Source organism: Streptomyces sp. KL116D (genome assembly GCF_030766975.1).
Taxonomy (GTDB): domain Bacteria; phylum Actinomycetota; class Actinomycetes; order Streptomycetales; family Streptomycetaceae; genus Streptomyces; species Streptomyces longispororuber_A.
Genome location: NZ_JASERH010000136.1, coordinates 913,472 through 967,252 on the forward strand (window position 1 = coordinate 913,472; position 53,781 = coordinate 967,252).

Annotated in this window: 59 protein-coding genes, 1 tRNA gene and 1 riboswitch (2 of these 61 only partly in view); of the genes, 25 read left to right on the top strand and 35 right to left on the bottom strand. The window is 70.3% G+C overall.

Annotation, left to right across the window (positions count from 1 at the left end; all coding sequences use genetic code 11):
• Positions 1-705, bottom strand: partial view of a hypothetical protein gene (locus RBJ77_RS52770; RefSeq protein WP_372351486.1) — the 5' portion only. It extends 15 nt beyond the left edge of the window; 705 of the gene's 720 nt are visible here — the first part of the coding sequence; its start codon is at positions 703-705; its stop codon lies beyond the left edge, outside the window.
• 148 nt (positions 706-853) lie between these two features.
• On the bottom strand, positions 854-2,080 hold the full coding sequence (locus RBJ77_RS52775; protein WP_372351487.1) for an ROK family protein: 1,227 nt from the start codon (positions 2,078-2,080) through the stop codon (positions 854-856).
• On the opposite strand from RBJ77_RS52775, the gene RBJ77_RS52780 reads away from it, so the two are divergent.
• Together RBJ77_RS52780 and RBJ77_RS52785 are read left to right on the top strand one after the other, a co-directional pair.
• A complete protein-coding gene (locus tag RBJ77_RS52780) occupies positions 2,079-3,161 on the top strand; it encodes a Gfo/Idh/MocA family oxidoreductase (RefSeq protein ID WP_372351488.1) in 1,083 nt (360 codons plus the stop codon). The two genes, RBJ77_RS52775 and RBJ77_RS52780, sit on opposite strands and share 2 nt — an antisense overlap.
• Positions 3,158-3,640 (top strand): heme-degrading domain-containing protein, encoded by a 483-nt coding sequence (locus RBJ77_RS52785; protein ID WP_372351489.1) that lies wholly within the window; start codon positions 3,158-3,160, stop codon positions 3,638-3,640. The genes RBJ77_RS52780 and RBJ77_RS52785 overlap by 4 nt, the downstream gene beginning before the upstream one ends.
• On the opposite strand, the gene RBJ77_RS52790 is transcribed toward RBJ77_RS52785, so the two are convergent.
• The 5 genes from RBJ77_RS52790 to RBJ77_RS52810 form a co-directional block, all read right to left on the bottom strand.
• Entirely contained in the window at positions 3,624-5,003 is a 1,380-nt protein-coding gene (locus RBJ77_RS52790; protein WP_372351490.1) for a choice-of-anchor A family protein, read from the bottom strand. The two genes, RBJ77_RS52785 and RBJ77_RS52790, sit on opposite strands and share 17 nt — an antisense overlap.
• A gap of 295 nt (positions 5,004-5,298) precedes the next feature.
• Entirely contained in the window at positions 5,299-6,156 is an 858-nt protein-coding gene (locus RBJ77_RS52795; protein ID WP_372351491.1) for a fumarylacetoacetate hydrolase family protein, read from the bottom strand.
• A gap of 165 nt (positions 6,157-6,321) precedes the next feature.
• Positions 6,322-7,086 carry a YidC/Oxa1 family membrane protein insertase gene (locus tag RBJ77_RS52800; RefSeq protein ID WP_372351492.1) on the bottom strand — a complete coding sequence of 255 codons (765 nt, stop codon included), beginning with the start codon at positions 7,084-7,086 and terminating at the stop codon, positions 6,322-6,324.
• Positions 7,087-7,200: 114 nt separating this feature from the next.
• Entirely contained in the window at positions 7,201-7,518 is a 318-nt protein-coding gene (locus RBJ77_RS52805; RefSeq protein WP_372351493.1) for a DUF6412 domain-containing protein, read from the bottom strand.
• A gap of 43 nt (positions 7,519-7,561) precedes the next feature.
• On the bottom strand, positions 7,562-8,089 hold the full coding sequence (locus tag RBJ77_RS52810; protein WP_372351494.1) for a winged helix-turn-helix transcriptional regulator: 528 nt from the start codon (positions 8,087-8,089) through the stop codon (positions 7,562-7,564).
• A 125-nt stretch (positions 8,090-8,214) separates the two neighbouring features.
• On the opposite strand from RBJ77_RS52810, the gene RBJ77_RS52815 reads away from it, so the two are divergent.
• A complete protein-coding gene (locus RBJ77_RS52815) occupies positions 8,215-9,633 on the top strand; it encodes an MFS transporter (RefSeq protein ID WP_372351495.1) in 1,419 nt (472 codons plus the stop codon).
• On the opposite strand, the gene RBJ77_RS52820 is transcribed toward RBJ77_RS52815, so the two are convergent.
• Genes RBJ77_RS52820 through RBJ77_RS52830 form a run of 3 tightly spaced genes read right to left on the bottom strand, consistent with a single transcriptional unit; the run spans position 9,602 to position 12,125 of the window.
• A complete protein-coding gene (locus RBJ77_RS52820; RefSeq protein ID WP_372351496.1) occupies positions 9,602-11,110 on the bottom strand; it encodes a sodium:solute symporter in 1,509 nt (502 codons plus the stop codon). The genes RBJ77_RS52815 and RBJ77_RS52820 overlap by 32 nt on opposite strands.
• On the bottom strand, positions 11,107-11,310 hold the full coding sequence (locus RBJ77_RS52825) for a DUF3311 domain-containing protein (protein ID WP_372351497.1): 204 nt from the start codon (positions 11,308-11,310) through the stop codon (positions 11,107-11,109). Before RBJ77_RS52825 ends, RBJ77_RS52820 begins: the two co-directional genes overlap by 4 nt.
• A gap of 11 nt (positions 11,311-11,321) precedes the next feature.
• The gene (locus RBJ77_RS52830; protein WP_372351573.1) at positions 11,322-12,125 is read right to left on the bottom strand and encodes a class E sortase; all 804 of its coding nucleotides are present in this window, start codon (positions 12,123-12,125) and stop codon (positions 11,322-11,324) included.
• A gap of 360 nt (positions 12,126-12,485) precedes the next feature.
• Between RBJ77_RS52830 and RBJ77_RS52835 the strand changes: the two genes are divergently transcribed.
• From RBJ77_RS52835 to RBJ77_RS52850, 4 genes are all read left to right on the top strand, one after another.
• Positions 12,486-13,529: an SEC-C metal-binding domain-containing protein gene (locus RBJ77_RS52835; RefSeq protein WP_372351498.1), complete on the top strand. Its 1,044-nt coding sequence runs from the start codon at positions 12,486-12,488 to the stop codon at positions 13,527-13,529.
• A gap of 262 nt (positions 13,530-13,791) precedes the next feature.
• Entirely contained in the window at positions 13,792-14,220 is a 429-nt protein-coding gene (locus RBJ77_RS52840) for an amino acid ABC transporter permease (RefSeq protein WP_372351499.1), read from the top strand.
• A 3-nt stretch (positions 14,221-14,223) separates the two neighbouring features.
• The gene (locus RBJ77_RS52845) at positions 14,224-16,023 is read left to right on the top strand and encodes an alpha/beta hydrolase (protein ID WP_372351500.1); all 1,800 of its coding nucleotides are present in this window, start codon (positions 14,224-14,226) and stop codon (positions 16,021-16,023) included.
• 113 nt (positions 16,024-16,136) lie between these two features.
• On the top strand, positions 16,137-16,604 hold the full coding sequence (locus tag RBJ77_RS52850; RefSeq protein ID WP_372351574.1) for a hypothetical protein: 468 nt from the start codon (positions 16,137-16,139) through the stop codon (positions 16,602-16,604).
• A gap of 135 nt (positions 16,605-16,739) precedes the next feature.
• On the opposite strand, the gene RBJ77_RS52855 is transcribed toward RBJ77_RS52850, so the two are convergent.
• Positions 16,740-17,672 carry a YDG/SRA domain-containing protein gene (locus RBJ77_RS52855; protein ID WP_372351501.1) on the bottom strand — a complete coding sequence of 311 codons (933 nt, stop codon included), beginning with the start codon at positions 17,670-17,672 and terminating at the stop codon, positions 16,740-16,742.
• Between the two features lie 123 nt (positions 17,673-17,795).
• Positions 17,796-18,422, bottom strand: coding sequence for an ATP-binding protein (locus RBJ77_RS52860; RefSeq protein WP_372351502.1), 627 nt, complete (start codon positions 18,420-18,422; stop codon positions 17,796-17,798).
• Positions 18,423-18,638: 216 nt separating this feature from the next.
• Here RBJ77_RS52860 and RBJ77_RS52865 point away from each other — a divergent pair, with 216 nt between their 5' ends.
• The 6 genes from RBJ77_RS52865 (at position 18,639) to RBJ77_RS52890 (ending at position 22,291) form a co-directional block, all read left to right on the top strand.
• Positions 18,639-19,487 carry a helix-turn-helix domain-containing protein gene (locus tag RBJ77_RS52865; RefSeq protein WP_372351575.1) on the top strand — a complete coding sequence of 283 codons (849 nt, stop codon included), beginning with the start codon at positions 18,639-18,641 and terminating at the stop codon, positions 19,485-19,487.
• Positions 19,484-19,684, top strand: a complete 201-nt coding sequence (locus RBJ77_RS52870; RefSeq protein ID WP_372351503.1) for a DUF397 domain-containing protein — start codon at positions 19,484-19,486, stop codon at positions 19,682-19,684. Before RBJ77_RS52865 ends, RBJ77_RS52870 begins: the two co-directional genes overlap by 4 nt.
• 471 nt (positions 19,685-20,155) lie before the next feature.
• Positions 20,156-20,974, top strand: coding sequence for a hypothetical protein (locus tag RBJ77_RS52875; RefSeq protein WP_372351504.1), 819 nt, complete (start codon positions 20,156-20,158; stop codon positions 20,972-20,974).
• 174 nt (positions 20,975-21,148) lie between these two features.
• Positions 21,149-21,376, top strand: a complete 228-nt coding sequence (locus RBJ77_RS52880; RefSeq protein WP_372351505.1) for a VOC family protein — start codon at positions 21,149-21,151, stop codon at positions 21,374-21,376.
• Between the two features lie 119 nt (positions 21,377-21,495).
• The gene (locus RBJ77_RS52885; RefSeq protein ID WP_372351506.1) at positions 21,496-21,804 is read left to right on the top strand and encodes a hypothetical protein; all 309 of its coding nucleotides are present in this window, start codon (positions 21,496-21,498) and stop codon (positions 21,802-21,804) included.
• Entirely contained in the window at positions 21,794-22,291 is a 498-nt protein-coding gene (locus tag RBJ77_RS52890) for a DUF2867 domain-containing protein (RefSeq protein WP_372351507.1), read from the top strand. The genes RBJ77_RS52885 and RBJ77_RS52890 overlap by 11 nt, the downstream gene beginning before the upstream one ends.
• Here RBJ77_RS52890 and RBJ77_RS52895 read toward each other — a convergent pair.
• Both RBJ77_RS52895 and RBJ77_RS52900 read right to left on the bottom strand, forming a co-directional pair.
• Positions 22,288-22,647, bottom strand: coding sequence for a VOC family protein (locus tag RBJ77_RS52895; RefSeq protein WP_372351508.1), 360 nt, complete (start codon positions 22,645-22,647; stop codon positions 22,288-22,290). The genes RBJ77_RS52890 and RBJ77_RS52895 overlap by 4 nt on opposite strands.
• On the bottom strand, positions 22,644-23,663 hold the full coding sequence (locus tag RBJ77_RS52900) for a GlxA family transcriptional regulator (RefSeq protein WP_372351509.1): 1,020 nt from the start codon (positions 23,661-23,663) through the stop codon (positions 22,644-22,646). Before RBJ77_RS52900 ends, RBJ77_RS52895 begins: the two co-directional genes overlap by 4 nt.
• 105 nt (positions 23,664-23,768) lie before the next feature.
• Here RBJ77_RS52900 and RBJ77_RS52905 point away from each other — a divergent pair, with 105 nt between their 5' ends.
• Positions 23,769-24,221, top strand: coding sequence for a GNAT family N-acetyltransferase (locus tag RBJ77_RS52905; RefSeq protein ID WP_372351510.1), 453 nt, complete (start codon positions 23,769-23,771; stop codon positions 24,219-24,221).
• Positions 24,222-24,297: 76 nt separating this feature from the next.
• On the opposite strand, the gene RBJ77_RS52910 is transcribed toward RBJ77_RS52905, so the two are convergent.
• A complete protein-coding gene (locus tag RBJ77_RS52910) occupies positions 24,298-25,806 on the bottom strand; it encodes an MFS transporter (RefSeq protein ID WP_372351511.1) in 1,509 nt (502 codons plus the stop codon).
• A gap of 113 nt (positions 25,807-25,919) precedes the next feature.
• The gene (locus RBJ77_RS52915; RefSeq protein ID WP_372351576.1) at positions 25,920-27,131 is read right to left on the bottom strand and encodes a DUF445 domain-containing protein; all 1,212 of its coding nucleotides are present in this window, start codon (positions 27,129-27,131) and stop codon (positions 25,920-25,922) included.
• Between the two features lie 547 nt (positions 27,132-27,678).
• On the opposite strand from RBJ77_RS52915, the gene RBJ77_RS52920 reads away from it, so the two are divergent.
• Complete coding sequence (locus RBJ77_RS52920) at positions 27,679-29,001, top strand: SGNH/GDSL hydrolase family protein (protein ID WP_372351512.1); 1,323 nt, start codon at positions 27,679-27,681, stop codon at positions 28,999-29,001.
• Positions 29,002-29,483: 482 nt separating this feature from the next.
• Here the strand turns inward: RBJ77_RS52920 and RBJ77_RS52925 are convergent, their stop codons facing one another.
• The 4 genes from RBJ77_RS52925 to RBJ77_RS52940 are packed head-to-tail and all read right to left on the bottom strand — an operon-like array spanning position 29,484 to position 33,016.
• Entirely contained in the window at positions 29,484-30,356 is an 873-nt protein-coding gene (locus RBJ77_RS52925; protein ID WP_372351513.1) for a DUF1707 domain-containing protein, read from the bottom strand.
• A gap of 19 nt (positions 30,357-30,375) precedes the next feature.
• Entirely contained in the window at positions 30,376-31,389 is a 1,014-nt protein-coding gene (locus RBJ77_RS52930) for an ATP-binding cassette domain-containing protein (RefSeq protein ID WP_372351514.1), read from the bottom strand.
• A gap of 6 nt (positions 31,390-31,395) precedes the next feature.
• Positions 31,396-32,172 carry an ABC transporter permease gene (locus RBJ77_RS52935; RefSeq protein WP_372351577.1) on the bottom strand — a complete coding sequence of 259 codons (777 nt, stop codon included), beginning with the start codon at positions 32,170-32,172 and terminating at the stop codon, positions 31,396-31,398.
• 40 nt (positions 32,173-32,212) lie between these two features.
• Complete coding sequence (locus RBJ77_RS52940; protein WP_255974063.1) at positions 32,213-33,016, bottom strand: ABC-2 family transporter protein; 804 nt, start codon at positions 33,014-33,016, stop codon at positions 32,213-32,215.
• A gap of 154 nt (positions 33,017-33,170) precedes the next feature.
• On the opposite strand from RBJ77_RS52940, the gene RBJ77_RS52945 reads away from it, so the two are divergent.
• Positions 33,171-35,510 carry a transglycosylase domain-containing protein gene (locus tag RBJ77_RS52945; protein ID WP_372351515.1) on the top strand — a complete coding sequence of 780 codons (2,340 nt, stop codon included), beginning with the start codon at positions 33,171-33,173 and terminating at the stop codon, positions 35,508-35,510.
• A gap of 81 nt (positions 35,511-35,591) precedes the next feature.
• On the opposite strand, the gene RBJ77_RS52950 is transcribed toward RBJ77_RS52945, so the two are convergent.
• The 3 genes from RBJ77_RS52950 to RBJ77_RS52960 form a co-directional block, all read right to left on the bottom strand.
• Positions 35,592-35,912, bottom strand: coding sequence for a multidrug efflux SMR transporter (locus RBJ77_RS52950; RefSeq protein ID WP_255974025.1), 321 nt, complete (start codon positions 35,910-35,912; stop codon positions 35,592-35,594).
• A 31-nt stretch (positions 35,913-35,943) separates the two neighbouring features.
• Positions 35,944-36,016: riboswitch (guanidine-III (ykkC-III) riboswitch) on the bottom strand.
• 56 nt (positions 36,017-36,072) lie between these two features.
• Positions 36,073-36,417, bottom strand: a complete 345-nt coding sequence (locus RBJ77_RS52955) for a co-chaperone GroES (protein ID WP_255974023.1) — start codon at positions 36,415-36,417, stop codon at positions 36,073-36,075.
• A gap of 44 nt (positions 36,418-36,461) precedes the next feature.
• Positions 36,462-36,800, bottom strand: a complete 339-nt coding sequence (locus tag RBJ77_RS52960; protein ID WP_372351516.1) for a DUF3618 domain-containing protein — start codon at positions 36,798-36,800, stop codon at positions 36,462-36,464.
• Between the two features lie 134 nt (positions 36,801-36,934).
• Here RBJ77_RS52960 and bcp point away from each other — a divergent pair, with 134 nt between their 5' ends.
• The 5 genes from bcp (at position 36,935) to RBJ77_RS52985 (ending at position 40,711) form a co-directional block, all read left to right on the top strand.
• A complete protein-coding gene (gene bcp / locus RBJ77_RS52965) occupies positions 36,935-37,402 on the top strand; it encodes a thioredoxin-dependent thiol peroxidase (protein WP_372351517.1) in 468 nt (155 codons plus the stop codon).
• A 134-nt stretch (positions 37,403-37,536) separates the two neighbouring features.
• On the top strand, positions 37,537-39,039 hold the full coding sequence (gene proP / locus RBJ77_RS52970) for a glycine betaine/L-proline transporter ProP (protein WP_372351518.1): 1,503 nt from the start codon (positions 37,537-37,539) through the stop codon (positions 39,037-39,039).
• 257 nt (positions 39,040-39,296) lie between these two features.
• Entirely contained in the window at positions 39,297-39,791 is a 495-nt protein-coding gene (locus RBJ77_RS52975) for an HNH endonuclease (RefSeq protein ID WP_372351519.1), read from the top strand.
• Positions 39,792-39,874: 83 nt separating this feature from the next.
• Positions 39,875-40,624: an HNH endonuclease gene (locus RBJ77_RS52980; RefSeq protein WP_372351520.1), complete on the top strand. Its 750-nt coding sequence runs from the start codon at positions 39,875-39,877 to the stop codon at positions 40,622-40,624.
• Positions 40,625-40,636: 12 nt separating this feature from the next.
• Positions 40,637-40,711, top strand: a tRNA-Leu gene (locus RBJ77_RS52985).
• A gap of 56 nt (positions 40,712-40,767) precedes the next feature.
• Here RBJ77_RS52985 and rdgB read toward each other — a convergent pair.
• The 4 genes from rdgB to RBJ77_RS53005 form a co-directional block, all read right to left on the bottom strand.
• Positions 40,768-41,373 carry an RdgB/HAM1 family non-canonical purine NTP pyrophosphatase gene (gene rdgB / locus RBJ77_RS52990; protein WP_372351521.1) on the bottom strand — a complete coding sequence of 202 codons (606 nt, stop codon included), beginning with the start codon at positions 41,371-41,373 and terminating at the stop codon, positions 40,768-40,770.
• A 10-nt stretch (positions 41,374-41,383) separates the two neighbouring features.
• Positions 41,384-41,776, bottom strand: coding sequence for a type IV secretion system protein (locus RBJ77_RS52995; protein ID WP_255974016.1), 393 nt, complete (start codon positions 41,774-41,776; stop codon positions 41,384-41,386).
• Between the two features lie 138 nt (positions 41,777-41,914).
• On the bottom strand, positions 41,915-42,649 hold the full coding sequence (rph, locus tag RBJ77_RS53000; RefSeq protein WP_255974014.1) for a ribonuclease PH: 735 nt from the start codon (positions 42,647-42,649) through the stop codon (positions 41,915-41,917).
• Between the two features lie 81 nt (positions 42,650-42,730).
• On the bottom strand, positions 42,731-43,048 hold the full coding sequence (locus RBJ77_RS53005; RefSeq protein WP_372351522.1) for a glucose PTS transporter subunit EIIB: 318 nt from the start codon (positions 43,046-43,048) through the stop codon (positions 42,731-42,733).
• Positions 43,049-43,163: 115 nt separating this feature from the next.
• Between RBJ77_RS53005 and RBJ77_RS53010 the strand changes: the two genes are divergently transcribed.
• Both RBJ77_RS53010 and RBJ77_RS53015 read left to right on the top strand, forming a co-directional pair.
• Positions 43,164-44,450, top strand: coding sequence for a PTS transporter subunit EIIC (locus RBJ77_RS53010; protein ID WP_372351523.1), 1,287 nt, complete (start codon positions 43,164-43,166; stop codon positions 44,448-44,450).
• Positions 44,451-44,691: 241 nt separating this feature from the next.
• Positions 44,692-45,954: a PTS transporter subunit EIIC gene (locus RBJ77_RS53015; RefSeq protein WP_372351524.1), complete on the top strand. Its 1,263-nt coding sequence runs from the start codon at positions 44,692-44,694 to the stop codon at positions 45,952-45,954.
• Positions 45,955-46,086: 132 nt separating this feature from the next.
• Here the strand turns inward: RBJ77_RS53015 and RBJ77_RS53020 are convergent, their stop codons facing one another.
• A complete protein-coding gene (locus RBJ77_RS53020; RefSeq protein ID WP_372351525.1) occupies positions 46,087-46,839 on the bottom strand; it encodes an MBL fold metallo-hydrolase in 753 nt (250 codons plus the stop codon).
• Positions 46,840-47,042: 203 nt separating this feature from the next.
• On the opposite strand from RBJ77_RS53020, the gene RBJ77_RS53025 reads away from it, so the two are divergent.
• Positions 47,043-47,480 (top strand): type II toxin-antitoxin system PemK/MazF family toxin, encoded by a 438-nt coding sequence (locus RBJ77_RS53025; RefSeq protein ID WP_372351526.1) that lies wholly within the window; start codon positions 47,043-47,045, stop codon positions 47,478-47,480.
• 354 nt (positions 47,481-47,834) lie between these two features.
• Here RBJ77_RS53025 and RBJ77_RS53030 read toward each other — a convergent pair whose 3' ends face one another.
• The 7 genes from RBJ77_RS53030 to clpS all read right to left on the bottom strand — a co-directional run bounded on the left by RBJ77_RS53030 (position 47,835) and on the right by clpS (position 52,586).
• A complete protein-coding gene (locus RBJ77_RS53030) occupies positions 47,835-48,785 on the bottom strand; it encodes a PLP-dependent cysteine synthase family protein (protein ID WP_255974002.1) in 951 nt (316 codons plus the stop codon).
• Positions 48,786-48,794: 9 nt separating this feature from the next.
• Positions 48,795-49,073: a MoaD/ThiS family protein gene (locus RBJ77_RS53035; protein WP_255974000.1), complete on the bottom strand. Its 279-nt coding sequence runs from the start codon at positions 49,071-49,073 to the stop codon at positions 48,795-48,797.
• A 90-nt stretch (positions 49,074-49,163) separates the two neighbouring features.
• Positions 49,164-49,265 (bottom strand): putative leader peptide, encoded by a 102-nt coding sequence (locus RBJ77_RS53040; RefSeq protein WP_317453331.1) that lies wholly within the window; start codon positions 49,263-49,265, stop codon positions 49,164-49,166.
• 91 nt (positions 49,266-49,356) lie between these two features.
• Positions 49,357-49,773, bottom strand: coding sequence for a Mov34/MPN/PAD-1 family protein (locus RBJ77_RS53045; RefSeq protein ID WP_255973998.1), 417 nt, complete (start codon positions 49,771-49,773; stop codon positions 49,357-49,359).
• Between the two features lie 76 nt (positions 49,774-49,849).
• Entirely contained in the window at positions 49,850-51,286 is a 1,437-nt protein-coding gene (locus RBJ77_RS53050; RefSeq protein ID WP_372351527.1) for an amino acid permease, read from the bottom strand.
• A gap of 358 nt (positions 51,287-51,644) precedes the next feature.
• On the bottom strand, positions 51,645-52,247 hold the full coding sequence (locus RBJ77_RS53055; RefSeq protein ID WP_372351528.1) for a DUF2017 domain-containing protein: 603 nt from the start codon (positions 52,245-52,247) through the stop codon (positions 51,645-51,647).
• A gap of 21 nt (positions 52,248-52,268) precedes the next feature.
• Positions 52,269-52,586 (bottom strand): ATP-dependent Clp protease adapter ClpS, encoded by a 318-nt coding sequence (clpS, locus tag RBJ77_RS53060; RefSeq protein ID WP_255973993.1) that lies wholly within the window; start codon positions 52,584-52,586, stop codon positions 52,269-52,271.
• 81 nt (positions 52,587-52,667) lie between these two features.
• Here clpS and RBJ77_RS53065 point away from each other — a divergent pair, with 81 nt between their 5' ends.
• Positions 52,668-53,781: the 5' portion of a nicotinate phosphoribosyltransferase gene (locus RBJ77_RS53065; RefSeq protein ID WP_372351529.1), read on the top strand. Its footprint extends 215 nt past the window's final position; the window shows 1,114 of its 1,329 coding nt (coding positions 1-1,114); it begins with the start codon at positions 52,668-52,670; its stop codon lies off the right edge, out of view.

The following is a 53,781-nucleotide window of genomic DNA, read 5'->3' on the forward strand; positions in this document are numbered from 1 at the left end:
CCGAAGCCGCCGGGAGGCCGCCACCAGGGCCGCGCCGCACAGGAGGAGGCCGCAGGCGGCGGCGCCCAGGCCGCGCAGGGCGTCGGGGCCCGTCTTCGCGAGCTCGTCCCGCAGGCCCGGGAGCGTGCCGTCGCCGGTCTCGTCCTCGCTGCCCGCGATGTCGAACGGGTAGTCGTTGGACTCCCCCACCCAGTCGCCGTCGTCGGCCCTGCGCTGCACGACGGCGGCGGTCGCGACGACGTGGCCGGGGCGGGCGGCCGAGGTGAACGCGAGCCGCGTCTTGACGGTGAGCGTCTGGCCGGGAGCGGCCGAGAAGCCGCGGAAGCCGTCGTCGAGGACGCCCACGTTCTCGTCCTGGTCGGTCCGCTCGAAGGACACCGGCCGCCAGCGCGTGCCGTCGAAGAACTCCAGCCGGATCTGCGCGGGCCGCAGCGTCCGCCGCCGGTCGACGAGGACGACCACCGGGTGGATGTCGCCGCAGGTCTCGTCGGTCGTGTTGGTCAGCTCCAGCGACCAGTTCTGGTGGCCGCCGCCCGCCCGGTACGCGTCCCGGCCCGGGTGGATCCGGGCGCCGATCGGGAAGTCGGGGCTGCCCGGGGCGACTTGGCAGGCGGACGCGCGGTGCGCGGCGGGGACGGGGGCCGCGCCGGCGAGGGTGACGGCGGTCGCGGTGATGCCGAGGGCGAGCGTTCGGCGCAGTCGCATGAAGGGCCCTTGCTGGTCGCGGAGTCGGCCGACGACCACGGTCCCGCGGGCGTCGGCGGTGGTGGCCGAGGAATCTGCCACCCGCCCGCGGCCCGACCGGCACGCCACGCCCCCCGTACGGCCCGATGGCCGCGGAAAAAACGCTCAATCAGATAACTTTCGCCCGGTTCCGGTTGGCGGGCAGGGCGGCGTCCCCGCGCCCGAACAGCGGCGCCAGGATCAGCTGCGCGGCCCCTTCGACGACGAGCGTGGCGCCGCCCGGCGCGGCCCGCACCGGTATCACCCGGCCGCCCCCGCCGCGCCGCGCCCGCGCGTCCAGCACCCGGCCCACCCCGCGCACGAACCGCTCCTCGGCGGCGGACACCGTACGGCCGCCGAGCAGCACGGCGTCGATGTCGAGCAGCCCCACCAGGTTCCCCGCACCCTCGCCGAGCACGCGCGCCGCCTCGTCGGTCCCGCGTTCGGTGCCGGCGGCGACCGCGGCGAGGCAGAGCGCCTCGATGCAGCCGCGGTTGCCGCAGTCGCAGGCGGGGCCGTCCAGCTGGATGACCTGGTGGCCGAACTCGCCCGCACCGGTGCGCGCACCGCGGTACAGGGCGCCGCCCAGGACGAGTCCGGCGCCCAGCCCGGTGCCCAGGTGGAGGTAGGCGAAGGAGCGCTCGCCGTCGCCCGCGGCGCCGTCGAGGGCGAGTCCGAGGGCCGCCGCGTTGGTGTCCTTGTCGACGACGACCGGCAGGCCGAGCCGCTCGGCGAGGGCGTCGCGCAGCGGGAAGCCGTCCCACTGCGGGAAGCCGGTGACCCGGTGCAGCACTCCGTCGGTGTGGTCGAGCGGCCCCGGCACGGCGACGCCGGCGCCGAGCACGGAGGCGCCGCCCTCGCCGTCGCCGAGCAGCGCGTCGACCTCGCGGGCGGCGGCCGCGAGCACGGTGTCGGCGCCCGCGCCCAGGTCGAGCGGGGCGCGCCGGGACGCGACGACGGCGCCGGTCAGATCGGTCAGCACGGTGCGCAGCTCGTCCCGGTCCAGGTGCAGGCCGACCGCGTGCCCGGCCCCGGCGACCAGGCGCAGCACGGTGCGGGGCTTGCCGCCGGTGGAGGCCCGGCGGCCGGCCTCGACGACGAGCCCGTCGCCGCGCAGCCGGCCGGTGATCTTGCTGACGGCCTGCGGGGTGAGACCCGTGCGCTCGGCGAGCTCCAGACGGCTGATCCCGGCCTCGCCCGCGGTGCGCAGCAGGTCGAGCACGAGCGCGGCGTTGTGGCCGCGCAGGGCGGAGAGGTTGAAGCCCGCGGTGGTCCTGGCGGGCGGGACGTGGCTGTTCACCGGCCCATTGTCCCTCCCGCTTGCACTTTGGCAACACCGTTGCTTAAGTGGAGGCATGACTGGTACGAGTGCTCCCCTCCGTGTGGGCCTGGTCGGCTACGGCCTGGCAGGCTCCGTCTTCCACGCCCCGCTGATCGCCGCGACCGAGGGCCTGGCCCTGGACACGGTGGTCACCTCGAACCCGGAGCGGCAGGCCCAGGCCCGCGCCGAGCACGGCGACGCCCTGCGCTTCGCCGCCTCGCCCGACGAGCTCTGGCAGCGGGCGGACGAGCTCGACCTGATCGTCATCGCGTCGCCGAACAAGACGCACGTGCCGATCGCCACGGCGGCCCTCAAGGCCGGTCTGCCGGTGGTCGTCGACAAGCCGGTGGCGGGCACGGCGGCCGAGGCCCGGGAGCTCGCGGCCCTCGCCGACGAGCGCGGTCTGCTGCTGTCGGTCTTCCAGAACCGCCGCTGGGACAACGACTTCCTGACCCTCCACAAGCTCCTGGCCGACGGCGAGCTGGGCGACGTGTGGCGCTTCGAGTCGCGCTTCGAGCGGTGGCGCCCGCAGCCCAAGGGCGGCTGGCGCGAGTCCGGGAACCCGGAGGAGATCGGCGGTCTCCTCTACGACCTCGGCAGCCACGTCGTCGACCAGGCCCTGGTCCTGTTCGGCCCCGCCGCCTCCGTGTACGCCGAGTCGGACGTGCGCCGCCCGGGCGCCGGGGCCGACGACGACACGTTCATCGCGATCACCCACGCGAACGGGGTCCGCTCGCACCTGTACGTCTCCGCGACCACGGCCCAGCTCGGCCCGCGCTTCCGCGTCCTCGGCTCGCAGGCGGGCTACGTCAAGTACGGCCTCGACCCGCAGGAGGCGGCGCTGCGCGACGGCAAGCGCCCGGCCGCGGGCGAGCCGTGGGGCGTGGAGGGCGAGTCGATGTGGGGCCGCGTCGGCTCCGGCGAGTCCCCGCTGACCGGCGGCGGCCGCCCGCTCGCGACGGTCGACGGCGACTACCCCGCGTACTACGCGGCCGTGGCCGCCGCCCTGCGCGACGGCGCCCCGAACCCGGTGCCGGCCACCCAGGCCGCCGCCGCGCTCGACGTCCTGGAGGCGGCCCGCCGCTCGGCCCGCGACGGTGTGACGGTGACCCTGTGAGCACGGAGCCGAAGGCCGCCCCCGACATCCCCGCCCTGGAGGACCAGGAACGCCGCCTGACCCTCGCCTCCTTCACGCACGACGACGCCTGGCGCCTCGGCACGCTCCTGGTCGAGCTGTCCCGCGAGCGGCGGGCGCCGGTCGCGATCGACATCACGCGCGGCGGCCAGCAGCTGTTCCACGCGGCGCTGCCCGGGTCGACCCCGGACAACGACGCGTGGATCGCCCGCAAGCGCCGCGTGGTGGAGCGCTATCACGCCTCCTCGTACCTGGTCGGCAGCCGTTTCCGCGCCAAGGGCACGACGTTCGAGGACTCCTCCCGCCTCGACCCCGACGTGTACGCGGCCCACGGCGGCGCCTTCCCGGTCACCGTGCGCGGTGCCGGGGTCGTCGGCGTCGTGGTGGTCTCCGGTCTCCCCCAGGTCGAGGACCACGCGCTGGTCGTGGAGGCGCTGGAGCGCTTCATCGGCGAGGGCTGACGCCCCGCTGCCTGCGCACCGCGAGGACGGTCGCCGCGCCCGCGGCGACGGTGACCGCGGCGATCCCGCCGAGCACCGCGGCTCCCTCGGAGGAGCCACCGGTCTCGGCGAGTTCACCGCCACCACCCGTGCCACCGCCCGAACCGCCGCCGCTCACTCCCCCGTCCCCACCGCCGCCGGTCGTGCCCGGCGTGCTGTCGGAGGGCGAGGGGGTGGGCGGCTCGGTGCTGCCCGAGGGCTCCGGGGTGGGGCTCGGTGAGGTCGGCGTCGGGCTGGGACTCGTCGGAGTGGGCGTGGGGGTGGGCGTCGGCGTGGGCGTCGGCGTGGGGGTGGGACTGGCGTCGTCACACGTCGGCAGGTCTCCGACGAACGGGTAGGCGTGGATCTCCTGCCCCCCGCCGCCCAGCGGATCCGACGCGTGGGTGAGGGAACCGGCCGTGTAGAAGCGTCCGTTGAAGCCGGACATGGTCACCAGCGCCGTACTGGCGGGGTTGCCGATCAGGGCGCTGCCGGAGAACTGCGTGGTGCCGCTCAGCGTCACGTCCGTCGCGTCCGGGAAGTTCCACAGCAGCCGGTCGCGCAGGTCGGCCGGGAGCATCGCCTCGTACGAGTTGATCTCCCGCGCGTCCCCGTAGACGTTCACGAGGACGGTGGCCCCGGCCGGGATGCCGTCGAACCGGAAGCCGGCCTGCCCGCCGGTCGTGCTGACCATGTCGAAGTCGACGTCGAAGATCTGGATCGGTGAGGTGCCGTCGCCGGTGAAGACGGTGGTGCTGCCGTCGTTGACGGCGGTGCCGGTGGGGGTGCGGTGGGCGCCGTCCACGTACGCGTAGCAGTGGCTGGCGTCGGTGAGCTGCCCGCGCAGTGCCGAGTAGGGCGCGACCGCGTCGGGGTCGGCGGCGGTCCGCGTCTCCACGGAGCCGTCGAGCGTGCCGCCGTACCGCACGACGCCGCTGGCGCTGGCGTCCTCGACGGCGAGCCGCTCGCCGGCGTCGATGGTGACGTTGCCGCCGGCGGTCAGGAAGTCCGTGCCGTCGTCCGGCGGCACGCGCGAGCCGACGCCGGCGACGCCGACGTTGTAGATCTGCGAGACGCCGGGGTCCTTGTCCTGGTCGTAGTCCCCGAGGATGACGACCTTGCCCTCGGCCTCGGCGGCGGACCGGCGGACGGCCATGTCGCCGCCCACGAAGATGTTGATGTTGTTGTCCCGGCCGGCCAGGGGCCCGTTGTGCGGGTCCGGAAAGGGATCCGGGCAGTTGCTCCCGAGACACGGCCCGAGCCCTCCGGGCAACGGATCGGCGAACGCGGTCCCCGCCACGACACCCACGACGACCAGAGCGGCCGAAGCGACACCGACGGACACCCGAGCGGAACGAAGCAGTGCGCACATTTCTCCCATATACGCACTATCGGAACACCCCGCCGGATCCCCCCACAGACACGCACAGGGCGCCCCCGAACGGGGGCGCCCACAGCGTCGCCCCAAAGGGGCGCGGGGAACGGCGCGAGCAACCACAACAAACCCGCACCCACCCCCGAACGCCACACACAACGGCGCCAAGGGGCGCGGGGAACGGCGCGACCAGCCCCCACCGCCCCGCACCTACAAACAACCCCCACGCCCGACGGCGATCAAACCCCCACCCCCAGCGGAGCGCTTACGCGTCTTTGAGGTCCTGCCTCTGCCGCCCCAACCCCTCGATCTCCAGCTCCACCACGTCCCCCGACCGCAGATACGGCTTGGGCTCAGGCCTCCCCATCGCCACCCCCGCCGGCGTCCCCGTGTTGATGACGTCACCCGGGTACAGCGTCATGAACTGGCTCACGTAGCGCACCACTTCCGCCACGGAGAAGATCTGGTCGGCGGTGGAGCCGTCCTGCTTCAGTTCCCCGTTCACCCACAGCTTGAGGCCGAGCGCCTGCGGATCGGGCACCTCGTCCGCGGTCACCAGCCACGGCCCGAGCGGGTTGAACGTCTCGCAGTTCTTGCCCTTGTCCCACGTGCCGCCGCGCTCGATCTGGAACTCGCGCTCGGACACGTCGTGCGCCACCGCGTACCCGGCCACACACGCGAGCGCGGCCTCCTGGGACTCGACGTAGCGGGCCGTACGTCCGATCACCACGGCCAGCTCCACCTCCCAGTCGGTCTTGGTCGAGCGGCGCGGCACGAGCACCGTGTCGTGCGGCCCGACCACCGTGTCGGCGGCCTTGAAGAAGACGACGGGCTCGGCGGGCGGCTCGGCGCCGGTCTCCCTGGCGTGGTCGTGGTAGTTCAGGCCGATGCACACGACCTTGCCGATGCGGCCGACCGGCGGTCCGATGCGCAGGCCCGCCCCGTCAAGGGCGGGCAGGTCGCCGGAGGCGGCGGCCTCCCGGATCCGGCTCAGCGCGGCATCGTCCGCGAGCAGCGCCCCGTCGATGTCCGCGACCAGGTCCGACAGGTCGCGCAGGGTCCCTTCGGCGTCGAGGAGCGCAGGGCGCTCGGCTCCGGCGGGACCGACTCGCAGCAGCTTCATTGGGGTAACTCCCTCTGAACTAGGAGAAGCCTCCATGGCCAGGTGCGGCCTAAGCCATCGGAGGTCTGGTCGATCCTCCAAGTTCGGCGTCCAGTCCGCAATACCCCGTTCACGGACTGGACCCGGCGACCCGGCGACCCGACGCCCCGCCGCCCCGGAACTCCGCTACAGGACGGGCGCGGCCGCAGCGGCCCCGGCCGGCATGTCCCGGTAGAGCACGGCCCGCTCGATCGCGCTCCAGGTCGTCGACGTGACGACGTACAGCGCGGCGGCGAGCGGCACCACGGCCACCGAGAACAGCGTCATGAACGACATGAGCGGCATGAACTTGCTCATCGCCGCCATGCCGGGCACCTGCTGGTCGCTGCCGGCCGACTGCGCGGCGGACAGTGCCATCTGCTGCTTGGTCCGCCGGTAGTTGAAGGTGGCGACGGCGGCGACGAGCGCGAACAGCACCACGTACACGAGGCCCTGCGCCCCGAAGGGCCCGCCGTGCGCGAGCGCGTCGGTGAAGCGTCCGCCGAGTTCGGCGGAGCCGAGGGTGTGGCCGAGCAGGGCGTTGGGCTCGCCGCCGATGCTGCGGCTGGAGAACAGGTGGTAGAGCAGGAAGAACGCCGGCATCTGGAACAGCATGGGCAGGCAGCCCGAGAGCGGGGAGACCTTCTCCTCGCGGTGCAGTTCCATGATCGCCTTCTGCAGCGCCTCGGGGTTCTTCCTGTGCTTCTTGCGCAGCTCGGCGATGCGCGGCTGCAGCTTGAGCCGCTCGCGCTGGCCGCGCGCCCCGGCCCGGGAGAGCGGGTGCACGAGGAGCCGTACGAACGCGGTGAACAGGATGATCGCGGCGGCGGTCGCCGAGCCGTGGAACAGCGGGTCGAGCAGGTCGGCGAGATGCTCGACCAGGCTGGCGAAGACGGACATGAACGACGACATGGGTGAGCCCTCCGGGGGTCTCGTCGTGCCGGAATCGACGCACGGGCAGGCGTGCGCGAGGAAGGGATTTCGGCGTGACGGACTGCGTGGGCCCAGCGCCCGTGGAGGGGTGGGTCAGCAGGCCGTCGGGACGGGACGTCCCGGTGCTCGGGGCCTGGTGCGCCCCTTGGCGTCGGGATCGCGCTGCGGGAGGAACGCGGTGCGTTGCTCCCGGTCGCGGATCGCGGTGCGCACTCGGGCCGGCGGCACGGCGGTCGCGCTGCGCGCGGCGAGCAGGGAGCAGACGGCGAGCGCGGAGCCCGCGGCGGCGGTCGCGGCGAGCGCGACAGCCCCGGCGAGGCTGCCGGTGTCGACGAGGACGGCCTGGACGAGGAGGAACAGCAGCAGCGCGACGGGGCGCAGGGTCGTGGACCAGCTGCTCGTGCGCGTCATGGGCTCCTCCTCTCCTTCTGCCCGATTCGGGTGTTCCTGCCAGTTATACAGGCTCGGTCACCACGGGCTGAAGCAGGCGCCGGGGTTCGAGGAGCGCGCGACTGACCGGATCGGCGGGGTCCGGGTCGAGTCCCTCGCCCGGCAGCATCTCGACCTCCTCCAGCGGGACAAGGCCTCCGCAGCCGGTGCACTCCCCCACGATCCCGAGCGGGGAGCCGCACGTGACGTGCCGGAACTCACGCATCGGCGCGGTCCCGGGAATGCCCCGCCCCCACGCGCCGAGCGCCCGGAGCGCCGGCCACAGCTCGCGGCCGCGCTCGGTGACGACGTACTCGTCGCGCGGCGGCGACTCCTGGTAGCGCTGCTTCTCCAGGACCCCGGCGGCGGTGAGCGCCTGGAGGCGGCCGGCGAGGACGGCGCGCGGGATGCCCAGGTGGACGAGGAAGTCGTTGTAGCGCCGCACGCCGTAGAGCGCGTCGCGGACGACGAGGAGCGTCCAGCGCTCGCCGACGATCTCCAGCGCGCGGGCGATGGAGCACTCCTGGGTCGCGTAGTCCTTGCCGAGAGCCATGCCCCCCACTGTAGCCACTTTCCCCCTTCTTGGTTCAGTGACCGAACCTACCGTGCTACGGTCCTGTCACCGTTCAAGTTCAATCACTGAACCTACCGATGAACCGACTTCTGGATGGCCGACCCATGTCCCAGCCCGTCCGTACGGAACCAGCCGTCGTACGCCCCTCGGCAGCCACGGCCACGGCGCCCCGCCCCGCCGCCACCCTCGCCGTCACGAGCGCCGCCACGGCCGTGGCCCTGATGACGTACACCGCGCCGATGGTCACCCTCGGCGACACGGCCGCGTCCCTGCACACGGCGCTCTCCTCGCAGGCGTGGCTGCTGAACGGCGCCCCGCTCGGCCTCGCCGCGCTGCTCCTCGTCGCGGGCAGCCTCGCCGACGACTACGGACGGCGCCGCGCCTTCGTCCTCGGCACCTTCGCCCTCGGCCTCACGACCGCGCTCGGCGCCCTCGCCCCGAACACGCTGCTGTTCACGCTCGCCCGGATCGCGCAGGGCGCGGCGTCGGCGGCGATCCTGGCCGCGAGCCTGGGCCTCCTGGTGCACGCGTTCCCGACCCCGGCGGGCCGGGTACGGGCCACCGGCGTGTGGGGCGCGTTCGTCAGCGGCGGCATCGCGCTCGGCCCCGTCGTGTCGGGCGGCGTCGCCGACCTCGCCGACTGGCGCTCCGCGTACGGGGTGCTGGCCGCGGCCGCCGTCCTGGTCGCCCTCCTCGCGCCCCGGGCCCTCACCGAGTCCCGCTCACCGCGCGCGGGCCGCCCCGACCTGCCCGGCGCCCTCGCCCTGGGCCTCGCCCTGGTCGCCCTCCTCGCCGCGCTCACGCTCGGCCGCGACGGCTGGCTGCGCGCCCCCGTCGGCGTACTCCTGCTGGCGGCCGCCGTGCTCCTGACGGCGTTCGTGGCGGTCGAGCACCGCAGCGCGACGCCGATGCTCGACCTCTCCCTCCTGCGCCGCCCCCTCTTCCTGGCCTCCACGGCGGGCGCGCTCTTCACCGGCCTGTCGGTCATCGCGCTCTTCAGCTACGTCCCGACGCTCGTCCAGCGCACGATGGGCGTCACGCCGATGGGCACGGCGGGACTGTTCGTGATCTGGTCCGGCACGTCGTTCGCCGTCGCCCTCCAGGCCCGGCGGCTCGCGGGCCGGGTGTCGCCGCGCCACCAGCTGGCCGTGGGGTTCGCGCTGCACGCGCTGGCGGTGGCGACGATGCTCGGCGCGGCGGGCTCGGGCGAGTGGACGCGCCTGCTGCCGGGGCTGGCGATCTCCGGCGTCGGCAGCGGACTGCTCAACGCGGCGCTCCCGCTGCTCGCCGTCGAATCGGTGCCGGCCGGCCGCGCCGCGATGGGCTCGGGCGCCAACAACACGGCCCGCTACATCGGTTCGGCCGCCGGCGTCGCCCTGATGATCGCCCTCGCCACGTCCACGGGCACCTCACGGCACGCCCTCGACACGGGCACGAACACGGCGCTGATCGTCTCCGGCGCCCTCGCCCTCGCCGCGGCGGCCCTCCTGCTCACCCTGCGGGAACGGCGTCCGGCTCGCTGACCGGATCCCGGGCCAGCACCTCGCTGTCCGGCCGCGCGTCACGGTCGGCCGGGCAGGCGTACGTCACCGCGAGCGTGACCGCGAGGTTGGCGGCGAGCGCCACGATCCCGGCGTTCACGCCGAACACCGGATCGTGCCCGCCGAACACCAGCCCGCACACCACCCCGACCCCCACGACCAGCCCGCTCACGGCCCCGACGAAGCTCAACCGCCGCCACAGCAGCCCCACCAGCAGCATCGGCACGAGCTGCGCCATCCCCTCGTACGAGATGAGGGAGAGCCGTACGAGGGTGTTGGGCGCGGCGTACGTCAGGACCAGGGCGACCGTCCCCGCGACCACGACCACGAGCTGCGACCAGCCCTTCAGCGCCTGCGACGAACCCCGCCAGCGCGGCACGAGCGAGAACACGCTGCTCCCCCACATCGTGCCGATGACCAGCATGAACACGGCCATCGGCACGATCGACGACAGCGCGGCGGCGACCCCGGTGATCCCCACCGCCCAGGCGGGCAGCGAGTCGACGACGAGCTTGAACAGGGCCAGGTTCGAGTCGGCCCCGGTCAGCCCCGGCACGACGAACAGCGCCGCCATCCCGAGGAACATGGGCACGAACAGCAGCACGTTGTAGGCGGGCAGCCAGATGGCGTTGCGCCGCAGCCCGTCCGCGCTGCGCGCGCCCAGGTAGCCGGCGACGGTGGTCGGGAAGATGACCACGGTCAGGGCGTTGAGGAACGTCGTCGTCGCGAACCACGCCTGCCCGTACGGGGACCCGCCGCTGCCCGGCAGCGTCAGCCAGGCGCTCTTCTCCGCGACGATCCGGTGCAGGAAGTCCCCGTACCCGTCGAAGTAGTGCACGGGCACGTAGAGGGCGAGGAACGCGAGCGTGACGATGACGAGCAGGTCCTTGAGCACCGACACCCAGGCGCTCCCGCGCAGCCCGCTCACCACGACGAACCCGGTGGTGACGGCGAAGCCGATGAAGTAGGCCCAGTTCAGGCTGATCGCGCCGTACGAGATGGTCGACACGACGACGCCCATGCCGGTGATCTGCAACTGGATGTACGGCAGCAGGAACACGGTGACCAGCATCGCGACGGCGGCGCCGAGCCACGGCCTGCGGTACCGGTGGGCGACCATGTCGGTGATGGAGACGAGCCCGTGCCGGCGCGCGTACGCCCAGAGCATGGGTCCGACGACGTAGCCGACGGCGTACCCGCACGACATGTAGGCGACGACGTACAGCACCGGGGCGCCGTAGTTGTACCCCCACCCGGCCGCGCCCAGATAACTGAAGCTGGTGTACCCCTCGCCGGCCATCAGGACCCAGATGAACACGGCCCCCAGCGACCGCCCGCCCACCGACCACTCGGCGAGCCCGCCGCCCCGGCCCTTGCCGCGCACGGCGAGCAGCCCGAGGGCGACGGTGACGGCCATGAAGACGCCGAAGAGGGTGGTGGCGACGGCTCCGTCACTCATGAGCGGCGCTCCTTGAGCCTGCGGTCCCCGCGCCAGGTCAGCCACACGGCGACGGGCGTGACGAGCGTCGCGGCGAGCAGCCACGCGAACAGGAACGGCAGCCCGAGCACGACGGGCTCGACGCGGTTCACGAACGGGAGCGCGCCGATGTACAGCACGAAGGGCACGAGGAGCCAGAGCAGGTGGGGCCGGTTGATCACGAGGAAGGAGCCTAACGGGGCCGCATCGAGCTCAGCTTCCCCCACACCACGAGCCGGTACTTGGACGTGTACTCGGGGGTGCAGGTGGTGAGGGTGATGTAGTACCCGGGCTCGTCGTACCCGGCGGACGGCACGACACGACTGCGCGGCACGGGTCCGATCACGCCCCCGTCACCGGGGGCGGTCTGCGCGAGGCTCCTGTCGACGGTGTACGTGTACGTGGCGCTCCTGGTCTCGACCGTCAGCGTGTCGCCGCGGCGCAGCCGGTTGATGTAGCGGAACGGTTCGCCGTGGGTGTTGCGGTGCCCGGCCAGCGCGAAGTTCCCGGCGCGGCCCGGCTGGGCGGTGCCCGGGTAGTGCCCCACGTAGCCGTGGTTGAGGACGTTCGGCTTGCTGACGCCCTGCGCGACGGGGGCCCGCAGGCCGAGGCGGGGGATGGAGAGGATGGCGTAGGCCTGGTCCCAGTTCGGGCGGGGCGCGGCGGCGGTGCGGCGGGACTGCGGCGCGGCGCGCGTGCCTCCGGTGCCTCCCGTGCCTCCGACGGCGGGATCGTCGTCGGCCCCGCCCGCCGGGGTGGACCCACCGCCGCTCGACGGCTCCTCCCCCTGCGTCTGTGGCTGCCCCCACTCCCGCTCAAGGGACCGCACCTGCCGCTCGGCCCCCGCCTTGGCCTCCCGGTTGGTCCACCACAGCTGGTGCACGACGAGCAGCAGGAGGACGAGACCGAGGGTGACGGCGGCCTCGGCCCCGGTCCAGAGCAGCCGGACACCGGGCGACCGCACGGGCCGGGCGGGGCGGTGCCCGTGGGCCACGATGCTGGGTCGCCGGTCGTCGTGATCGTCCGTACGCGTACGCTGCGGCACGCGCGCAAGATAGATCGCACACCGCCAACTCGCCATGCCCACGCGCAAATTGACGACACCTTGCCTCTCCCTCGCCTCCTCATGGGTCAACGGAGCATGATCAGCCGACTCGACTCGCGCACGCGCTGACGGACAAGACGGGCGGCGGCGCCCGCCTGAGCCCACCCGGGCGACCGGTCCGGAATCCTGACCGGTCCGGAATCCTGACCGGTCCGGAATCCTGACCGGTCCGGAATCCTGACCGGTCCGGATTCCTGACCGGGCCCGATGGGGGCGGTCCGCACGCGGGCCCGCGGCAGTACCGTGTCCTCCATGCGCCCCGACACGCCTGCCACGCCCGCCGAGAACGATCGCGCCGACCACGTCGCGGAAGCCGAGCGCCTGGAGCGCACGGCGGCGATGTACCCCGAGGACGCGGAGCAGCTGCTCCTCCAAGCCGCCGCCCACTACGAACTGGCCGACGCCCGCGAGCGCGCGACCGCGCACTACGACGCCCTGCTCGCCTCCCCCGACGTCCAGGCCCCCGCCCTGGTCCGCGCCCTCAAGGCGGCGAACCTCTGGGAGTACGGCCACGAGGCCGAGGCCCGCGCCATCATCACGGGCATCCGCACGACGGCTCCGCGCGAACCCGCGCCCTGGGTGATCGCGGCGGAGTCCCTCGAATCCCACGACGAGCTGCAAGAGGCGCACGACACGTTCACGGAGGCGCTGGAACTCCTGGTCCCGGCCGCGGAACGGGCCCCGGGCTCCCCGTCCCCCCTCCCCCGGCACCCCCTCCTCCTGGGCCGGCACCGCGTACGCCGCCTGATGGGCGCGCCGCACGACGAGTGGGACGCCCTGGCCGACGAGGCGAACCGCACCGCGGTCTCCCTCGACGAACTCCACGACCCGAAGCGGCTGTGGGCGCTCGGCTCGGAGAACCCGGCGGAACTCCAGGCCGAGATCACCCGCCTGCGGGCGGAGTTGGGCTCGTACCGGGAGGCCCTCTCCCGCCCGTTCCCGGTGGCGGTCCTGCACTGGTCCTCGACGGAGTACGCGGAACTGATCGCGGCGTACCCGTCCCTGACCTCCGAATACCCCTCCTACGAGGCTCACTTGGCGTCGATAGAGGAGGCGTTGAGGGAACTGTCGGCGTCGGGCACGGGCAACCTCGGCATCGTCACGGGCACGGTCCCGTCCTACGAGGCCTTCGCCGCCTCGGAGGCCTCGTCACCGAGCGAGGCGTCGCTGCTGCCGCAGTACGCGACGACGCTGGCGGCGCGGGGGCGGGCGGTTTCCTGGCCGCCGGAGGCGGACGCGGTGTGTTGGTGTGGGTCGGGGAGCGCTTATGGGGCGTGTCACGGGAGCACGGGCTGAGCCTGCCGGTGAAAGTCGCTCGCACGCGATGGCGGTCCTAGCGAGGCATCGCTAGGACCGCCAGCAATTCAAGCTACCTCCCCAATAGCGGCTCGGATCGGCCTTATCTGAGTACGGATACTCAGGCCCGATTTGAGTGATCGCGCGGACGTTACGCAGCGCAACCGCCCCGTAACGTCACAACGGCAGCCTCATAGGTCACACGGGCCTGACATGGCGCTCCCTCGGGCACACAGCCCGGGGCACGGGGAGGAGACCACGGATGGCGTGGGACGAGTGGGAACAGCTCAAGGCCAGCCACATGCAGATGAACAGTCTCCAGGGCGAGGGGGGCTACCCCGGGACTTCCGGCGAGGGCACCGGTGGCGGCGGAACGCTGAAGCACAAGGGCGGCCCGTGGACGAAGGCAGCCGCCGCAGCCGACGAACTGCAGACCAGCACGATCACCGCTCGGGTCAACCTGCGCTCCGCCCATGAGGGTGTCACCACCGGCCTCGCCGGACTGGCCAGCGCGACCGCCCTCAAGTCGGTCCTCACCTCATGGAACGACCGGCTCGGCCGCGTACGTGACGAATGCGGAGCCCTGGAGCCCAAGCTCCGGCAGGTGGCTGTGGACCTCGGTGAGGTGGACGCCCAGGTCGGCGACAAGAGCAGGGCAGTGACCGTGCCTGGCACCCGAAGGGGCGAGTAGGCGATGACCACGACCTCCGCCCTGACCTGGCAGCAACTACGGGACCTTCAGCTGTCCGAGCTGACAGATGCCGTCGACGGCTGGTCCGCGGCCTCCAAGTTCGCCGATCACGCGCGCGAACGCGTCGACGCCGACATGAGCAGCAAGCTCACCAAGACCCAGGACAGCGACTCGGCACGCTCCGCCGTGAAGCGGCTGAAGCGACTCAGCGACAACTATCACTACGTCCACACCGAAACCGGCCTGATCCGCGGAACGTTGGAGGGCCTGGCCACCGAACTCGAAGCGCCGAGACGGCAGCTACGCGCCGCGCTGGACGACGCTTTCGTTCTCGGGTACACGGTCAACGCGAACGGCAGCATCGACTACCCGGCCGGGGGCGAGAACAGCACCACCGGAGAGCAGATCCCCGGCGGCACGGCGCTGGGCAACAACGGTCTCATCGGTCCCGGCAACGATGGCCTCTACCGCGACGGCACCGGGAAGTACGACCCTGGAACGGGACCTGCCTCCCCGGGACTCAAGAGCCCCAACCCGCACCGCGCCAAGGCCCAGGACGTTGCCGACCGCATCGCTCACGCCCTCCGGGAAGCACGGGAGATCGACGAGCGCTACAGCTCGGCGCTCAACAAGCTCAAGGCCGAACCCGGCCTCGCCGTCAGCACCAAGACGTGGGCGAACGTAGCCAAGGACGTTGACGCAGTCGAGAACGCTGCCCGGCAGTACCTGGCGGATCAGGTGCTGGACAAGTCACCGGCCGAGCGCAAGGAATGGTGGGATCACCTCAGTAAGGAGGAGCGCCAGGAGTACATCGCGTCCTTCCCCGACGTGATCGGCAACCTGGACGGCATCCCCGCTACGGCCCGAGACGAAGCGAACCGAGAAAGTCTTCCGCTGGTGATCGCCAGCCTGGAAGGGCAGACCGCCGACGGCGCACAGGACAAGCTCGCAGGGCTGAAGGGCATCCAGGCGAAGCTGTCCCAGGACTCGCACCCGCCCATGTATCTGCTGGGGATCGGCACCGAGGGGAACGGTCGGGCCATCGTCAGCTACGGCAACCCCGACACCGCACGGAACGTGTCCTCGTACGTCCCGGGCCTCGGCACGACTCTCAACGCGGACTTCGCGGATGACACTGTGCGCCGCGCCTACCAGACCGCGAAGGGCGCCCAGAGGTACGACCCGTCCAGCGCCTCCATCGTCTGGTTGGGGTACGACGCACCGGGGTTCAAGGACGTCATGTCGACGACCGACGCGGACAACGGCGCTCCCGCCTACAACTCCTTCATGGACGGCATCCAGGCGACCAATGAGAACAAGGACCCGCACATCACCGCGATCGGGCACTCCTACGGTTCGCTGACCGTCGGGACAGCCGCACGACAGGACGGCGGGATCCCCGGGGCTGATGACGTCGTGCTGCTCGGCAGCCCCGGAACCGGAGCCCAGAGCGCCTCGGAACTGAACGTCGGCAAGGGGCACGTGTTCGTCGGCTCTGCCGACAATGACCCCGTGACGAAACTGCCGTCATTGACGGACGTACTCACTGGTGCAAGCCCTGCCGTCAGCGTGGCCACAAAGGGAGACGACCAGATCTGGTTCGGTAGAGACCCTGCGAGCAAGGGCTTCGGAGCAATCAGGATGGAGAGCGGCGACGGTCCTCTGCCCGTACTGTCCGGTGACGGCGCAACTCCCGCACATTCCGGATACTTCGATCCGCAGCGCAATCCCTCAGCAGCAGACAACATCGCTAGGATCGTCGCCGGCCACTCAGACTCGATCACGACAGAGGCTCCGCGGTGAAATCTCTCCCCACTCGGATCGTCATTTCCACCCTCGCCATAGGTTTTGTGGCGGGTTGTGGCGGAAGCGGTGACAGTAACTCCAGTACCTCACCAAGGAGTTCCAGCGTGAACATGCAGGAGGCCGCAGACAAGGCCGACGCCCTAATCGCTCAGACCTTTTCTTCGGTGAAGCCTTCGCTGGAGTGGACGCACGATGCATCTGACAGCGGAACGTGTACCGATGCCCCGGAACTTGGCGACGTCACGCGCCGCGCAGCGGTCATGACCCAAGTTTCCGAGGAGCAGAGAGGGGCACTGCTCGGATTCATCGAACGCAACTGGAAGAAGTCGGGCTATAAAATCACCAAAGTCAACTCCGACAAGGAGTTCCCCGCCATCTTTGCCGATGCTGGTGACGGGGTATTGAAGATGGGGTTGACCGTGGGCTACAAAGGCCAGTTCTTCCTCGATGTCCAAACGGCGTGCGTCGAAAAGTCCAAGGTGGCGCAGCCCACCGCATCGGGCAAGGGAACTGACTATTCCGGGAAGAAGGTTCCCACGCCCAACGTGCACTCCGACTTCTGGTCTTCCAGTAAGTAGCCCTCCTAGGGTTGTCCCGCAACTGCTGGTTACGGAACCGGCCAGTGCGCGGAAACCGCGTAGGGCCTGGAAGATCCCCTGCGGCTACCATCTTGGTCAATCGGCGATCAGTTACGGGACAGTCCTCAGCGCCCGTCAAAGCCCTTGGCTTCTGTCAGCCCAGCGGGATCGGTGCTGTCGCAGGAAGTCGATTCCTATGCGGTGCTGGTTGTACCGAACGTTGAGGTTGCCTATCAGCTCGTGCGTGAAGCCATCCACGACTTTGAGGTCATCCGTGATCAGCAGCGCACCATTGTCGAACCTCACATGACAGTTGGGGCACAGGCAAAGGATGTTCGACACAACGTCCGGGCCGCGATGGGGCTCGCCCAAAGCCTGTATGTGAGCCCCCTCGCTGTACGGGACTCCACCCGCGTCGACGACCACAGGGACACGGCAAATTTGGCAGACGTTGCCGTAGATCGACTTGACCTTGCGGGACGCCCGCGTGTTTCGGACTCGGCGTTGAGCGGTGATGTAGCGGGCCGTGGCGCGCTCAAGGTCAGTCATGTCGTCGTCGGCCTCAACCGCGACGTCGTCTGCAACAACCTCTCCCTCGTCTCTGACGAGACGGAACTGCCACATGAGGTGGCCGCGCTCCGTACGGCAGCTCCAATGTTCCTCGACGAGGTACAGGCCCGCATACTGGTAGCCGCCGCGCGCCTTCCCGCTCCGGATATCCAAGCCCCGCACGAAACGAATCGGTAGACCTTCTCGCTCATTGAGAACCAGCCCTGCGTTGCGCCCGGTCAGCTCTTGATCCTTGGTTATATGGCGCTGCTTGTCAGGGTCACCACCCATGGCTGTGTAGATCACGACGTCCCCTTCGTCGCGATCAGCCGCATACCCACCACTCGCCACGATGGAGTCAACTCCCTCGCGATCCGACCCGGAGATCCCCTGCCCACTGAACCGATGCACGTTCGCCGCATAGAGTTCAGCGTGCCCGCTGAACCACTCGCCTGGGGCGACGCCAGGGGGAGGTCCGAAGTAGATCTTCTTGGGGGCTCTGCGCGATGGAGTCGACATGCATGCATGCTGCCGAACCACCGGTCAACCCCCGCTTGGCTCCGCGCCATTTGGGCACTAAACGATCACACATTGGCTTGAATTGATCGCCAGCAACGTGCCCGTGAACGCAGCCAGGCACGCCTACCCTTCGGCCTCCAAGACTGAGTGCGCGCCCTCCAGTACATCCTCCGGGTCATACCCGTGAGCACAGGACCACCGGAGCAGATCTGCGACCATGGCCACCACAGCCGGCTTGTCCAGCAGCGGGTCAGCACTGGTCAGGTCACCGGCCCCTCGATAGAGGCGAAGGAGCGCTTCGGCTCGATCAACACGGTTGTCTGCCACGTGGCTTCCTGGGTACCGAAGCCCGGTCGCCAACTCACACCAGACCACCTTGCGGTCCGCCTTGAGGAGCACGCCCCAACGATCAGCGAGGGCATCAACCAACCTCATACCGCGTCCAGTCTCTGCCTCATCAGCGGCGTCAAGGAGTGTGGGAAGAGCTCGCAGGTCGGGGTCCTGCACCTCGATGCGCAGATACGTCCCGTGCATCGACAAGGCGAGTCCGGTGGGCGTACCAGGTCCCACATGAGTAATGACATTGGCGACCAATTCGGACACACAGAGCTGGGTGGCTTCAATGAGGTGACGCAACCCCCAGTACCTCAGGTGGAGTCGGACGATTCGCCGCAGGCCAACCACCTCGATGGGCTCCGCCGTGAAGGCCATGTCCCACGGCTTGCGGAACACGCAGTTCTGCTGCGTCACAGGCTTCCTCCCTGTAGAGGATCGCTACCGCCACCATTGATCAACTCGACCTCTTTGGACGGTGCTTGGCACACCGCGTCTCCTAGGGCCATCCACACAGCGTGACTGCCGCACATCGCTTTGTGCAATTTGCACGAGGGGATTCCCACCATTGAGTGATTGGCAAGCGCACGCGTTGGCGCGGAGACTGACCTCGCTAGCGAGAAGGGCGACAAAATGGCGGGATCCCCGACGGCGCGACGACGGCGGCTGTCGATCGAACTGAAGAAGCTCCGCGAAGCTAGCGGCCTGACCTGTGCACAGGTCGGGACCGAGCTGGACTGGAGCGCCTCCAAGGTGAACCGGATGGAGACCGGGACCGGACGCGTTCAGCCCTCTGACGTTGACGCCCTGAGTCGCCTCTACCAGACCAGCGATGACATGCGGGAGTTCCTCAAGTCACTCGCGCGACAGGCCAAGATGAAGGGCTGGTGGCAGGTTCACGGCTCGGGCGTACCCGAGTGGTTCAACATCTATATCGGGCTGGAACAGGAAGCCTCGTCGTTCTGGCAGTACCAGTGCGAGTTGGTGCCGGGGTTGATGCAGACGACGTCGTACATGACGGAACTGCACGTCGCCGGTTCGCACATGGCGCCGGAGGACGCAGATCGGGCGATTCGCGTACGGCTCGAACGTCAGGAAATGCTGACGCGCTCGGGAGCGCCCGAGGCGTGGTTCATCGTCCACGAGTGCGCCCTCCGACAGGTTATCGGCGACCGCTCCATCATGCGTGAGCAGCTTGAACGTCTGCTTGAAGTCGCAGAGTTGCCAGCCGTCACGTTGCAGGTCCTACCGTTCGACTCCGGCACCCATCCAGTCACCGGACCTTTTACGATCTTGGGGTTCCCCGACCAGCACGACCCCGACATCGTCTATCGAGACGGCATCACCGACGCTACATACCTGGAGGGGGAGCATCATGTTCACGAATACACGAGGGCATTCAACGGGTTGAGGGCAGCAGCCTTGAGCCCGCAGCGCTCTCCTCAACTGGTGAAGAGCATCCTCAAGGAGCACGCGCGATGAGCCCCAATGAACTTGCCGAGTTGAACCAGCTCGCCTGGCGCAGGTCGTCCCACAGCAACGGGGCGGGGGGCGAGTGCCTGGAGTGTGCGGCCCCTTTGGGCACAGGCGCCCTGATACGCGATTCCAAGGCCGTCGACGGCGACATCATCCGGTTCGGAACACGGGCATGGTCCCAGTTCCTCCGCTCGGTGCGCTGACGTCTTCCGCAGGTGGAGGTCCAGGTCCGGCGCCCTGCACCGGTGGGGTGGTGAGTGTGGATTGAGTCGGGTGCGGGCCGGTGGGCTGCTCTATTGGATTGCGTGGCTGGTGCCGGTGGGTGGTTGCTGATGCCTCCCTCCCTATCGACCTTGCCTGTCAGCTAGTTGGGGCTGGCGTTCTCCGGCTGGGGATTCGTTGGGGAAGCGGTGTTCGTCACAGGGCGGAAGGCGGCCTTCGGGGGTGGCCGCCACTCCCTGCGGGTGGGCGAGTGCGGGCTTTTCTGCGGTGCGGTTCGCAACTCTTGTTACTTGGAAGGGTGTTGGGAGCTCAGGCCATGGCTTGGTGTTCCTGGATCAGCTGTGTCACTCTCCGTCCAGGCGACACCACCGCCCCGTGAACAAGTCCATACACAGGTGACCCCCGCGAGGCGCCAACCTCCGGGGGTCCGGCATCAGGAGCACCAACTCCCCATGCAGATTCATCGTATCCGCCGGCATGAGCGGGACTTCACCGTCATCGCCAACAAGGCCATCCGCGATCCGCGTCTGTCCCATACTGCGCGCGGCATCCTCGTCTACGTTCTGTCGCTGCCCAGCGGCACCCAGGTCAACGTCCGGACGCTGAGTGACGGGTTCCCGCAGGGGCGGCTCGCCGTGTCCAAGGCCGTCAAGGAGCTGCGGGAGCTGGGGTATTGGGTTACTCGGACCGAGCGGGAGCCTGCTACTCGGCGGATCGTCTCCAGCGTTGACGTGTACGAGGTTCCGGCGGCCGGTGAGCCGGTTCCCGGGCGGGTGGGAACCGGGGAATCGGGAGCGTTTTCCCCTGACGGGGGGATGGACTCCTATGAAGACGGGGGACAAAGCCCTCCCTGCCCTCCCGCTGCGGAGGCGGAGGCTGTGGAGCCCGTGGAGCCTGGCCTCGGTGATCCTCGGGCCGCCGAGAGCGCCCGGATTCTGCGGCGGCTCGGGGTGGTCGATCCGCGGCTTCAGTTGTCCGAGCGGCGGGTGCGGGAGCTGGTGCCCGAGGTGGGGGTGTGGCTGGAGCGGGGGGCCTCCGCCGCCGAGATCGTCGATGCCGTGAGCAGTGGGCTGCCCGCCAAGGTGTACTCCGCCGCACGGCTCATCGCCGATCGGCTGGTGCGGAAGCGGCCCGCGCGGAAGCGGGCGTGGCGGCGGGTCTTCGAGTGTCCTGAGTGCCGGGATCCGTTGCCGTGGGGGCAGGAGAGCGGTAAGTGCCGGGACTGTGGGGAGAGTTCGGGGGTGGGGGTGCTCGCGGCGTGTTCTGGTTAGCGTGGTGTTCATGCATCGGAGCCGTCTCTTCGCCGTACTGATCGATACGCCCAAGGAGCAGGCCGGGGACGCCGTGGAGTTCTGGCGGCAGGCCCTTGGGGTCGAGGTCGAGACGGAAGTGGGGAACGAGCAGTTCACCATCCTGCACGGGGCCATCGACGGGGCCTTGCCGCTGTGCAGGCCCTGGGAGGGGATGGGGATGCTCCTCGGGTGCATCTCGATGTCGAGACCGATGACGTCGACGCCGAGACCGCCCGGCTGGTGGGGCTCGGGGCCGTGCAGGTCGGGGAGTGGGCCGGGTGCCGGGTGCTGCGGGTTCCTGGTGGGCACATCGCCTGTGTCGTGCCCGTTCACAGTGAGGCGGAGGTGTTCGCGGCGCGGGCCAGGACCTGGGGTGCGTGACCCGGGGCACAGTTCAGGGGGCGTCGGAGTGCGGGCGTGGGGCCCGGCGTAGCCTCGCAAATGGCGTCGAAGGGCGTCAGCGTTGACATAGCCGACTTGCCGACCTGCCGGAGGGTTTCATGGCCGCCCGCATTCCTACCGCCCCCATCGCCGCCGCCGGCCTCGTCGGGGGGTACGCCGTCGCCCGGTTCACCAAGAAGCGGCAGTTGGGTGGGGCCGTGCTCGCGGTGGCGGGGGCCGCCGCCGCCACGCAGTGGACCAAGGTGCGGGGCGGGAAGGTGGCGGGGGCGCTGACCGGGGCGTACGTCGCCGCGTTCGCCGGGTCGCATCCGCTGGCCAAGAAGGTCGGGGCGTGGCCCGCCGTCTTCGGGGTCGCCGGGGCCGTGGCCGCCACGTCGTACGTGGTGGTCGACCGGCGTGCCCACTGACCGGGCCGTACGACCGGTGATCGCGGCCGCCGTGGCGAGTCTCGGCGGCTACGACCACGTGGATGCCGTTGCCGTGCCGCTGCCCGCGGGTGTCGACGCGGTCGAGTTCACCCGGCGCGTGTTCACCGGTACCCCGGGGTGGGTGCACGGGCTGCTGCGTGCCCGGGACCGGCTCGTCGCGCCCTTCGGGCTTCAGGTGCAGGAGCGGGGGCCGTCCGCCACCGCGGTGGAAGTGGGGCGGAAGGTCGGGCCCTTCCGGGTACTGGCGGTGTCTCCCGAGGAAGTGCTGTGCGGGGACGACGACCGGCACCTCGACTTCCGTACCTCCTTCGCCGTGCGTCGATCCGGCGGTGGTCAGGGGGCCGTGGGGGTGTGCACGACCGTCGTGCGGTTCCACGGGACCGGCGGGTATCTGTACCTGCGGGCCATCCAGCCGTTCCACCGGGTGATCGTGCCGCGGGCCCTGCGGGCCGCCACCGCCGCCTAGGACCGGTGGCTCAGGACGTTCACGACCCGGCCCTGCGGGTCGCGTACGAAGAAGCGGCGGACGCCCCAGTCCTCGTCCCGCAGGTCGTGGACGATGTCGGCGCCCGCCGCCTTCATCGCCGTGTGGACCGCGTCCACGTCGTCCACCTCCACGCTCACGTCCGGGACCACCGGGGCCGTCTCGTCGTGCGTGAGGAAGCTGATCTGGGCCGTGGGGTTCGTCGGCGACGTCATGGTCAGGATCCAGCCCAGGTCCATGGCCTCCGCCAGGCCCAGCGCGCCGTAGAAGGCGCGGTTGGCCGCCAGGGCCTCGGGGGACTCCACGGGGACGTTCGGGACGATTCTGCGTACGGTCATCTCCCCTGCCTCCCCCGGAACGTCGACCGGTACGCCCCCGGCGACACCCCCACCACCGCCTGGAAGTGCTGGCGCAGCGACACCGCCGTGCCGAAGCCGGTCTCCGTCGCCACCCGGTCCACCGTGTAGTCGGTCTGCTCCAGCAACTCCCGTGCCCGGTCGACGCGTTGGCGGGCCAGCCAGGTCATCGGGGTGAGGCCCGTCTCCTCGCGGAAACGGCGGCTGTACGTACGGACCGACATGGCGTCGCGGGCCGCGAGATCGGCCAGGGTCAGCGGTTCGGCCAGTCGGGCGAGGGCCCAGGCGCGCGAGGCCGACGTCGAGGTGAGGCCCGGCTCCTCCAGCGGGCGGCGGATGTACTGGGCCTGGCCGCCCTCCCGGTGCGGCGGCACCACCGTGCGGCGCGCCACCTCCGCCGCGACCGCCGCACCGTGGTCCTCGCGGATCATGTGCAGGCACAGGTCGATGCCCGCCGCCTCGCCGGCCGAGGTCAGGACCGCGCCCTCGTCGACGTAGAGGACGTCCGCGTCGACCGTCACCTCGGGAAACGTGCGGGCGAAGAGGGCCGACGACATCCAGTGCGTCGTCGCGCGGCGGCCGTCGAGCAGGCCCGCCGCCGCCAGCACGAACGAGCCCGTGCAGATCGATGCCACCCGGCCGCCCCGGGCCGTGACCGATCCGATCACCTCCGCCAACTGCGGTGGCAGGGAGCCGGGTCGGAGCGTCTCGTCCGCTTCGTGGGAGGCCGGGATCAGGAGCGTGTCCGCCTGCGCCGCCGTCGCCGGGCCGTGCTCCGCGTAGATCGGGAAGTCGGCGTCCGTACGGACCCTGCCGGGGCGCGGCGCGCAGGTGCGGACGTCGTAGAGGCGCTCCCCCGTCGACGGGTCGCGGGCCGCGCCGAAGAGCTGGTGCACCAGGCCGAGTTCCATGGGCAGGACGCCGTCCCTGACCAGGACCGCCACCGGCGACACCCCCACCGGGGGCCCCTGGTCGTCCCCGTGCTGTCGTCCCGCCATGGCTGGACCCTTTCACGGAGGGCCGGGGCACGGCAGCCCGAGACCGCCGTCTCACCCGTCGGCCCGGCCCACCGGCCCGCCCGCCGCGGCGTTAGCCTCCCGGCCATGGCGGATTGGACCCTGCGGCCTGCCACGGCGGCCGACGTGACGGCGGTGGCCGAGATACGGGCCGTCGCGATGCGTCCTGACCTGGAGCGGCTCGGCCGGTACGACGAGGGGCGGGTGCGGCAGCGGCTGCGCGACGCGTGGGCGCCCGCGCACACCTGGGTGATCGAGGTGGACGGGGAACTCGCCGGGGCCGTCGCGCTGCGCCGGGCGGCGGACTGCTACTGGTTCGAGCACTTCCTCCTCGCCCCGGAACTGCAGGGCAGGGGCATCGGGACCGCCGTCCTCGACGCGCTCCTGGAGCGCTGCGACGCCGAGGACGTGCCGGTCCGGCTGAACGTGCTCCAGGGCAGCGCGGCCCGCCGGCTGTACGAGCGGCGCGGGTTCGCCGTCGAGCGCGAGGACCCGGTCGACGTGTTCATGGTCCGCCACCCGCCCACCGGCACCGCCTGACCGGACCCCCACGCCACCCGCACACCGGCACCGCCTGACCGGACCACCACGCCGCCCGCACACCGGCACCGCCTGATCAGACGGCCGCGCCGGCCCGGGGCCGTACCGCGGACAGCGGCTGCGCGATGTCCTCCAGCGACCGCCGCTCGGCCCGTACCGCGAACGCCGCCGCGACCAGGCCCGCCAGACACATCAGCGCGGCGCCGACCTGGAAGGCCAGGACCGTGTCGGCGACCCTGCCGCTCTTGGTGAGGTCGGCGAAGAGGAGCGGGCCGCTGATGCCGCCGGCCGCCGTGCCGACCGCGTAGAAGAAGGCGATCGCCATCGCACGGGTCTCCATGGGGAAGATCTCGGAGACCGTCAGGTACGCGCTGGAGGCGCCCGCCGACGCGAAGAACAGGACCACGCACCAGCAGGCCGTGAGCGTCGTCGCGGTCAGCGAGCCGCGGTCGAAGAGCCAGGCCGTGCCGAAGAGGAGCAGCCCGGAGAGCAGGTACGTCGAGGAGATCATCACCCGGCGGCCGACCGTGTCGAAGAGCTTGCCGAGCAGCAGCGGGCCCAGGAAGTTGCCGGCCGCGATGACCGCGAAGTAGTAGCCGGTCGAGCCCGTCGGCACGTCGTAGAACGTGGTGAGGATCGCGCCGAAGCCGAAGGTGATCGCGTTGTAGAGGAACGCCTGGCCGATGAAGAGGGAGAGGCCGAGGGTGGTGCGGCGGGGGTAGGACCGGAAGACCGTGCGGGCGATCTCCACGAAGCCGATGCTCTTGCGCTGGTGGATGGTGATCTCCCCGGCGGGCGGCGGGAGTTCGGCCCCGCCGCGTTCCTCGCGCACGCGTTCCTCGACGCCCGCGACGAGCGATTCGGCCTCCTCCGCCCTGCCGTGGATGAACAGCCAGCGCGGGCTCTCCGGGACGTTGCGCCGGACGAGCAGGATGACCAGGCCGAGGACGACGCCGAGGCCGAAGGTGAGCCGCCAGCCCACGTCCTTGGCGAACAGGTCCGTGTCGAGCGCGACGATCGAGAGCAGCGAACCGCCGATCGCGCCGAGCCAGAAGCTGCCGTTGATGATCAGGTCGACGCGGCCGCGGAAGGCCGACGGGATCAGTTCGTCGATGGCCGAGTTGATGGCCGCGTACTCGCCGCCGATGCCGAAGCCGGTGAGGAAGCGGAAGACGAAGAACCACCAGGAGGAGAAGGAGAAGGCGGTGAGCGCGGTCGCCGCCAGGTAGACGGCCAGGGTCAGCAGGAAGAGCCGCTTGCGGCCGAAGCGGTCGGTGAGCCAGCCGAAGAACAGTGCTCCGGCGCAGGCGCCCGCCACGTACAGGGCGGCGGCGATGCCGGTGACCTGGGCGGACGAGATCGGCAGTCCGCTGCCGGACTCGGACAGCCGGCCGGCGATGTTGCCGACGACCGTGACTTCCAGGCCGTCGAGGATCCACACGGTGCCGAGGCCGATCACCACCATCCAGTGCCAGCGCGACCACGGGAGGCGGTCGAGCCGGGCGGGGACGGCGGTGGTGACGGTTCCGGTTTCGGTGGCTCCGGCGGGGCGGGGGCGGGGGTGCTTGTGGGGTTCCGGGGACATGGACCCTCCTCGTCGAGGGAACGGAACCCTTCGAGTCCCCCGCCGAGCAGGCGTTACGCCCACGCGGCTCCGCCCCGGACCCCGCTCCTCAAACGCGGAGGGGCCGGATCCCGCTACGCCCCGAGCGCCCGCGACACCGTGTAGATCAGCAGCCCCGCCAGCGATCCGACCACCGTGCCGTTGATCCGGATGAACTGCAGGTCGCGCCCGATGTGCGCCTCGATCTTGCGGGACGTGTGCTCCGCGTCCCAGCCCGCCACGGTGTCCGTGATGAGGGAGGTGATCTCGGCCCGGTACGTGGTGACGACGTACACCGCCGCGCCCTCCACCCAGCCGTCGACCTTGGCCTGCACCTTGGGCTCGGTGGCCATCCGCCGCCCCAGCGAGAGCAGCGACGCCCGCACCCGCAGGCGCAGCTCGCTGCGCTCGTCCTCGGCCGCCGCGACGATCATCGAGCGGACCGCCGACCAGGTCGAGGCGATCAGGTCCTGCACCTCGGAGCGGCCGATGACCTCCGACTTCAGGCGCTCGACGCGCGCCCGGGTGTCCGAGTCCGACTGCAGGTCGCCCGCGAAGTCGCGCAGGAAACGGTCGACCGCGCCGCGCGCCGGGTGCTCCGGCATGTCGCGCATCTCCGTGATGAAGCGCAGCAGCTCCTTGTAGACGCGCTCGCCGACCCGCTTGTCGACGAACCGCGGGGTCCAGCCGGGGGCTCCGCCCTGCACCGCGTCCATCACGGAGTCCGAGTGCAGGACCAGCCAGTCGGCGGCCCGCCTGCACACCAGGTCGACGACCCGCTTGTGCCCGCCGTCGGCGACGACCTTCTCCAGCATCTTGCCGAGGCCCGGCGCGATCTCCGCGTTGTCGGCGCGGCGGGTGATCGCCTCGCCGACGACGGCCTGCACGTCGGAGTCGCGCAGGACGGTCAGGGCTCCCCTGAGCGCCGTGGCCAGCTCGGCCGTCACCCGGTCGGCGTGCTCCGGCTCGGACAGCCAGGCGCCGAGCCGGCTGCCGATGCCGACGGCCCGCAGCCGGTCCCGTACGACGTCGCCGGAGAGGAAGTTCTCCCCGACGAACTCGCCGAGCGAGAGGCCCAGTTGGTCCTTCTTCTTCGGGATGATCGCGGTGTGCGGGATGGGGATGCCGAGCGGGTGGCGGAAGAGCGCGGTGACCGCGAACCAGTCGGCGAGGGCGCCGACCATGCCCGCCTCTGCGGCCGCCGCGACGTATCCGGCCCAGGCGCCGGCGCCGGAGTGCTCCGCCCAGGTGGCCAGGACGTAGACGACCGCGACGAAGACGAGGAGGCCGGTCGCCGTCAGCTTCATCCGGCGGACGCCGCGCCGCTTCTCCTCGTCCGCGGGGCTGAACTCCGCGGTGAAGCGGCGGCCGGTGCGGGATTGGGCCGGGGCCGTGCGGGCATACTCCCCACTGTCCGGTTCACCCGCTTTGTCCGCCGCCCGGCCCGGCGCCTCCTCCGTCACTCCGCCCGGTCCGTTCAGTCCGCCAGGTCCGCTCTGCCCGTACGGTCCGTGCGGTCGGTCCGGTCCGCTCGGTTCGTTGCCCACGTCGCCGTCCACTCAGCCACTCCGCTTCGATCATCCGCGTCGGTCCCGCACGTCGGCCGTGCGCATCGCCCTGTATGACGCGCTGCCGCGCCGATCGCCTTCCCGTCGCCCGCCCGGCCGACTGTCGTTCCGCTCACACATTGTCCCTTCCTGACCTACTACCGGAACGAACCACGAGTTCCCGGCGTCTCCATGGTCGGAGGGGGGCAGTGTCGGCCCCCTTGTTCGACGGTCCTGCCCCATGCCGCATCATGGGTTCATCACACCGGAGCCTCGGGCTCCCCCTGCCCGAGGAGACACACACCGCATGACCAGGCGTCACGGTTATGCCTTGTTGGCCGCGCTCGTCGCGGTCGTCGTAGTGATCTCGGCCGCCATATACGTCGGTTTCTCCGGCGTGTTGCGCGGCGACGACGGAGAGATCCAGGCGGGCGGCGCACACCCGCGCGGCTCGGCCGCACCCGCCTCCACCGGTACCTGGGCGGGCAGTTGGTCCGCCTCGCCCGCGGGTGCCGAACCCGGCACGGAGACGAACGGGTTCTTCGGCCGGTCCATCCGCAACGTCGTGCACACCAGCATCGCCGGCACCAGCGCCCGCATCACGCTCTCCAATCTGTACGGGCAGCAGCCCCTCAGCATCACGCACGCCTCGCTCGCCGTGGCCTCGGCGCCGGGCAGCCCGGCGGCGCTGGCCGGCACGGTGCGGCGCCTCACGTTCGCCGGGAACACCTCGGTCGTCATCCCGGCCGGCCGCCAGGTCCTCAGCGACGCCGTCCGGCTCAAGGTGCCCGGCGACTCCGACATGCTGGTCACCACGTACTCGCCGACCCCGTCGGGACCGGTCACGTACCACCCGCAGGCGCGGCAGATGTCGTACGTCGCGAACGGCGACCTCGTCGAGGAGCCGAACGGCACGCAGTACACCGAGCAGAGCCCGTACTGGCGCTACGTGACCGCGCTCGACGTCCTCAGCAACGAGGCGCAGGGCACGGTCGTCGTCCTCGGTGACTCGCTCACCGACGGCATCACCTCCACGATGGGCGCCAACCGCCGCTGGACGGACGTCCTCGCGGCGCGGCTGCGCACGGAGTCGGGTGCCCCGCGCTACGGCGTCGTGAACCAGGGCATCAGCGGCAACCGCGTCCTGTCCGACGGGTACGGCCGCCCCGCCAACAACCCGAGCGGCCTGTCCCGCTTCGAGCGCGACGCGCTGAGCCGGTCCGGGGTCCGGGCCGTCGTCATCGACCTCGGGATCAACGACATCCTGCGCAACCCGCAGCAGACCGACCCCGACAAGATCGTGGAGGGCCTCCAGGAGCTGGTCCGCCAGGCGCACCAGCGCGGTCTGCGGGTCGTCGGGGCGACGCTCATGCCGTTCCAGGGCCACCGCGGCTACAAGCCGCACCTGGAGACCGTCCGCCAGGGCGTGAACGAGCAGATCCGCGGCGGCAAGGTCTTCGACAGCTACGTCGACTTCGACAAGGCGCTCCGCGACCCCTACAACCCCCGCAAGCTGCTGCCGCAGTACGACTCGGGCGACCACCTGCACCCGAGCGACGCGGGTTACCGCCGAATGGCACAGCGCTTCGACGTCTCGGCCCTCAGGGGTTCAACGGGCGCGGAACTCTAACGAGCGGCACGGCTCCCCGCCCACAACCGCTGAGCTCCGCCCCGCCTCGGGCAATCTGCCGCCTGGGACGGCTCCCGACCCATAACGTCGGGACCGCCCCCGCCTTGGGCAGTCTCCCGCCCGAGGACGGCTCCCCACCCACAACGTCGAGCCCACCCCCGCCTTGGGCAGTCTCCCGCCCGAGGACGACTCCCCACCCACAACGTCTGGGCCGCCCCAGCCTTGGGCAATCTGCCGCCTGGGGCGGCTCCCCACCCCCGCCTTGGGCAATCTGCCGCCTGGGGCGGCAGGGTGGGCAAGGCGGCACCCCGGTGCCGCGCACCACTCAACGCAGGGCGCAACCACGACGCAGCGAGAAACCCCGGTGCGGCGCACCACTCACGCGAGCCCCGGCCACGGCGCGGCAGAACGCACGGCGCCGCGCAACAGTCACCCAGAGGCCCGGCCACGGCGCGGCAAAGACCCACGGCACCGCGGAGCGCTCAGTCCCGGTGCCGGCGGTCACGCCGATCGCGCCGCTCCTCCAACCGGTCAAGATGCTCCTCGATCCGCTCCCGGTGCCGGTCGAACCGCTCGGCGTGCCGGTCGAACCGATCCCCGTGCAACAGCTCGTGCCGCCCCCCACCCCCCTCAAGAAGCCCCCGCCGCGCCGCCTTCCGCTCAGCCTTGAGCCGCTGCCGCTCCGCCCGCGTCACCTTCCGCTCCACCCCGACCCCGCCCCAGAACGCGAACCCGGTCACCACCACCCGCGGCGCCCCCGGATCCCCGGGCACCCCTTCCTCCGAGTGGTCGAAGCCGCCCATGATCCCGATGCCGCGCACGACGACCTCGACACCGGGCGGCACCACGACGTTCAGCCCGCCCATGATCGCGACGCAGTTCACGACGATCTCCTTGGCCTCGAAGTTCGCCTCGCGCAGATCGATCTCACCGCCGCCCCAGAACGTGAAGCAGTTGAACTGCCGCGGCGCCGTCCACCGCCCCTTGCGCTGGAACCCGGACAGGACGCCGACGCCCCACGTGGACGTGGCCTCGCCACCGATCCGCGCCGCCCAGTCGACCGCGCCCTCGGGCAGCGGCCCCTTCACCAGGTTCACCGGCGCGGTCGGCGCCCCGGCCCCCGGCAGGTCCCGGGTCAGCGGCGCCAACTCCCGGTACGTACGCGCCTTGTACGTCGCGTCGAGCCGCTCCTCGAACTCCTCCATGTCGAGCCGGCCCTCGGCGAGCGCGTCCCGCAACCGCTCGGCGACCTGCTCGCGGTCGGCGTCGGAGGCCCGCAGATCGGGCGCCGCGGAGGCGTCGTCGGAGCGGTCGGGCAGGTCTGCGCCGGAGTCTGCGCCGGATGAGTCCGTCATACGGTTCAGACTAAGGGCGTCAGGGCGCGACGGAGGCGTCCCGGGCGTACATCCGCGCGATCACCGACTCGATGTCCGGCTCCCGGACGGAGAGGTCCGCCAACGGGTACCGCTCGGCGATCCGGGCGACCAGCGGCGCCGCCGACTGCCCGGCCGGGAACGCCAGCCACTGCCGCGCCCCCTCCACCCGTACGACCCGGGCGAACTCGACGTCCAGCGGCGGCAGTTCGCGCTCCAGGTCCACGACGAGGGTGCGCTCACCGCCGCCGAGGTCGTGCAGTCCGTCCAGTTCCCCGTCGTACACGAGCCGCCCGTGGTCGATGACCATGACCCGGCGGCACAGCTGCTCGATGTCGGTGAGGTCGTGCGTGGTGAGCAGGACGGTGGTGCCCCGCTCCTCGTTCAAGTCCCGCAGGAATCCACGGACCTTGACCTTCGACACGACGTCGAGGCCGATCGTCGGCTCGTCCAGGTACAGCACCTCGGGGTCGTGGAGCAGCGCCGCCGCGATGTCCCCGCGCATCCGCTGCCCGAGCGAGAGCTGCCGTACGGGCACCTCCAACAGGTCGCCGAGTTCGAGGAGTTCGACGCAGCGGGCGAGGTTCTCGGCGTAGCGCCCGTCCGGGATCCGGTACATGCGCCGCATCAGCCGGTAGGAGTCGATCAGCGGCAGGTCCCACCAGAGCGTCGTGCGCTGCCCGAAGACGACCCCCATCCGGTGGGCGAGACGCGCCCGCTGCCGCGACGGGTCGATGCCCGCGACGCGCAGCCGGCCCGCGCTCGGCGTCAGGATGCCGGTCAGCATCTTGATGGTCGTCGACTTGCCCGCGCCGTTCGGCCCGATGTAGCCGACCATCTCGCCGCGCGCCACGGTGAAGGAGAGCGAGTCCACGGCCCGTACCTCGTGCCGCGTGCGCCGCAGGAAGCCCGCCTTGCGGCGCACGTCGAAGACCTTCTCGACCCCGTCCACCTCGATGAAGGCCGGAGCGGACGTCCCGTCCGGCACCGCCTCGTCGACCACCGTGTCCGACATACGTGCTCAGCTCCCTGTGCTGCGGTACGCGCGAAGTGCCGCCCGCCACGCGAGCCCCGCCGCGGCCAGGCAGGCCGCGGCCACCAGGGGCGGCGCGAAGGCGAGCGACCTGGGCAGGTCGAGTGGGTAGGGGCGGTCGAGGACGTAGAGGGCGGGCAGCCAGTTCACGAAGGCGAGCGGCAGGACGAAGGTGACGCCGCGCAGCAGGTTGTCGCCGAAGACGGTCGGCGGGTACTGGAGCATGGCGTTGCCGCCGAACGTGGCCGCGTTCTGCACCTCGGCCGCGTCCTGCGCCACGATCTGGAAGGCCGCGCCCGCCAGGAAGACGGCCGAGAAGATCGCGCCGCCGCTGATCAGCAGCACCGGCACGAGCAGCACCTTCACCGGCGTCCAGGCGACGTCCAGCGCGAGCAGCGACCACCCGAGGACGGCGAGCCCCTGCACGACCCGGCCCAGCCTGCGCAGCGCGAACCGGTCGGCCGCCACCTGCGCGAGCACCGGAGCGGGCCGCACCAGGAACGCGTCCAGCGTCCCGTCCCGCACGCGATTGCCGAGCCGCCCGAGCGATCCGGCGAACAGGTCGGCGAGCCCGAAGGCCGCGCCCGCCGTCCCGTAGAGGAAGGCGATCTCGGGCAGCGAGTAGCCGCCGAGCCGGTCGACCTGCGAGAACATCAGCAGGATGCCGACGAACTCCAGTCCCGTCAGGGCGAAGTTGCCGACGGTCGTCATCGCGAACGAGGCGCGGTAGGTGAGCGTGGAGCGGATCCACATGCCGCTGATCATGCGGAACGCACGGGCTCCGGCGCGGACCTGACCGATCGGGTCAGCCACCCTGCACCACCACCCGCCTGGTCGCGACCGTCTGCAGCAGCCGTCCCACCCCGAGGATCGCGGCGGCCCACGCGGCCTGGAAGAGGTAGCTGCCGAGCACTCCGCGACCGCCGGCCGTGCCCATCAGGACGTCGGCGGGCACCTGGAGCAGGGCCGACCACGGCAGGGCGCGGGCGACGTCGCCGAACGCGCCGGGGAAGACGTTCAGCGGCAGCAGCATCCCGCAGAAGAACGTGGCGGTGATGCCGTACATCTGCGCCACCCCGCTCGCGTCGAGCAGCCAGAAAGCGGACAGCGCCACGAGATAGCGCAGCCCGAAGCTGACGAGGAGGCCGAGCAGCACCGAGAACAGGAAGGCCAGCCATCTCCACGGCTCGGTGGGCAGCGCCAGCCGGAACACCAGCGCGCCGACCGCCATCGGTACGACACCGCGCCCGAGCAGCTGGAACACCGCCCGCCCCAGGTCCTGCGCCAGCCACCAGGCCTGGAGGTCGCACGGCCGGTACAGGTCGACGCCGATGTCGCCGCTGCGGATCCGCTCGGCGAGCTCGGCCTCGAACCCGGAGGGCACGCCGAGCATCATCACCGAGAACATCGCCTGCCCCACCCACACGAAGGTGAGCGCCTGCGCCTGGTCGTAGCCGCCGAGGTGCGGCCGCTCGTCCCACAGCGCGATGTACGTGCAGGCGATGATCAGGCCGAAGACGGTGTTCGTGAAGACGCCCGCGAACGTGGCGCCCCGGTAGGTCGCGTAGCGCCGGAACCCGCCGGCGGCGACGGCCGCGTACAGCCGCACTTGTCCCACGCACGCCTCCCGGGATCGGACCGAAGCGCAGGAGCCTAGTGGAGGGCGGGCGTCGCCTGCCACGCATTTTCGGGGTGATGTAGGAGTCTTATGTGTCATACGAGGCGTACGTGACGTACGGCGCGATTCAGGAGTTCCACAGGACATGAGCACCGACGAGCCGCAGCAGCCTGCGCAGGAGCCGACCGGCGCGGACCCGGGGAAGGCGAAGGCGAAGAAGCCGGGGCGCCCCAAGCGCACGGGCTGGCGGCGCCTCGTCCCCACCTGGCGGATGCTGCTGGGCGGCCTCATCGGCTTCGTCCTGCTGTGCGTCGGCCTGTTCGCCCTCGGCTACTTCCTCGTGGACATCCCGCCCGCCAACTCGGCGGCGACCGCGCAGAGCAACGTGTACCTGTACGCCGACGGCACCCAGATCGCCCGGGACGGCGAGGTCAACCGGGAGAACGTGAAGCTGGCCCAGATCCCCAAGACGGTGCAGCACGCGGTGCTCGCCGCGGAGGACCGCGACTTCTACTCCGAGTCCGCGGTCGACCCGAAGGCGATGCTGCGCGCCGCCTGGAACACGGTCACCGGCAAGGGCAGGCAGTCCGGCTCCACGATCACGCAGCAGTACGTGAAGAACTACTACCTGGGCCAGGAGCAGACGGTCTCCCGGAAGGTGAAGGAGTTCTTCATCTCGATCAAGCTGGACCGGGAGGAGTCCAAGGACGACATCCTGGAGGGCTACCTCAACACCAGCTACTTCGGACGCAACGCGTACGGCATCCAGGCCGCCGCCCAGGCGTACTACGGCACCGACGTCGAGAACCTGACGACCGCTCAAGGTGCCTATCTGGCAGCCCTGTTGAACGCCCCGAGCGCCTACGACGTGATCGCGCACCCGGAGAACAAGGGGCGGGCCGTGGCCCGCTGGAACTACGTCCTGGACGGCATGGTCAAGGAGAAGTGGCTGTCCGCGGCCGACCGCGCGGCCATGACGTTCCCCGTGCCCGACGAGGCGAAGGGCCAGACCGGCCTGTCCGGGCAGCGCGGCTACATCCGGGACGCCGTGCGGGACTTCATCATCGACAACAAGATCCTCGACGAGGACACCCTCGCCACCGGCGGCTACCGCATCACCACCACCCTGCAGAAGAAGAAGCAGGACGCCTTCGTGGACGCCGTCGACGACCGACTGATGGCACAGATCGACAAGGACGCCCGCAAGGTCGACCGGAACGTGCGGGCGGGCGGCGCCGCCATCGACCCGGCCAACGGCAAGGTCCTCGCCATGTACGGCGGCATCGACTACACGCAGCAGTTCGTCAACAACGCCACGCGCCGCGACTACCAGGTCGGCTCCACCTTCAAGCCGTTCGTGTTCACGTCCGCCGTCGAGAACGGCTCGACGACGCAGGACGGCCGCGTCATCACGCCCAACACCATCTACGACGGCACCGACAAGCGCCCCGTGCAGGGCTGGGACGGCGGCACGTACGCCCCCGAGAACGAGGACGGCGTCTCCTACGGCCCCATCACCGTGCGGGCCGCCACCGACAAGTCGGTGAACTCGGTGTACGCGCAGATGGCCGTCGACGTCGGCCCCGGCAAGGTCAAGGCGACGGCGATCGACCTCGGCCTCCCGGAGAGCACCCCCGACCTGACGGCGTCGCCCTCCATCGCGCTCGGCCCGGCCACCGCCAGCGTCCTGGACATGACCGAGGCGTACGCGACGCTCGCCAACCACGGCAAGCACGGCAGGTACACGCTGCTGGAGTCCATCAGCAAGGACGGCGAGGCCGTCGAGCTGCCCGAGCAGGACACCCGGCAGTCGGTCGGCCGCGAATCGGCCGACACCACGACGTCGGTCCTGCAGTCCGTCGTCGAGGGCGGCACCGGCACCGCCGCCCAGGCCGCGGGCCGCCCCGCCGCCGGCAAGACCGGTACGGCGGAGGAGGACACGGCGGCCTGGTTCGCGGGGTACACGCCGGATCTGGCGACCGTGGTCGCGGTGATGGGCCAGGACCCGGACACCGGCGCGCACACCTCGCTCTACGGGGCGGCGGGCCTGCCGCGCATCAACGGCGGCGGTTTCCCCGCGCAGATCTGGGCCCAGTTCACGAAGAAGGCGCTGGCCGGCACGCCCGCGAACGACTTCGACCTGGAACTGGAGGACGGCGCCGAGGAGTTGCCGCTGCCCACCACCCCGGCGGAGACCGACACGTCACCGTCGGCCCCCGCCACGTCCGACGAACCCGCGCCCCCGACCACCGAGTCCCCCGCCACCGGCGGCGCCACCACCGGCGACCAGGACGGCGGCACCGACCAGGGGCAGACCGAGGGCCAGACGGACGGCGGCACCACCGACGGCGGCACGGACGGGGGAACGGACGGCGGCCCCGACACCGGCGGCACCACCACGGACGGCGGCGCCGACGGCGGCGGCCCGCTCAATGGCCTGATGTCACCTTCAGGCCGACGATCGCCACAAGAAGCAGCGCGATGAGCTGCATCCCCCGGGGGACAACCCCCGGACCCCCGGCCGAGAGGCCAGGCCGCCGGGCCTGGCCCCGCCCACGGCGCATGCTCAATGACCCGACGTCACCTTCAACCCGACGATCGCCACAAGAAGCAGCGCGATGAAGAAGATCCGTGCGGCCGTCGCCGGTTCGCCGAGGACCAGCATGCCGACGACGGCCGCGCCCGCGGCGCCGATGCCCACCCATACGCCGTAGGCGGTACCGATGGGCAGGGACTTGGCCGCGTAGGACAGCAGCACCATGCTCGTGACGATGCCGGCGCCGGTGAAGACGCTCGGCCACAGGCGGGTGAACCCGTCCGTGAACTTCATGCCGATCGACCAGCCGACCTCGAGCAGTCCGGCGATCACGATCAGGACCCAGGCCATGACAGGCACCTCCGTCAGTTGCTTCAACAGGGGTGCGTCGTCTTTGCCATTGCTGCTTACCCGGTACGGCGCGTCTCGTCGGGATGACTCCAAGGTAGCAAAGAACACGCAAAAGGGGCTGGTGACGATGGTCACCAGCCCCTTCGGCAGACTGCAGACGCTAGAGGTACAGGCCCGTCGAATCCTCGGAGCCCTCGAAGCGGTCGGCCGCCACGGCGTGCAGGTCCCGCTCGCGCATCAGCACGTACGCGGTCCCGCGCACCTCGACCTCCGCCCGGTCCTCCGGGTCGTACAGCACCCGGTCGCCCGGCTCCACGGTCCGCACGTTCTGTCCGACGGCCACGACCTCGGCCCAGGCCAGGCGCTTGCCGACCGCCGCCGTGGCGGGGATCAGGATGCCGCCGCCGCTGCGCCGCTCGCCCTCCGCGGAGTCCTGCCGCACGAGCACACGGTCGTGCAGCATGCGGATCGGCAACTTGTCGTCGTGGTGGGTCTTCTCGCTCACGCCGATGAACCTACCTGTCCCACGCGCCCGTGTACGCCTTCGGGTCAGCCCTTGCGGCGCCGGGAGTTCAGCGCGAGGAACCCGACGGCCCCGACCACGACGAGCGCGACCGGCACGATCCGCTCCAGGCGCGGCGCGCCCTCCTCCGAGACGAACTGGCCCTTCACGTCCGAGACGAGCCGGTTGGCCCCGACGTACGCCCGCCCGAGCGTGTGGTCGACGTTCGACACCAGCTTGGCCTTGGCGTCGCCGACGATCGTCTTCGGATGGACCCGGATCCCGATCTCGTCGAGGGTCTCGGCCAGGGTCTCGCGGCGGCGCTTGATGTCCGCCTCGATCTGCGCCGGCGTCCGCGTATCCGGCGTACTCGACGTGTCCGACACCGCGCTGCCTCCATGGTCGCTGCGTATAGGTGGTGGACAGTCTGTCAGCTCGCGGCTACCGCCACCCCCCGGCACCCCCATTACGCCCATTACGCTCGTCCGGAGTCACCCACCCGCAAGGAGATGCGAGCGACATGAGCGAGCGACTGCAGCCCGGCGACACCGCCCCGGCCTTCACCCTCCCCGACGCCGACGGCAACGAGGTCTCCCTCGCCGACCACAAGGGCCGCAAGACGATCGTCTACTTCTACCCCGCGGCGCTGACCCCCGGCTGCACCAAGCAGGCCTGCGACTTCACGGACAACCTCGACCTGCTGGCCGGCGCCGGCTACGACGTCATCGGCGTCTCCCCCGACAAGCCGGAGAAGCTCGCCAAGTTCCGCGAGAAGGAGAACCTCAAGGTCACGCTCGTCGGCGACCCCGACAAGAAGGTCCTGGAGGCGTACGGCGCGTTCGGCGAGAAGAAGAACTACGGCAAGACCTACATGGGCGTCATCCGCTCCACGATCGTCGTGGACGAGGAGGGCAAGGTCGAGCACGCCCTCTACAACGTCCGGGCGACCGGCCACGTGGCGAAGATCATCAAGGACCTCGGCATCTGACGGATTCCGGACGACCCCACCGGGTACCCGCGCTGTGACGAAAGTCCCCTCGGACGGGGACTTTCGTTTGCGACCGCCATCATCGAGCAAGTGATCCCCTGGCACCGATTGCGTCCAGAGAAGGGATCCACCCCATGACCACCGAGACCGAGGAAGGGCCGGCGCCCGACCCGGAGGCGGTCAAGCGTCACCGGGCACTGTTCCGCGCCGTCAAGCGGCGCAAGAACCCGCCGCTGCGCCGCACCGACATCACCGTCACCGACGACACGGCGGTGAAGAGGGCGGTCAAGGCGGCCTCGCTCGGCAACGCCATGGAGTGGTTCGACTTCGGCATCTACTCCTATCTGGCGGTGACGATCGGCCATGTCTTCTTCCCGTCCGGGAACGACACGGTCCAGCTGATCTCGTCGTTCGCGACCTTCGCCGTGTCCTTCCTGGTACGCCCCATCGGCGGCATGGTGTTCGGCCCGATGGGTGACAAGATCGGCCGCAAGAAGGTCCTGGCGATGACCATGATCCTGATGGCAGTCGGCACCTTCGCGATCGGCCTGATCCCGTCGTACGCCACGATCGGCTTCTGGGCGCCGGTCCTGCTGATCCTCTTCCGCCTGATCCAGGGCTTCTCCACCGGCGGCGAGTACGGCGGCGCCTCCACCTTCATCGCCGAGTACGCCCCCGACAAGCGCCGCGGCTACTTCGGCAGCTTCCTGGAGTTCGGCACGCTCGCCGGTTACGTGGGCGCGGCCGGCCTGGTCACGATCCTCACCACCTGGCTCGGCAGCGACGGCATGGAGTCCTGGGGCTGGCGCGTCCCGTTCCTGGTCGCGGGACCGATCGGCCTCGTCGGCCTCTACCTGCGACTGCGCCTGGACGAGACCCCGGCCTTCCAGAAGCTGGAGGACGAGTCGTCCCACAAGGCGACGGACGCGGCGTCCACCGTGGAGACGACGGCCAAGGGCGACCTGGCGAAGATCTTCCGCGACTACTGGCCGACCCTGATCCTGTGCATCTGCCTGGTCGGCGCGTACAACATCACCGACTACATGCTCCTGTCGTACATGCCGACGTACCTCTCGGACGAGATGGGCTACTCCGAGGCGCACGGCCTGCTCATCCTCATCGCGACGATGATCGTCCTGATGTGCGTCATCAACCAGGTCGGCAAGCTCTCCGACCGCTTCGGCCGCAAGCCGCTCCTGATGGCCGGCATGCTCGGCTTCTTCGTCCTCTCCATCCCCTCGTTCCTGCTGGTGAAGAACGGCGCCCTGTGGGCCGTCTCGCTCGGCATGCTGATGCTGGGCCTCTCCCTGGTCTGCATGCTCGGCACGATGTCGGCGGCGCTCCCGGCCCTGTTCCCGACCCAGGTCCGCTACGGCTCCCTCTCGGTCGGCTACAACCTCTCGGCGTCGATCTTCGGCGGCACGACCCCGCTGGTGATCACGGCCCTGATCAGCCTGACCGGGACCGACATGATGCCCGCGTACTACGCGATGGCCGCGGCCCTGGTCGGCGTGATCGCGGTGGCCTGCATGAAGGAGACCGCCCAGCAGCCACTGGCCGGCTCCCCGCCCTCGGTCGAGACGCAGGAAGAGGCAGCCGAAATGGTCGAGTCCCGGGCCCCGGCACCGAAGTTCTGACCTCGCCCCGCCTCATGTGGCGCCCCCACACAGGATCGGACCGTTCCGCATTTCGTGCGTGACGGTCCGATTTCCGGTTCGTTGCCCCGAACGAGATCGCGAACCGGCGACCGACGGGAGGGGTTCTCATGGCGGGGCTGCGGTACACGCGGGAGCTGTTGGAGGCGGCGGCGCGGAATGCGTGTACGTGGGACGAGGCGGTGCGGTGGTGTGGGGGTGAGCCGACGCCAGGCCGTCGGGCCTACCTCCACAAGCGGATGGCCGAGGAGGGAATCGACACCTCGCACTTTCCTCAGCGCTGGTCTCGGCACACGGAGGAGACACTGCGCACGGTGGTCGCGGAATCCAGCAACGTCAAGGACGTGGTGCGACGCCTCGGCATCAGCGCCGTAGGGGGCAACCACGCCCACATCAGCCGGCGGATCGCCGCCCTCGGGATCGACACCTCGCACTTCGCTCGGTCTCGGCAGCGCCCCAAGGAGGCGCTCGGCAATCCGCTGACTCTGCGCTCCCCGCAAGACGGGCGGATCCCGGGGCGCCGCCTACGACGAGAGCTGCTTCGCCTCGGCGCCCCCGAGCAGTGCTCGATGTGCGGAACCGGCACGGAGTGGAACAACCGGCCGCTGCGACTCGAAGTCGACCACATCAGTGGTGAATGGTGGGACAACCGGCCCGACAACCTGCGCCTGCTCTGCCCCAACTGCCATTCCACGACCGACACTTACCGAGGCAGGAAGAGGCGGTCCGCATGAGCAGGTACCCACAAGAGCTTCTGAAGCAGACCGCAGCGGTCTCTCACAGTCTGGTCGACCTCATGCGCCGGGTCGGATCACCCATGGGCAGCAAACCGCAGCGCTACCTCCACCACCGGCTCCACCACTACGGCATCGACACCTCGCACTTCCGCGACGAGCCACTGCCCGAACGCCCGAAGCGGTCGTACTCCGAGGAGTTTCTGCGCGAGGCAGCCGTCTGCTCCACCAGCATCCGCGACATGTTCCTGCACATGGGCATCCCGCCGGAGGACGGTCCGTACGACCATGTGAAGCGGCGGATGGAGAAGTTCGGCATCGACACAAGCCATTTCACGCCGCCACGCAGCAAACACGACAGCGGCCTCTTCCCGGAGGGGGAGTTCACCCGGGCCGTCGCCGCGTCCCACGGCCTGGCGGACCTGATGCGCCACCTGGGTCTGCCCGCGTTCCATGAGGCCGCACGCGCCAAAGCCCGGCGCAGCATCGACGAGTACGGGCTCTCGACGGAACACTTCCTCGGGCAGGGGCACATGGCCGGAGCCACCTCCCCGCGACGCAAGTCCGCGCCGGAGATCCTCGTGCGCCGTTCAGCAGGCTCGCCCCGCACGCGAGTGCTCCTCCTGCGCAGGGCCCTCGATGAAGTCGGAGTACCCCACGTCTGCGCCGAGTGCACCCAGGGCGAGTTGTGGCAGGGGAAGCGGCTGGTCCTGGAGGTCGACCACATCGACGGGGACCGGCTGAACAACCAGCAGGAGAACCTGCGATACCTCTGCCCCTCCTGCCACAGCCAGACCGGAACCTTCTCGAACCGCGATCGCCCCACCCAGTAGAGTGACCGGGACGGGCCCGTACCCCAGCTGGCCAGAGGGCGCCGGTTTAGGTCCGGTGTGTCGTGGGTTCGAGTCCCACCGGGCCCACCCGCGGAAGGGCGCTCTCTCAGGGAGCGCCCTTCGTCGTCAATCGGAGTGGCAGCTCAGCCCAACAGCTCCTTCACCACCGGCACCAACGCCCGAAACGCCTTCCCCCGGTGCGAGATCGCGTTCTTCTCGTCGGGGCTCAGCTCGGCGGCCGTCCGGGTGTCGCCCTCGACCTGGAGGATCGGGTCGTAGCCGAAGCCGTTCGTGCCGGCCGGCGCGTGGCGCAGGACGCCGCGCATCCGGCCCTCCACCACGCGCTCGGTGCCGTCCGGCAGGGCGAGGGCCGCGGCGCACGCGAAGTGGGCGCCGCGGTGGACGTCGTCGTCGATGTCGCCGAGCTGGGCGAGGAGGAGGTCGAGGTTCGCCTTGTCGTCGCCGTGGCGGCCGGCCCAGCGGGCGGAGAAGATGCCGGGGGCGCCGCCGAGGACGTCGACGCAGAGGCCCGAGTCGTCGGCGACGGCGGGCAGGCCGGTGGCCCGGGCGAGGGCGTGGGCCTTGAGGAGGGCGTTCTCGGCGAAGGTGACGCCGGTCTCCCGGACGTCGGGGACGTCGGGGTACGCGTCCGCGCCGACGAGGTCGTGGGGCAGGCCTGCGTCGGCGAGGATCGCGCGGAGTTCGACGATCTTGCCGTTGTTACGGGTGGCGAGGATGAGGCGGGTCATGCTCCCAGTATTACGGGGTGCAGACCTTGGTCAGTTCGCCCGCCGCGTCCGTGACGGGGGTGACGTCGGGCGTCTCGTCGCCGTTCTTGATGGCCGTGCGGACGTTGCCCACCGCCTTGTTGAGGTCGTCGACGGCCTTCGACACGTCGGCGTTGTCGGTCTTGTCGCCGATCTTGTCGAGGTTCTTGTCGATGGAGTCGAGCGCCTCGTCGGCCTGGCCCGGGTCGTTCGCCGCGTTCTCCACGGCCGTCTGCAGGTCGGTGACGCTGTCGGCGATGGAGTCGGCGGTCTGGACGCAGTCGAGGGCCTTGTCGACTGCCGAGCAGCCGACGGCGGCCGGGGCCGCGATCAGTGCCGCGGCTACGGCTATTACGGCGGTACGTCGGTGACGGCGCGCGGCCATGGAACGGTCCTCCCCTGATGTACGGACAGGAGAACGGCGTCGTGTGCCGTCCACCTGTCCGTAGTGACGCAGTCGGTGGCTGTGCGGTTGCTGTACGACCGCCACCTTACTTGGGGATTTCTTTACCTGGCCAAGCAGTTATGCGAGCGGGCCCTCAAGTGCCTTGCGCTGGGCGGCGGCCAGCTCGTCGCAGCCGGAAACGGCCAGGTCGAGCAGGGAGTTGAGCTCGTCGCGGGCGAACGGCTCGGCCTCGGCGGTGCCCTGCACCTCGACGAAGCGGCCGTCGCCGGTGCAGACGACGTTCATGTCGGTGTCGGCCCGCACGTCCTCCTCGTAGCAGAGGTCGAGCAGCGGGACGCCGCCGACGATGCCGACGGAGACGGCGGAGACGGTGCCGGTGAGCGGTTCGCGGCCGGCCTTGATGAGCTTCTTGGACTTGCCCCAGGCGATGGCGTCGGCGAGGGCGACGTAGGCGCCGGTGATGGCGGCGGTGCGGGTGCCGCCGTCGGCCTGGAGGACGTCGCAGTCGAGGACGATGGTGTTCTCGCCGAGGGCCTTGTAGTCGATGACGGCGCGCAGCGAACGGCCGATGAGGCGGCTGATCTCGTGGGTGCGGCCGCCGATCTTGCCGCGGACGGACTCGCGGTCGCCGCGGGTGTTCGTGGCGCGCGGCAGCATCGAGTACTCGCCGGTGACCCAGCCCTCGCCGCTGCCCTTGCGCCAGCGCGGGACGCCTTCGGTGAAGGAGGCGGTGCAGAAGACCTTGGTGTCGCCGAAGGAGACGAGGACGGAGCCTTCTGCGTGCTTGCTCCAGCCGCGTTCGATGGTGATCGGGCGGAGCTGGTCGGGGGTGCGGCCGTCGATGCGAGACATAGGGGTGAGCGTATCGGGTACGGCGAAGGCCCCACCCCCTGCGGAGGGGGGTGGGGCCTTCGCCGACGTGGCCTCAGCAGGTCACATCATGTCTTCGATGTCGGCGGCGATCGGGTCGGCGTCGGTGCCGATGACGACCTGGATCGCGGTGCCCATCTTCACGACGCCGTGGGCGCCGGCGGCCTTCAGTGCCGCCTCGTCGACCTTGGAGGGGTCGATGACCTCGGTGCGCAGGCGGGTGATGCAGCCCTCGACCTCTTCGATGTTGTCGAGGCCGCCGAGCCCGGCGACGATCTTCTCAGCCTTGGTGGCCATTTCGTTCTCCCTGTTTCTCCGGGCCCGCCTATGGGCCGCTTTGTCACGGTAACCCACGGTTGGACCAACTTCGCGCGCGGTCATCACCGTCGTGCCGAATGATGACGTTCACGTGGACCGACCCGTCCCGCAACTGGTCTACACCAGTAGCCAGAGTATCCAACGCCCGCCCACCGTGGCTTGTTCCGGGAGGACGCCCATGAGCGCGAACGCAGCCGCAGCACCCCGGCCGAGTCCCTGGAGCAACTTCTTCCAGGGCCTCCAGAAGATGGGGCGCAGCCTGCAGTTGCCCATCGCCGTGCTGCCTGCGGCCGGCATCGTCAACCGGCTCGGCCAGCCCGACGTCTTCGGTGACGACGGGCTCGGCTGGACCGACGTGGCGAAGGTCTTCGCGGGTGCCGGTGGCGCCCTGCTCGACGCCGACCTCGGACTGCCGCTGCTGTTCTGCATCGGTGTCGCGATCGGCATGGCCAAGAAGGCGGACGGTTCGACGGCGCTCGCGGCGGTGGCGGGCTTCCTCGTCTACCGGGGCGTGCTGCACCAGTTCCCGGTGGACTGCGCGAGCGGGGCGAAGGCGGTGGCCACGGGCTGCCAGGCGGCGGACGGCACGGTGGCCGCGTTCACGTACCAGAATCCGGGCGTGTTCGGCGGCATCATCATGGGCTTCCTGGCGTCGTTCTTCTGGGTCCGCTACCACCGCACCAAGCTGGTCTCGTGGCTCGGCTTCTTCAACGGCCGCCGGCTCGTCCCGATCATCATGGCGTTCATCGGCATCGTCTTCGCCGTGATCTGCCTGTGGATCTGGCCGCCGGTCGGTGACGCGCTGGAGTCCTTCTCCAACTGGCTGCAGGACCTGGGCGCCATCGGTTCCGGCATCTTCGGCGTCGCCAACCGCGCGCTGCTGGTCATCGGCCTGCACCAGTTCCTGAACGTCCCGCTGTGGTTCCAGTTCGGCTCGTTCACCAAGCCGGACGGCACGGTCGTGCACGGTGACATCAACATGTTCCTGAGCGGTGACCCGAACGCGGGCATCTACCAGACGGGCTTCTTCCCGATCATGATGTTCGCCCTCCCTGCGGCCTGTCTGGCGATGTACCACTGCGCGCGGCCGGAGCGCCGCAAGGCGGTCGGCGGCATGATGCTCTCGCTGGCGCTGACCTCGTTCGTCACCGGCATCACCGAGCCCATCGAGTACTCCTTCGTCTTCATCGCCCCGCTGCTGTACGCGGTGCACGCGGTGCTCACCGGTGTCTCGATGGCGGTGACCTGGGGACTCGGGGTCAAGGACGGCTTCAGCTTCTCGGCCGGCCTGATCGACTACGTGATCAACTGGGGCCTGGCCACCAAGCCATGGATGATCATCCCGATCGGTCTGTGCTTCGCGGTCGTCTACTACGTGATCTTCCGCTTCGCGATCACCAAGTTCGATCTGAAGACCCCGGGCCGCGAGCCCGAGGAGGAGGTCGAGGACCTCACCAAGGCGTGAGACCCCTCCCAACTGCCCCTTTGCGAAGGGCCCCCGGACCTCTGGTCCGGGGGCCCTTCGTCACGTATGAGCCGTCGGCGGCGCATATGTTCCACCCCACAAGAATCACGGGTTCCTTATCCCGCCTTCACCGTGCTACAACAGGTCTACACCACTGAGTGGTGTAGACCATCTGGCTGCTGCCCAACCCCCTTCTTTCCCATTCCGTCCCCGGCAGCACCCCAGCACATGGAGGAAGTTGATGAGCACCGCCAGCGCTACGGCGGCTCCCGCAAAGAAGCGGGGATCCGGCCTGTTCCAGGGCCTCCAGAAGGTGGGTCGCAGCCTCCAGCTGCCGATCGCGGTGCTGCCTGCCGCGGGCATCATGGTGCGACTCGGCCAGGACGACATCTTCGGCAAGGACGGCCTCGGCTGGGACAAGGTCGCCGCCGTCTTCAACAACGCCGGTGGCGCCATCACCGGCGCCCTGCCGATCCTGTTCTGCATAGGCGTGGCCATCGGCTTCGCCAAGAAGTCCGATGGCTCGACGGCGCTCGCCGCGCTCGTCGGCTTCCTCGTCTACAGCAAGGTCCTGCAGGCCTTCCCGGTCACCGAGGCCGTCGTCAACACGACCGCCAACAAGGGCGTCGACGTCGCCGCGACGTACAACGACCCGGGTGTCCTCGGCGGCATCGTCATGGGTCTGCTCGCCGCGGTCCTGTGGCAGCGGTACCACCGCACCAAGCTCGTCGACTGGCTCGGCTTCTTCAACGGCCGCCGTCTCGTCCCGATCATCATGGCCTTCGTCGGCATCATCGCCGGTGTCTTCTTCGGCCTGGTCTGGGAGCCCATCGGCACCGGCATCTCCAACTTCGGTGAGTGGATGACCGGCCTCGGCTCCGGCGGCGCCGCCCTCTTCGGCGGTGTGAACCGCGCGCTGATCCCGATCGGCATGCACCAGTTCGTGAACACGGTCGCCTGGTTCCAGCTCGGTGACTTCACCAACTCCGCGGGCGAGGTCGTCCACGGCGACATCCCGCGCTTCCTGGCCGGTGACCCGTCGGCCGGCATGTTCCAGTCCGGCTTCTTCCCGATCATGATGTTCGGCCTGCCGGCCGCCGCGATCGCCATCGCCCACTGCGCCCGCCCCGAGCGCCGCAAGGCCGTGATGGGCATGATGGTCTCGCTCGCGCTGACCTCGTTCGTCACCGGTGTGACCGAGCCGATCGAGTTCTCGTTCATGTTCATCGCGCCGATCCTGTACGTCCTGCACGCGCTGCTGACCGCCGCGTCCATGGCGATCACCTGGGCCCTCGGGGTGCACGCCGGCTTCAACTTCTCGGCCGGCTTCATCGACTACGCGCTGAACTGGACCCACGCCACCAAGCCATGGATGATCATCCCGATCGGCCTGGTCTTCGCGGTGATCTACTACGTGACCTTCCGGTTCGCGATCATCAAGTTCAACCTCACCACCCCGGGCCGCGAGCCCGAGGAGGAGGTCGAGGACCTCACCAAGGCGTGAGGCCCCGCACCGGCCGACACGGCCGACACGGCTGATACGGCTGATACGGCTGATACGGCTGATACGGCTGATACACACGAAGGCCCCCGGAACCACTTCGGTTCCGGGGGCCTTCGGCGTCGCGCCGCGACGTCAGATCTCGTACGTCACTCCGGGCGCGGCCAGCTCGACGGCGCCGTCGTACACCGCGCGCGCGTCCGTCAGGTTCACCTGCGGGTCCGTCCACGGCGGGATGTGCGTCAGGACCAGCTTGCGCGCCCGGGCCCGCTGCGCCGACTCGCCCGCCTCGCGGCCGTTCAGGTGCAGGGCCGGAATGTTCTCCTTGCCGTGCGTGAACGCGGCCTCGCACAGGAACAGGTCGGTGTCCTGGGCCAGTTCGTCCAGCGCGGCGCACGGCCCGGTGTCCCCCGAGTACGTCAGGGAGCGGCCGCCGTGCTCGACGCGGATCGCGTACGACTCGACCGGGTGGCAGACCTTCTCCATCCGCACGGAGAAGGGCCCGATCTCGTACGCGCCCGGTTTGACGGTGTGGAAGTCGAAGACCTCGCTGAAGGCGGAGGCCGAGGGGGTGTCGGCGTGCGCGGTGGTCAGCCGCTGCTCGGTGCCCTCCGGCCCGAAGACCGGGATGGGGTCGCAGCGGCCGCCGTCGTGGCGGTAGTAGCGCACGACGAAGTACGCGCACATGTCGATGCAGTGGTCCGCGTGCAGATGACTGAGAAAGATCGCGTCGAGGTCGTAGAGACCACAGTGGCGCTGCAACTCGCCCAGGGCGCCATTGCCCATGTCGAGAAGCAGCCGGTAGCCGTCGGCCTCGACGAGGTAGCTCGAGCAGGCCGAATCCGCGGACGGGAACGACCCCGAGCAGCCGACGACGGTGAGCTTCATAAGAGCCTTCAACCTCCGCGCTGGCGGTCGGAATGCGGGGCTTGAACCAAGGGGTCCGTCGAGCGTAAGGCGCAAAAGGTCGAGTGGCTCCTCCGTCACGGGCCGTTGTGGGCGAACTCACCTGCGCTGTCACCGGTTCGGGGGCTCCGGAAGCGCGCGGTCCGGTGGCGCGCCCCGCGCGCCCCACCGGTACCGTCGTGCCTATGGACACGTCCTGGTGGCTGGCGCTCGCGGCCGTCGTACTGCTCGCGCTGGTCGCGGCGCTGGTCGACGGGTGGGGTCGCGGTTCCCGGCAGCGGGTCCGGCACGCGCCGCGCGGGCGGGTGGCCGGGGGGCCGCAGCCGACGGAGATCTGGTGGGCGCTCGTGCCCTTCGAGGACGGGCCCGGTGGCAAGGACCGGCCGTGCCTGGTCCTGTCGCTACGGGGAGACACCGCGCTCGTCGCGAAGATCACCAGCCGTTATCACGACGAGCGGCCCGGGGTGATTCCGTTGCCGCCCGGGTCGGTGGGGGATGCGCAGGGGCGGGCGAGTTTCCTGGAGACGGACGAGCTCCGGGAAGTCCCGCTGGGTGACTTCCGGCGCCGTGCGGGTGTCGTCGACCCGGTCCTGTGGGACCAGGTCCGCCACCTGGGCCCCTGAGCCGCTCCGCGGGGGGGGTGGTCGCGGCTACGCGCCGTGGCCGCGACGGCTTGTTCACCGGCTGCCGGCCGGTGGGGCTTCTCGCGCAGTTCCCCGCGCCCCTGAAAAACGGACTTCGGCCGCGGGTCTCGTCGTGGTTGCTCGCGCAGTTCCCCGCGCCCCTGAGAGGCGCGCCCTTCGGGCGGCCTCTCCCCGGCGGGGGAAGGCTGCGCGCAGCGCATGCCTTCCAGGGGCGCGGGGAACTGCGCGAGAAGCCCCGCGCGCCCGCAGACACGATCGGGTTTTCAGGGGCGCGGGGAACTGCGCGACCAGCCCCCACCGGGCCGCAGCCGGAGAGTGGGGCCGGTCAGGCGTTCAGGCCCACAGCTGGCCGTGGAGAACTTCGATCGCTTCCTCCGTCGTCGCGGCCGTGTAGACCCCGGTCGACAGGTACTTCCAGCCACCGTCGGCGACGACGAAGACGATGTCGGCCGACTCCCCCGCCTTCAGCGCCTTCTTGCCGACCCCGATCGCCGCATGCAGCGCGGCCCCCGTGGAGACCCCCGCGAAGATGCCCTCCAGCTGGAGCAGCTCCCGCGTACGCGTCACCGCGTCGGCCGAGCCGACCGAGAACCGGGTCGTCAGGACGGACGCGTCGTACAGCTCGGGGACGAACCCCTCGTCGAGGTTGCGCAGCCCGTACACCAGGTCGTCGTAGCGCGGCTCGGCCGCGACGATCTTGACGTCGGGCTTGTGCTCGCGCAGGAACCGGCCCACGCCCATGAGCGTGCCGGTCGTGCCGAGCCCCGCCACGAAGTGCGTGACCGAGGGGAGGTCCGCCAGGATCTCCGGTCCGGTCGTGGCGTAGTGCGCGCCCGCGTTGTCCGGGTTGCCGTACTGGTAGAGCATCACCCAGTCCGGGTGCTGCTCGGCCAGTTCCTTGGCGATGCGCACGGCCGTGTTGGAGCCGCCCGCGGCCGGGGACGCGATGATCTCGGCGCCCCACATGGCGAGCAGGTCGCGCCGCTCCTGCGAGGTGTTCTCCGGCATGACGCAGACGATGCGGTAGCCCTTGAGGCGGGCGGCCATCGCCAGGGAGATGCCGGTGTTGCCCGAGGTGGGTTCGAGGATGGTGCAGCCGGGGGTGAGCCGGCCGTCCTTCTCGGCCTGCTCGATCATGTGGAGCGCGGGGCGGTCCTTGACCGAGCCGGTCGGATTGCGGTCCTCGAGCTTCGCCCAGATCCGTACGTCGTCGGAGGGCGACAGCCGCGGCAGGCGCACCAGAGGGGTGTTGCCGACCGCGGCCAGGGGGCTGTCGTAACGCATACGTCCCGCTCAGCGCATTCCGCCGGCCACGGCCGGCAGGATCGTCACGTTGTCGCCGTCGGCGAGCTTGGTCTCGATGCCGTCGAGGAACCGGACGTCCTCGTCGTTCAGGTAGACGTTCACGAAGCGGCGCAGCTGGCCGTTGTCCACGATGCGGGCGGCGATGCCCGAGTGCCGGGAGTCCAGGTCGGTGAACAGCTCGGCGAGGGTGTCCCCGCTGCCCTGGACGGCCTTCTCGCCGTCGGTGTAGGTGCGGAGGATGGTCGGGATGCGGACCTCGATGGCCATGCTGGGGCTCCTGTCAGGAGTCGGAAGTCGTGTGGGTGAGCGCGCGGCGGCGCTTCCGTACTGCGGGGTGGGGCCGTACGGCGGTGCGGCTCAGCGCGGACAGATGGCGCTGGCGAGGCGGCACAGGTCGACGTGCAGCCGCGCAACGAGCAGCATGCCCGGCGTCTTTTCGCTCACGTCGTGGAAAACCATGGGCTCATCGTATCGATTCCCGGCCGGGGTCCCCGAATGTGATCTCACCATGCGGTCGAAAATCGTCCGATGGCTGGGATGGGGTCGCCGTTCAGGCGGTGACCTCGACCTCTTCCTCGGTGACCTCGCCCTCGACGATGCGGAACGAGCGGAACTGGAAGGGGCCCGCGTCGTCCGTGTCGGCGGTGGAGACCAGGACGTAGTGGGCGCCCGGCTCGTTCGCGTACGTGATGTCGGTGCGCGACGGGTACGCCTCGGTGGCCGTGTGCGAGTGGTAGATGATCACCGGCTCCTCGTCGCGGTCGTCCATCTCGCGGTAGAGCTTGAGCAGGTCGCCGGAGTCGAACTCGTAGAACGTCGGCGAGCGGGCGGCGTTCAGCATCGGGATGAAGCGCTCGGGGCGGCCCTCGCCGACCGGTCCCGCGACGACGCCGCAGGCCTCGTCGGGGTGGTCCTTGCGGGCGTGGTCCACGATCTGGTCGAACAGGGCCTGGGAAATCTTCAGCATGCGGTCAGGATAAGCAGAAGGGCCGCCTCGTACCGGAGTGCGGTACGAGGCGGCCCAGCTGGTGAGACGTGCGAGGTCAGCTCCGCTTGGCGAAGGCCGCGCCCTGCGGGTTGCGGCTCTTGAGCACCGCGTAGGCGACGCCCAGGATCGCGCCCCAGACCGGGGCCGCGTACAGGGACACACGGGCGTCCTTGTCGATGCCCATCATCACGATCACCATCGCGATGAACGCGAGCGAGAAGATGCTCGCCCAGATGCCGCCCGGCGCGCGGAACTCGGACTTCGGGAGCTCACCGCGGTCGGACTTGAGGCGGTAGCGGATCTGGCAGACCAGGATGATGATCCAGGCCCACATGCCGGAGATGGTGGCGAAGGAGACGACGTAGTTGAACGCCTCGCCCGGCCACTGGTAGTTGATCCAGACGCCGACGAGCATCATCGCGGCGGAGAAGGACGTGCCGATCAGCGGCAGGCCGTTCCTGGTCAGCTTGGTGAAGAAGGACGGGCCCTGGCCGTTGAGCGCGAGGTCGCGCAGCATGCGGCCGGTGGAGTACATGCCCGAGTTGCAGGACGACAGGGCGGCGGTGAGGACCACGAAGTTCACGATGCCCGCGCCCGCGGCCAGGCCCATCTTCTCGAAGGCGTGCACGAACGGCGAGACGCCGGGCTGGAACTCCGTCCACGGCACGACCGAGAGGATCATGATCAGGGCGCCGACGTAGAAGACGGCGATGCGCCACGGCACGGTGTTGATGGCCTTCGGCAGGACCTTCTTCGGGTCCTTGGACTCGCCCGCGGTGACACCGACCAGCTCGACCGCGAGGAACGCGAACATGACCATCTGCAGGGTCATCAGGGTGTTGCCGACGCCGTGCGGGAAGAAGCCGCCCTGGTCCCACAGGTGGGTGACGGAGGCCGTGTCGCCGGCGTCGGAGAAGCCGAGCGTGAGGATGCCGGCGCAGATCAGGATCATGCCGACGATGGCGGTGACCTTGACCATGGAGAACCAGAACTCCAGCTCACCGAAGAGCTTCACGGAGATCAGGTTGGCGCCGTACAGGATGATCGTGAAGACGAGTGCGGACACCCATTGCGGGATGCCCCACCAGTACGTCATGTAGGTGGCCGCCGCGGTGACCTCGGTCATGCCGGTGATGACCCAGAAGAGCCAGTACGTCCATCCGGTGACGAAGCCCGCGAAGGGGCCGATGAACTCGCGCGCGTACTCCGAGAACGAGCCGGAGACCGGGCGGTACATGAGGAGCTCGCCGAGCGCCCGCATGATGAAGAAGATGACGACGCCCGCGATGGCGTACGCGAGGATCAGGCTGGGCCCCGCCTTGGAGATGCCCTTGCCCGCGCCGAGGAAGAGGCCGGTGCCGATGGCGCCGCCGATGGCGATCATCTGGATCTGCCGGGCGCCGAGCCCGCGCTTGTAACCCTCGCCGCCCTCGGCCGGGTCGCTCACGGCCTCATTGCCGGCGTTGTGCTTGTCGACCTGCACTGAGGTCATGAAGTGCGCCTTTCTCCATGCCGATCCGTGCCGTACGCGGCTCGGATCGACTGTGACGATCCTTCGGGGCTGGGCCCCTGGATGGATGGAGCTGTGCCTACCGGCGGTCGGCCGGTAAGGGCGCCCTCTGACAGGACAGGGGTGGCGTCCGTCAGGTGGTCGTGAAGATTTATCACGGCGGCAGGAGTGATCGGCCGAGGCGCATGTGGCGTACGCCATGAGGAGAACCGGACAAAAGTCCCTTCGCGCCGGAAAAGGGTCCGGCGCGGTGACGCGATCGTTATCCGGATTTGAGCGTCCGCTGAGCGAACGCGCTTACATTCGGTGACGTCGGACTGTCCCGCCTTGTCCCGACACGTCAGGCCATAAGGGTTTCGACCAGGGTCTCCTGCAGGCCGCCCAGCCACAGGTACGCCATCACCATCGGCTTGCGCGGGTCCTCGTCGGGCAGCCGGTAGAGGAGGTCGGTGTCCTCCTCGTCGACGATGTCGAGGCGGGTGCCGATCGCGAGCCGCAGGTCGTTGAGCGCGCGCATCCACTGGACCGACTCGTCCTGGGACAGCTTGAGGACCGCTCCGCCGTCGCCCACGGGGCTGAGCGCGTCGAGCGAGCGGATCACCGCGAGCGCGTCCGTGCGCTTGCCGGCCCGCAGGTCGTTCTCGGTGAAACGCCTGAACTCCGAGGAGTAGGCGCCCAGTTCGGCCTGCGACGCCAGATCGTCGGGGGCGCCGGGACCGCCGTACGCGTCCGGCAGCAGCCGGCGCAGGACGGCGTCGGCGGGCGGTTCGCTGGGGCCCTCGGCGAAGAGCTCGGCGAGCGGGTCGTCGGACTCCTCGCCGCCCGGCCCGGGCCCGATGAGCTCCAGGAGCTGCACGGCGAGCGAGCGGATGATGGAGATCTCGACGTCGTCGAGGGCGACGGCAGCGCCGCCACCGGGGATCGGCTCGAAGTGTCCAGGCATGAGTACGGCGTTACTTCCCTGCTACTTGCGGTCCTGTTGCAGCGTGGCCCACAGGCCGTATCCGTGCATGGCCTGGACGTCGCGCTCCATCTCTTCACGGGTGCCGGAGGAGACGACGGCGCGCCCCTTGTTGTGGACGTCCAGCATCAGCTTGGTGGCCTTGTCCTTGGAGTACCCGAAGTACGTCTGGAACACGTACGTCACATAACTCATCAGGTTGACCGGGTCGTTGTGGACGAGCGTGATCCAGGGGACGTCCGGCTCGGGGACCACGGAGAGGTCCTCAGTGGTCTCGGGCTTTTCGATCTCAAGGGGTGCTGGAGCCGTCACACGGCCCATGCTGCCACCACCGCCCGCCGTACGCACAAACGGACGCCAGAAATCGTCACCTTGACGCTAATCGGGGGTAGCATCCAGCCTATGAACACAGCGGACCTTGGCCTGCCGGTGGACGTTCCGTCGACAGCGCTCTTCACCGATCACTACGAGCTGACGATGCTGCAGGCCGCCCTCCACGGCGGCACCGCCGACCGGCGCTCGGTCTTCGAGGTCTTCACCCGCCGCCTGCCCGAGGGCCGCCGCTACGGCGTGGTGGCCGGCACCGGGCGCGTCCTGGACGCCGTCGAGAACTTCCGCTTCGACGCGGACGTGCTGGGCTTCCTGCGCGAGCGGAACGTGGTGGACGAGCCGACGCTTTCCTGGCTCGCGGACTACCGCTTCGCCGGCGACATCTGGGGCTACCCGGAGGGCGAGGTCTACTTCCCCGGCTCCCCCGTGCTGCGCGTCGAGGGCTCGTTCGCGGAGTGCGTGCTGCTGGAGACCGTGATCCTCTCCATCCTCAACCACGACTCGGCGATCGCCGCGGCCGCGTCCCGGATGTCCTCGGCCGCCGGGGACCGGCCGCTGATCGAGATGGGCGCGCGCCGCACCCACGAGCTGGCCGCCGTCGCCGCCTCGCGCGCCGCGTACGTGGGCGGCTTCGCGACGACCTCGGACCTGGCGGCCGGGTTCCGCTACGGCATCCCGACCGTCGGCACGTCCGCACACGCCTTCACCCTGCTGCACGACTCCGAGCGGGACGCCTTCCGCGCCCAGGTCGACTCCCTCGGCGAGGGCACGACGCTGCTCGTGGACACGTACGACGTGCGGGAGGCGGTCAGGACCGCCGTCGAGATCGCGGGGCCGAAGCTCGGCGCCGTCCGGATCGACTCCGGCGACCTGCTGCTCGTCGCCCACCGGGTGCGCCAGCAGCTCGACGAGCTCGGCGCGAAGGACACCAAGATCGTGGTCACCTCCGACCTCGACGAGTACGCCATCGCCTCGCTCGCGGCCTCCCCGGTCGACGCGTACGGCGTCGGTACGCAGCTGGTGACCGGCTCCGGGCACCCGACCTGCTCCATGGTCTACAAGCTGGTGGCGCGCGCCGAGTCCGCCGACCCGAAGGCGCCGCTGGTGCCCGTCGCGAAGAAGTCGGCGGGCGGCAAGACGTCCATCGGCGGCCGCAAGTGGGCGGCGCGCCGGCTCGACGGGGACG

Excerpts from the sequence above, each read along its gene's own strand:
- RBJ77_RS52780 (WP_372351488.1), top strand. The coding sequence starts at position 2,079 with ATGACTGGTACGAGTGCTCCCCTCCGTGTGGGCCTGGTCGGCTACGGC.
- RBJ77_RS52775 (WP_372351487.1), bottom strand. The coding sequence starts at position 2,080 with ATGCCTCCACTTAAGCAACGGTGTTGCCAAAGTGCAAGCGGGAGGGAC.
- RBJ77_RS52795 (WP_372351491.1), bottom strand. The coding sequence starts at position 6,156 with ATGAAGCTGCTGCGAGTCGGTCCCGCCGGAGCCGAGCGCCCTGCGCTC.
- RBJ77_RS52800 (WP_372351492.1), bottom strand. The coding sequence starts at position 7,086 with ATGTCGTCGTTCATGTCCGTCTTCGCCAGCCTGGTCGAGCATCTCGCC.
- RBJ77_RS52805 (WP_372351493.1), bottom strand. The coding sequence starts at position 7,518 with ATGACGCGCACGAGCAGCTGGTCCACGACCCTGCGCCCCGTCGCGCTG.
- RBJ77_RS52810 (WP_372351494.1), bottom strand. The coding sequence starts at position 8,089 with ATGGCTCTCGGCAAGGACTACGCGACCCAGGAGTGCTCCATCGCCCGC.
- RBJ77_RS52815 (WP_372351495.1), top strand. The coding sequence starts at position 8,215 with ATGTCCCAGCCCGTCCGTACGGAACCAGCCGTCGTACGCCCCTCGGCA.
- RBJ77_RS52820 (WP_372351496.1), bottom strand. The coding sequence starts at position 11,110 with ATGAGTGACGGAGCCGTCGCCACCACCCTCTTCGGCGTCTTCATGGCC.
- RBJ77_RS52835 (WP_372351498.1), top strand. The coding sequence starts at position 12,486 with ATGCGCCCCGACACGCCTGCCACGCCCGCCGAGAACGATCGCGCCGAC.
- RBJ77_RS52840 (WP_372351499.1), top strand. The coding sequence starts at position 13,792 with ATGGCGTGGGACGAGTGGGAACAGCTCAAGGCCAGCCACATGCAGATG.
- RBJ77_RS52845 (WP_372351500.1), top strand. The coding sequence starts at position 14,224 with ATGACCACGACCTCCGCCCTGACCTGGCAGCAACTACGGGACCTTCAG.
- RBJ77_RS52850 (WP_372351574.1), top strand. The coding sequence starts at position 16,137 with ATGCAGGAGGCCGCAGACAAGGCCGACGCCCTAATCGCTCAGACCTTT.
- RBJ77_RS52855 (WP_372351501.1), bottom strand. The coding sequence starts at position 17,672 with ATGTCGACTCCATCGCGCAGAGCCCCCAAGAAGATCTACTTCGGACCT.
- RBJ77_RS52865 (WP_372351575.1), top strand. The coding sequence starts at position 18,639 with ATGGCGGGATCCCCGACGGCGCGACGACGGCGGCTGTCGATCGAACTG.
- RBJ77_RS52870 (WP_372351503.1), top strand. The coding sequence starts at position 19,484 with ATGAGCCCCAATGAACTTGCCGAGTTGAACCAGCTCGCCTGGCGCAGG.
- RBJ77_RS52875 (WP_372351504.1), top strand. The coding sequence starts at position 20,156 with ATGCAGATTCATCGTATCCGCCGGCATGAGCGGGACTTCACCGTCATC.
- RBJ77_RS52885 (WP_372351506.1), top strand. The coding sequence starts at position 21,496 with ATGGCCGCCCGCATTCCTACCGCCCCCATCGCCGCCGCCGGCCTCGTC.
- RBJ77_RS52895 (WP_372351508.1), bottom strand. The coding sequence starts at position 22,647 with ATGACCGTACGCAGAATCGTCCCGAACGTCCCCGTGGAGTCCCCCGAG.
- RBJ77_RS52900 (WP_372351509.1), bottom strand. The coding sequence starts at position 23,663 with ATGGCGGGACGACAGCACGGGGACGACCAGGGGCCCCCGGTGGGGGTG.
- RBJ77_RS52905 (WP_372351510.1), top strand. The coding sequence starts at position 23,769 with ATGGCGGATTGGACCCTGCGGCCTGCCACGGCGGCCGACGTGACGGCG.
- RBJ77_RS52910 (WP_372351511.1), bottom strand. The coding sequence starts at position 25,806 with ATGTCCCCGGAACCCCACAAGCACCCCCGCCCCCGCCCCGCCGGAGCC.
- RBJ77_RS52915 (WP_372351576.1), bottom strand. The coding sequence starts at position 27,131 with ATGAAGCTGACGGCGACCGGCCTCCTCGTCTTCGTCGCGGTCGTCTAC.
- RBJ77_RS52920 (WP_372351512.1), top strand. The coding sequence starts at position 27,679 with ATGACCAGGCGTCACGGTTATGCCTTGTTGGCCGCGCTCGTCGCGGTC.
- RBJ77_RS52925 (WP_372351513.1), bottom strand. The coding sequence starts at position 30,356 with ATGACGGACTCATCCGGCGCAGACTCCGGCGCAGACCTGCCCGACCGC.
- RBJ77_RS52930 (WP_372351514.1), bottom strand. The coding sequence starts at position 31,389 with ATGTCGGACACGGTGGTCGACGAGGCGGTGCCGGACGGGACGTCCGCT.
- RBJ77_RS52935 (WP_372351577.1), bottom strand. The coding sequence starts at position 32,172 with ATGATCAGCGGCATGTGGATCCGCTCCACGCTCACCTACCGCGCCTCG.
- RBJ77_RS52945 (WP_372351515.1), top strand. The coding sequence starts at position 33,171 with ATGAGCACCGACGAGCCGCAGCAGCCTGCGCAGGAGCCGACCGGCGCG.
- RBJ77_RS52950 (WP_255974025.1), bottom strand. The coding sequence starts at position 35,912 with ATGGCCTGGGTCCTGATCGTGATCGCCGGACTGCTCGAGGTCGGCTGG.
- bcp (WP_372351517.1), top strand. The coding sequence starts at position 36,935 with ATGAGCGAGCGACTGCAGCCCGGCGACACCGCCCCGGCCTTCACCCTC.
- proP (WP_372351518.1), top strand. The coding sequence starts at position 37,537 with ATGACCACCGAGACCGAGGAAGGGCCGGCGCCCGACCCGGAGGCGGTC.
- RBJ77_RS52975 (WP_372351519.1), top strand. The coding sequence starts at position 39,297 with ATGGCCGAGGAGGGAATCGACACCTCGCACTTTCCTCAGCGCTGGTCT.
- RBJ77_RS52980 (WP_372351520.1), top strand. The coding sequence starts at position 39,875 with ATGGGCAGCAAACCGCAGCGCTACCTCCACCACCGGCTCCACCACTAC.
- rdgB (WP_372351521.1), bottom strand. The coding sequence starts at position 41,373 with ATGACCCGCCTCATCCTCGCCACCCGTAACAACGGCAAGATCGTCGAA.
- RBJ77_RS52995 (WP_255974016.1), bottom strand. The coding sequence starts at position 41,776 with ATGGCCGCGCGCCGTCACCGACGTACCGCCGTAATAGCCGTAGCCGCG.
- rph (WP_255974014.1), bottom strand. The coding sequence starts at position 42,649 with ATGTCTCGCATCGACGGCCGCACCCCCGACCAGCTCCGCCCGATCACC.
- RBJ77_RS53005 (WP_372351522.1), bottom strand. The coding sequence starts at position 43,048 with ATGACCGCGCGCGAAGTTGGTCCAACCGTGGGTTACCGTGACAAAGCG.
- RBJ77_RS53010 (WP_372351523.1), top strand. The coding sequence starts at position 43,164 with ATGAGCGCGAACGCAGCCGCAGCACCCCGGCCGAGTCCCTGGAGCAAC.
- RBJ77_RS53015 (WP_372351524.1), top strand. The coding sequence starts at position 44,692 with ATGAGCACCGCCAGCGCTACGGCGGCTCCCGCAAAGAAGCGGGGATCC.
- RBJ77_RS53020 (WP_372351525.1), bottom strand. The coding sequence starts at position 46,839 with ATGAAGCTCACCGTCGTCGGCTGCTCGGGGTCGTTCCCGTCCGCGGAT.
- RBJ77_RS53025 (WP_372351526.1), top strand. The coding sequence starts at position 47,043 with ATGGACACGTCCTGGTGGCTGGCGCTCGCGGCCGTCGTACTGCTCGCG.
- RBJ77_RS53030 (WP_255974002.1), bottom strand. The coding sequence starts at position 48,785 with ATGCGTTACGACAGCCCCCTGGCCGCGGTCGGCAACACCCCTCTGGTG.
- RBJ77_RS53035 (WP_255974000.1), bottom strand. The coding sequence starts at position 49,073 with ATGGCCATCGAGGTCCGCATCCCGACCATCCTCCGCACCTACACCGAC.
- RBJ77_RS53040 (WP_317453331.1), bottom strand. The coding sequence starts at position 49,265 with ATGGTTTTCCACGACGTGAGCGAAAAGACGCCGGGCATGCTGCTCGTT.
- RBJ77_RS53045 (WP_255973998.1), bottom strand. The coding sequence starts at position 49,773 with ATGCTGAAGATTTCCCAGGCCCTGTTCGACCAGATCGTGGACCACGCC.
- RBJ77_RS53050 (WP_372351527.1), bottom strand. The coding sequence starts at position 51,286 with ATGACCTCAGTGCAGGTCGACAAGCACAACGCCGGCAATGAGGCCGTG.
- RBJ77_RS53055 (WP_372351528.1), bottom strand. The coding sequence starts at position 52,247 with ATGCCTGGACACTTCGAGCCGATCCCCGGTGGCGGCGCTGCCGTCGCC.
- clpS (WP_255973993.1), bottom strand. The coding sequence starts at position 52,586 with ATGGGCCGTGTGACGGCTCCAGCACCCCTTGAGATCGAAAAGCCCGAG.